Source organism: Aquicoccus porphyridii, from assembly GCF_008369105.1.
Classification (GTDB): Bacteria; Pseudomonadota; Alphaproteobacteria; order Rhodobacterales; family Rhodobacteraceae; genus Aquicoccus; species Aquicoccus porphyridii.
Map to the genome: position 1 here is coordinate 56,505 of NZ_VINQ01000016.1, position 45,895 is coordinate 102,399.

Consider the following 45,895-nt stretch of genomic DNA (forward strand, 5'->3'; position numbering starts at 1 on the left):
CCGGAGAGTTTGTCGTCGGCGTCCAAACGTGGCTCCATCGGTTGACGAGGTCTGGTTTGCGCATCGGTATAACACAAGCGCGGGCCCCGGCCACCGGCAAACTTTGACGTGCAAACCTTGACGCAAGATGCGTGCCTGAACGCCGCCTGTCAGACCACGATGATGTCACCCAGGCGATCCGGAAGATCGGCCAGCGGCAGTTTGGTCAGATCCTTGTCCAGATCGGCGAGAAGCACGGATTTGAGCGTCTCGGACATCTCGTCACGCAACGCACCCAGCATCGCGGGCGGGGCCACGATCAGCAACCGGTCATACCCGCCTGCGTCGAATGCCTGTTGCGTCTCGTCAAGGACATGCGCCGCGAAATCGTCGCGTTGCTGGCGACGTTCCGAGGTGGGGCATTCGAATTCATGCCCCGCCATGCCGGGCGCGGCCCGGTTGCGACCAGGCGCATCGGCGTAGGCGTGCGCGATATCATTGAATTCCTCGATCGAGCGCGAGGCGATTTCCTCCACGCCCTTGCCCACGCCGGAATTGGCGCAAAGCCGCATGCGCGATTCGCTGGCCAAAAGAATGAGCGTCTTGACAGGTTTCATCGGCTTGTCCTTTCACCACTACTGTCAGAGCACAACGCGCGCGGGCGCGCCCTGACCACAAGACGGCGATGTGCCGACACCCCCGGGGAAGGGTCAGGCCGCGGGCGCCATACCCCGCTCGGCGGCAAGCTCGCGCATGCGCTCTTGCAGTTTCTCGAAGGCGCGCACCTCGATCTGGCGGATGCGTTCGCGGCTCACGTCATACTGGCTCGACAGGTCTTCGAGCGTGATCGTCTCGTCGCTGAGGCGGCGCTGGGTCAGGATGTCGCGTTCGCGGTCATTGAGTACTTTCATCGCGACCGCCAGCAATTCGCGCCGCGCCTCAAGCTCGTCGCGCGCCTCGTAATCCGAGGCCTGGTCGGCGGATTCATCCTCGAGCCAGTCCTGCCATTGCATCGTGCCTTCGCCCTCTTGACCCACGGTCGCGTTGAGCGAGGCGTCGCCCCCCGAGAGGCGCCGGTTCATCGAGATCACCTCGGTTTCGGTCACGCCCAGATCATGCGCGATGCGCTTGACATTCTCGGGGCGCATGTCGCCGTCTTCGAGCGCACCAATGCGGGCCTTGGCCTTGCGCAGGTTGAAGAAGAGTTTTTTCTGGGCGCTGGTGGTGCCCAGTTTCACAAGGCTCCATGACCGCAGGATATATTCCTGGATCGAGGCCCGAATCCACCACATCGCGTAGGTCGCAAGGCGAAAGCCCCGTTCGGGGTCAAAGCGTTTCACCGCCTGCATGAGGCCGACATTGGCCTCGGAAATCACCTCGGCCTGGGGCAGGCCATAGCCGCGATAGCCCATCGCGATCTTGGCCGCGAGGCGCAGGTGCGAGGTGACCATCTTGTGTGCCGCCTCGGTGTCCTGATCCTCGACCCAGCGCTTGGCCAGCATGTATTCTTCTTCCGGTTCCAAAAGCGGAAACTTGCGGATTTCCTGCAAATAGCGGTTCAGCCCGCCTTCGGGTGTCGGGACCGGGAGGTTTGCATAGTTGCTCATGGTTCAGGGTGTCCCTTCCGATGTTTATCGACTTAACATTAAGATATGCGCCAGTTTAGAACGATTCAAGGCCAAAGGACGCAAAGTGTTATCAAAACACTAGGATATTCGGGTGGGTTTTACATCCCATGTGTCAGTGTTCTCACGCCGATGTGCATAACCTTGACATGGATACTGCCGGCATGCCCGGCTGGATCACTTTTCGTCCAGCGCGTTCGACGCGCCCTCGGTTCCGCGCAGGGCGGCGATGAGACCGGCCATGTCCGCGGGCAGCGGGGATGCGAACTGCATGCTCTCGCCGCTCACCGGGTGCACGAATCCAAGCGTGGCGGCATGAAGCGCCTGGCGCGGGAAATCGCGCGCCGCCGTCAGCCCGGCAGGGGGCAAGGCGCGCAGCGGCAGCTTGCGCCGCCCGCCATAGACCGGATCGCCGACAAGGCCATGACCGGCATGGGCCATATGCACCCGGATCTGGTGGGTGCGGCCGGTTTCGAGCCAGCATTCGACCAGCGACAGTGCGGGCGGCGTGCCGAAGCTTTCCAGCACCCGGGCGCGGGTCACGGCATGGCGGCCGCCGCCGAACAGCACCGCCTGACGCTGGCGGTCATGCTTGTGACGGGCCAGGTCGCTGGTGATCTTCATGATGTTGCCGGGCTCGAAACTCACACCACGGATGCCGCGCAGGCGCGGGTCGCTGGCATCGGGGACGCCATGGGCGATGGCGAGGTAATGCCGGATGACGGTGTGTTTCTCGAATTGCGCGGACAGCCCCTGATGCGCACGGTCAGACTTGGCCACGACCAGCAGGCCCGACGTGTCCTTGTCGATGCGGTGCACGATCCCGGGCCGGGCCACCCCCCCCACCCCCGAAAGCGTCGCACCGCAATGGTGCAAAAGCGCATTGACCAAGGTGCCCTGCGGCGTGCCCGGCGCGGGATGCACCACGAGCCCCGCGGGCTTGTCGATCACGATCAGGTCGGCATCCTCGTGGATCACGTTTAGGGGGATGTCCTCGGGGCCGATATGGCTCTCGCTGGCCTCTTCCAGCGTGATCTCGATCCGGTCGCCCTCGGCCACGCGGGCCTTGGGGTTCTCGGCCAGCACGTCGTTCACCCGCACCGCCCCCTCGGCCAGCAGCCGGGCCAGGCGCGAGCGCGACAGTGCCGCCGCCTCTGGCACATCGCGCGAAAGCGCCTTATCAAGGCGGTTGGGCGGATCGGCCGCGATGACAAAGCAAAGACGGGTTTCAGCCAATGGACGACACTCCCCAGGTGGTGGATACGCGGACGCTGAAATTCCTGCGCGTTCTGGTCACGGTTCTGACCGCAACGATGATCGTGGGTGTTCTAGTCATCATCACGCTCCTTGTCATCAGGCTCCAGGCCAGCCCTCCGCCCCTGCCCGAGCGGATCACCCTGCCCGAAGGCACCAAGGCGGTGGCGTTCACCCAGTCCGAGACATGGTATGCGGTGGTCACCGAGGATGACCGCATCCTGATCTACAACCCCGTCACCGGTGCACTGGTTCAGGACATCGAGATCACGGCAGGGGAGTGATGGTACCGCCTCCCTGGCTTGAACAGGGGACCTCTGGATCCACAATCCAGCGCTCTAACCAACTGAGCTAAGGCGGCACTGGGGGGCGATTTAGCTTTGTGCGGGCGCGAATGCAAGAGGGTTGTGGCGTGTCGGGCAGAATCGGATTCCCCTCGCCCGGCAATTGCGCCATGCCCTGAAAACGATACCCCCGCTGGCGGACTGCATGGAAAAACACCACCTGAGCGCAACGCGCCCGGGCCGCATCTCTTTCTTGGTGAAAATACTCATGTTTCCACCCTTTGAACTCGCATGACCGGTGCGGGATGGCCGCTTGCCCCGGTGCGGCGGCGGGTGGGTGGGCGGGGCCGCCGTGCCGGGGCAAGCCCGGAGTATCGCCTAAAGGTCGATCTCCCAGTCTTGCTCGACCAGGTCGACACCGAAGGAGCGCACCGGTTTCGACGCAACGCAACGCCAGCCCGCCCGCGCATAGAGCGCGCAGGCCGCGCGGTGGCTTTCATGGGTCGAAAGCCGCATCCGCCGATAGCCCCGGTCACGCGCCCAGCCCATGCAGGTGTCGAGCAGGTAACGGCCCAGCCCCCTGCCCCGCGCCTCGGGCATGAGCAGAAAAAGCCGCAGTCTGGCGGTCTGCTCGTCATTTCGCACACAGAAGATCGAGCCCAGCCGCGTGCCGTTCTCTTCGGCGATAAAGGCGCGTTCGCAGGCGGGATCGTGATGGCGGATGAAATCGGCCAGCACCTCGGCCACCAGCGCCTCGAACGTGCGGTCAAACCCTTCGTCGCGCGCATAAAGCATCCCGTGCTGTTCGATCAGCCAGCCGGCATCGCCGATTTCCAGATTTCTCAGGATCATCTTGCCCATGGCAGACGAGATTGCGCGCGGGCATCTTGCATCGCAAGGGCAAAATCGCTAGCTCGACATGTCTCATCCGAGAGCGAACCATCACGAGGGCACCCCCATGGGCATCAACGACGAACGCGACATCGAGGCGAATCTTCAGATCGGCCCGACCGATCAGGGCATGGTGCGGCTGTTCATCGAGGCGGGCAGCGCCGAGATCCCGATGGATTTCGAACCCGAAGAGGCCGAGGAAATCGCCGAAGAGATCATGGCCGCGGCCCGGGCGGCCCGGGCGCGGAAGTAAGGCGCGGCGCGCGCCTTACACCCGCGGATCGCGCAGGCCCTGCAACCGCCGCGCGGCCTGCCGGGCAAATCGCAGCGTCAGCGCCTTGCGCCGGGCGGGGGGCAGTTTCTCTTCGGGGCCCATGCGGATCAGTTCGGCATTGTAGGCGTCGGCAATAATCAGCCCGGTATCGTCGGGCAGAAGCTCGGTCGGGAAATCCACGTCCACCGCCCAGAAATAACGGTCGCACCATTCCAGATAGCCGCCCCATTTCCGGTCCGAGGTGAAATCGACGCGACTTGATTTGCATTCGATCACCCAGATCTCGCCCCGGGGGCCCAGCGCCATCACATCGACCCGTTTGCCGCGCTCGGGCGTGAATTCCTCGACGGTTGCGAAATCATGGCCCGAAAGGTGGCGGCACACCCCGCGCGCCAGAAGCTGTCCCGCGGAAAGCGGATCAGAGGGCGAAAGACCGGTCATGCGGAAATTATGAACAAAAGACGAACATTGGGCAAGACCGGATGCGCCGGGTCGATTGGACAGGCGATCGGATTTGCCCCTTGCCGAGCGCCCCTGTCACACCTAGGTAGGAGGAGGCGGTTCTGCCCCTCTCGTGACACGGTTGCATTCCGGTGGCCTTAAATACTTCCGAGGGAGCTGGCTCTGTCGTGGTCCTGGCCTCGTTACCTGGCGCCCACCTGTGCAAACAGGTCCTCGGGAATGAGAAAACCCCACGGTCCGGGTGGTTCCGCCGCTTTTCCCGACGCCAAACGAAAAACGCACCCCGAGGGGTGCGTTTTCGCAGGTCAGGCGATCCGTCCTTGTCAGTTGCGGCGCGGCTTGCCCACAGGCACGCGCACCAGCACGGGTTCGCGCGCGGGCGGCATAACCCGTTCGCGCAGGCCGCCACCGGGGCCGTCGTCATCGTCGTCCTTCATCCGCATCACCGCGATGCCGAACTGGACGCCGGCAAAGATGACACCGTTGGAAATCCACAGGATCAGCACGGCAAGCCAGCCGATGTCGGAATGGGTCACGAGGTGCCACAGGTTGGCGATGTTGAAATAAAGCAGCATGGCAACGAAGGCCGCCGCGATGGCAAAGCCGATCAATACGTTGACGATATACATGCGGATAAGTTTCGGCATGGGATGCCCCTTTCCATTGCATGAGTCAAAGTTAGCCAATCGTGGCCCAGCTTCAAGGGGCGGGGCCGAATACGGCAAGATCCGGCCACTTTGCCGCGGGGTGTGCGCGCCATCCGCCTGCAAGGCCCCTAGCCGAGCGTGACCGGTTGCACCCACCAGCCGGGATGGGCGGCGCGAATCACCTCTGCGGCGGCGGTGGCTTCGGCGCCCGTGTCGTAGAGCGCGAACACCGTCGCGCCCGAGCCGGACATCCGCGCCATATGCGCCCCCGCCGTGTGGCGCAGCGCGTCGAGCGCGGTGCCGACACGCGGCGCCAGCGCCCGCGCCGGGGCTTCGAGATCGTTGCGCATGGTCATCAGCCACCGTGCCATCGCGCGCGGGCTGTGAAAACGCGGCAAGGCGTCGGGCATCGGCGGGTTGTCGTGGCACTCAAGCCCGGCAAAGACCCGCGCGGTGGGCAGTTCGACACCGGGATTGACCAGTAGCGCGGGCAGCGCCGGGGCATTGTCACAGGGGCTGAGTCGCTCACCCACGCCGCGCATCCGCACCGCGCGCCCGTAAAGGCAGATCGGCACATCCGCGCCCAGCCGCTCGGTATCGTCGGGCAACGGTTGTCCGGTCAACCCGGCCAGCGCCCGCAACACCGCCGCCGCATCCGACGACCCGCCACCGATGCCCGCCGCCGCGGGCAGATGTTTTTCCAGCGTGATCGCCGCGTTTACCCCAATATACGCCGCCGCCCTGAGCGCGAGGTTGCGCCCGTCCACCGGCACGCCCGCCGCCATCGGCCCGGTGACCGTGAGCGCGGGCGTATCGGCCAGCGCAACACCGAGCCGATCACCCAGATCGGCGAACATCACCAGGCTGTCGAGCAGGTGATAACCATCCGCGCGCCGCCCGGTCACATGCAGCGTAAGGTTGATCTTGGCCGGTGCGAACGCCTCGGCGACGCGCTCAGTCGCCATTAGCCACGCGCAGGGGGTCCGAGCCTTCTTCCTCGAGCACCCGGTCCAGCCCGACTTCGAGCTTGCGGCGGATGCGGTCGGGCTTGGCATCTTCGGCGGCATCACCGTAATTGACGAAAGAAAGTGCGCGCCGCCACTGGAATTCCGCCTCGCGATAGCGGCCCACCGCCCAATAGACATCGCCCAGGTGGTCATTCACGATGGGATCGACCGGCATCAACTCGGTCGCGCGCTCCATATGGCCCACCGCCTCGTCATAGCGGCCAAGGCGATAGAGCACCCAGCCGAGACTGTCGACGATATAGCCCGAATCGGGCCGCGCGGCGACGGCCTCTTCGATCATGGCCAATGCCTCGTCGAGATTCTCGCGCCGTTCGACCAGCGAATAACCCAGATAGTTGAGCACCTCGGGCCGCCCCGGGTTGAGATCCAGCGCCTTGCGGAAATCGGCCTCGGCCGCGGGCCAGTCCCTGATGCGCTCGTGACAGATGCCGCGCGCGTAATACAGGAACCACTGGTTCTCGTCCTCTTCTTCAAATCCCGACAGCGCGCGATCATAGGCCGCCGCCGCCTCTTCATAGCGGTCGAGCGTGCGCATCAGGTCGCCCAGCGCGCTGTGCACCGCCGGCAAATCGCCGTGGGTTTCGGTTAGCCGGGTCAGCACCTCGATCGCGGCGTCGGATTTTCCCGCGCGGCGCAGCGTGTCGGCCCGGCCCAGTTCGGCGGCGTGAAACGCGCTGTGGTCCCGCGACACCTTGCGGTAGGTGGCGGCGGCCAGTTCATATTGCTCAAGGCTTTCGAGGATTTCGGCGGTCAGGAGAATCGCATCGACATGATCCGGCCGCAGATATTCGGACAGGCGCACGAACAGGATCGTATCGGCATCGCGGGCCTCGCCCAGCAGCGCACCGGCCACGGCATAAAGCACTTCGGCCATGCCGTCACGCGGGCTGGACACGATATCGAAAGGCAGCGTTTCGCCCGCCGCGAGTGCGTCACGCATCGCCGACAGTTCGGGATCGAGGCTTTGACCAAAGGCCTCGTCGAGAACGGCAATCGCATCGGCATTGCGGTCAAGCTGGCTGAGCACCTGCGTCCGCGCCATCACCCCGCGCCGGGTCTGCATGGCCGAGCCGGGCCCGCTTTGGCCAAGGATGTCTTCGGCGCTTTCCAGATCGCCCACCAACGCCAGCGCCAGCGCCTTGTGATAAAGCGCGAAACTGCGCTGGCCGCGATCCTCGGCGACCTCGTCAAAGGCGGCGACCGCGTCGGCCATCGCGCCCTTGCCCAATTGCGCCCAGCCGCCGACCAACCCGTCAACCAGCGGGCCAATCCCGCGCTCGTCGGCGATCCGCGCGAGAATGTCGTCATAGCGGTTGTTCCGCGCCTCGTCGGCCAGAAGCACCATGTGCGAAAGCTGGCTGCGCAACTCCTGTTCTTCCATCGCGCGCGCCACCGGCAGGGCGCGGTCGATCCGGCCCAGCGACAGGTTGGCCAGCACGACCGATTCCATCAGCGACGGATTGCCCGGGTCGCGCGTCAGCGCCTGCGTATAGTAGCGCGCCGCATTCTCGAAATCGCCCAGGTATCGCGCCTGGCGTCCGGCAAGATAGGCCCCCGCCAACCCCTCGGCCACGGCCGGTGCCGCGGCGAGTTGCATGACAAGCGCCAGCGTGGCTGCCCATTTCGATACGGTCATTGATCGCCCTGCCCTTTTAGCCCCTGGAATTGCCGCAACAGACTAACCGACCTTGTGGCAAACGCAATGCGGCGCACCCGCGCCGGGACAAAAGCCGCGGTAAATTTCCGGTGGGGTCGACCCGAGCAGACGAAACGGGGCCGCGCGGACCCCGTTCGACGGTGATCGAGGTCACATGTTGGGATAGTTCGGCCCGTCACCGCCCTGCGGTGTGACCCAGTTGATGTTCTGGCTGGGGTCCTTGATGTCGCAGGTCTTGCAATGCACGCAGTTCTGGAAGTTGATCACGAATTCGGGCTTGCCGTCCTTTTCCACGAATTCATACACCCCTGCCGGGCAATAGCGCGCCGATGGCCCGGCGTATTTCGCCAGATTGACCTCGACCGGCACCTTGTCATCCTTGAGGTGCAGGTGGCAGGGCTGGCTTTCCTCGTGGTTGGTCATCGAGAAGCTGACATTGGTGAGCCGGTCAAAGCTCAGCTTGCCATCGGGTTTGGGATAGTCGATCGGCTTGTGCTTGTCGGCCGTTTCGGTCGCCGCCGCATCGGTCTTGCCATGCTTGAGCGTGCCCAGCAGCGAGAAGCGAAAGATCGTCTGGAACCACATGTCGAACCCGCCGATGGCCAGCCCGCCCAGCGGCCCGAGCTTGCCGTTGAGCGGCGCCACGTTGCGCACGATCTTGAGATCCTTGCCCACCGGCCCGGTGCGCAGCGCGGTGTCATAGGCGTCGAGCGTGTCGCCCGCCCGGCCCGCCTTGATCGCGTCATGCGCGGCCTCGGCGGCCTCGATGCCCGAATGCATGGCGTTGTGGTTGCCCTTGATGCGCGGCAGGTTCACAAGCCCGGCCGAACAGCCGAGCAGCGCACCACCCGGGAACGCCACCTGCGGGATCGACTGGAACCCGCCCTTGGTCACCGCCCGCGCGCCATAGGCCACGCGCTTGCCGCCTTCCAGAAGCTCGGCAATCTTGGGGTGATGCTTGAACCGCTGGAATTCCATGTAGGGGAAAAGATACGGGTTCTTGTAGTTCAGATCGACGATATAGCCGACGTAAACCTGATTGTTGTCAAGGTGATAGACGAAACTTCCGCCCCCGTTGCCAAAGCCCAGCGGCCAACCCATCGTGTGGGTCACTTCGCCTTCGTTGTGTTTCTCGGGGTCCACCTCCCAGATTTCCTTCATGCCGAGACCGAATTTCGGCACGTCGCAATTGGCAGCAAGGTCGTATTTCGCGATCACCTCTTTCGAGAGCGAGCCGCGCACGCCCTCGGACAGGAATACGTATTTGCCATGCAGTTCCATGCCCGGCTCGGTGCCTTCGCCGATGCTGCCATCGGGTTCGAGCCCGAACACACCGGCCACAACCCCCTTGAGCGATCCGTCATCGTTATAGACCAGTTCGGAACAGGCCATGCCGGGAAAGATCTCGACGCCCATCTCCTCGGCCTGTTCGGCCATCCAGCGGCAGACATTGCCCATCGAGACGATGTAATTGCCGTGGTTGTTCATCAGCGGCGGCATCACGAAATTGGGGATGCGAACTTCGCCCGACTCGCCGAGGACATAGAAATTGTCCTCCTTCACGGGCACGTTGAGCGGCGCGCCCTTGTCCTTCCAGTCGGGGATCAGCCGGTCGAGCCCGGACGGGTCAAGCACCGCGCCCGACAGGATATGCGCGCCCACTTCCGAGCCCTTTTCAAGGACAACGACATCCAGATCGGCGTCAAGTTGCTTGAGCCGGATCGCGGCGGAGAGGCCGGCCGGCCCCGCGCCCACGATCACCACGTCATATTCCATCGCTTCGCGTTCGACCTCGGCCATGTACGGCTCCTCTTTTGAGTGGCATAGACACTTCAACGCTGGATACACGGGGGGGCCAAGCCGCGTCAATCGCGACAGGGCGTCACCTGCCCGACAAAGCCGCGCGCAGGTCACAGGATCGGGCCTTGGCCGGTCGCCCCGCCCATCCGCGCATTCCTGCCACCCCGCAGGCGCATCGGCCGGGCCCGTTGCACGCCGAACCGCCGTGACCTATTGCAATCGAAGCGCCTTTAAAGGCAGTGTGATGGGAACGAACGGGGTAGGCGAGAAAATCGCCGCCCCCATTTTACTGTTGGAATGACGATCATGGAAAAAATCCCGATGACGCGCGCTGGGTTCGACGCGTTGCAAACCGAACTGAAAAAGCTCAAGTCCGAGGAGCGCCCGGCCATCATCCGGGCCATCGCCGAGGCACGCGAACACGGTGACTTGAGCGAAAACGCCGAATATCATTCCGCCAAGGAAAAACAGAGCTTCATCGAGGGTCGCATCAAGGAGCTTGAAGGCGTGATCAGCCTTGCCGACGTGATCGACCCCCGGAAACTCTCCGGCCCGATCAAGTTCGGCGCGACGGTCACGCTTGTCGATGAGGATACCGACGAGGAAAAGACCTATCAGATCGTTGGCGAATACGAGGCCAATATCGAAGCCGGCAAGCTCAACATCAAGTCGCCCATTGCCCGCGCCCTGATCGGCAAGGAAGAAGGCGACAGCGTCGAGGTGCGCACGCCGGGTGGCGACCGCAGTTATGAAGTGCTCAGCGTCGCATATGCCTGAACACGCCTGAGAGGGCCCGACCATGGCCGACCCGAATGACAGCCGCCCAACGCCGCTTGGCATCTATGACCGCCCGTCGCGCCCGGTCATCTCCGGGGTCGAGATCATCGCACTGGCCCTTTCGGCACTGTGGCTGATCGGGGCGGCCACGTTCTTTCTCCTGCTCGAGCCGCCCGCGCCCGAAATCGCCGGTCCCGCGACCGGCACCGACCGGCTGCGCTTTGTCATGACGCTGCTGGCCGTGTTCATGCCGGTGGCGATGATCTGGGTCGCGGCGACGGCGGCGCGCGCGTCAAAGGTCATGCGCGAGGAAAGTTATCGGTTACAGGCGGCGATCGACGCGATCCGCCAGGCCTATGTCGCCCAGGCGCAGGGCCGGGGCGGGATGAGCGACGCCTCGGTGCAAAAAAAGCTCGACGAGATCGCGGCGGCGCAGAAAAAGACCGAAACCGCGCTGGCGACATTTCATTCCTCGCGCGAGCAACCGGCCCCCGTTCCGGCCTCGGCAATCGACCCGACCCAGGATCATCAGGCGGCGCTGCCGCTGGGCACGCGGGTCGAGGACATGACGCCGCCGCTCGGGCGTGCCGACCTGATCCGCGCGCTGAACTTTCCCGAAACCGCCGAGGATACCGAAGGTTTCGCGGCGCTGCGCAAGGCGCTCAAGGACCGGCACGCCAAGGAGTTGATCCAGGCCAGCCAGGACGTGTTGACCCTGCTCAGCCAGGACGGGATCTACATGGACGACCTGCGCCCCGACATGGCGCGGCCCGAGATCTGGCGCAAGTTCGCCGCCGGCGAACGCGGCCGGGCGGTGGCGGCGCTGGGTGGGGTGCGCGACCGCTCGTCGCTGGCGCTGGCCGCCGGGCGGATGCGGCAAGATCCGATCTTTCGCGATGCGGCGCATCATTTCCTGCGCAAGTTCGACCAGATGTTCGCCGGTTTCGCCGACGCGGCCAACGATGCAGACATCTCGGACCTGGCCAATACCCGCACCGCCCGGGCCTTCATGCTGCTCGGTCGGGTGGCGGGCACGTTCGACTGAACCCGCGCCCTCAATCGAGCGCGATCACCGCCCGCTCCATCCGCGTGGCCGTGCGGAACCCGAAAAGCCAGCGGAACGGGCCCGTGGTCTGACGGCCCGCAGCGACAAATCCCTTGCGCTCGTAAAGCGCCTGCGCGCGCGGGTTGGTGTCGATGACATCCAGCCGCACCCGGTCGCAGCCAAGGGCGCGGGCATGCTCCGTGATCGCGTCGAGCAATGCGCTGCCCACCCCGCGCCCGCGCGCGGCGCTGTCGACGAATATCCCGTCCATCTGCAACACGCCCGGTTCGACGCCGCGTTCCAAGAGCATGAGAAGCGGGCCGCGCCAAAGCGCACCCAACAGCCCGTAATGCCGAGCCAGATCGCGCGCGCCGCCGTTGGCAAGCGCGCCCGTGGCCGTCTTGAACCCCGCGACCCCCAGCAATTGCCCCTGCGCATCACGCGCCACCAGCGCAAAGCCGGGGTCGAGCACATCCCGGAAAAACGCATGCGCCGTGCCTGTCGGGCGCATCACCGACCCGAGCTTGGCGCCGAATGCCTGCCAGTAAAGCGCGGCCACCTGCGCGCGTTCCGCATCGCCGAACCCGTTCGAAATTTTCATGTCGATCCTTTCTTGCGTCATCGGTCAACCCCCGGCCCACACATCTTCCGCGCCAACGCAAGGTCATCGGCCGTGTTGATGTTGAAGAACGGATCATGCGGCCCGCCATCGAACATCGCCTGCCGCGCGCCATAATCCCTCGCCCAGAGCCTCACCCTGCGCGCGCCACCCGCCAGCGCCGCGCGCAGGTCGTCGCGCAAATCGACCGGCCACAGGCCGAAGGTCGGATGCCACCCATTCGCCGTGGCCGCGATCACCGGGCAGGCGGGCCTGCCCAACCCCGCCGCGAGGCGCGCGACCAGGTCGGGTGGCAAAAACGGCGTATCCCCCGCCACGGTGACCACCGATTGCGCCCCCTGCCCCGCGGCCCAGTCCATCGCCGCCAGAATACCCCCCAACGGGCCGGGGAACCCTGCCACGCTGTCGGCGATCACCGGCAGGGGGTACGCGGCGAACCGCGCCGGATCGCCATTGGCGTTGAGCGCGATACGCCCCACCTGTGGCCGCAGCCGTGCGATCACATGTCCCAGAATCGTGCCCTCACCCAGCGGCAAAAGCGTCTTGTCACCGCCGCCCAGCCGCGTCGCCAACCCACCGGCCAGGATGACACCGGGTATTGAACGGGGCGGGCGGGTCATGCGCGTTCTCTCTGGTGACGGACGGTTTGCATCCCCGGCTCCGAAGGGTTAGGCGGTTGGCAGTCAATCTAGGGCCAAGCCATGCTGCCTGCCACCGATAATTCCGCCTTCTGGTTGGGCGTGCGCAGCGCCGCGCCCTTTATCCTCGTTGTTGTGCCCTTTGCCATGCTGTTTGGCGTCGTGGCCACCGAGGCGGGCTTTACCGTTATGGAAACATTCGTCTTTTCCGCCACGGTCGTGGCCGGGGCGGCGCAGTTCACGGCGCTGCAACTGATGCAGGAGCAGGCACCCACCTTCATCGTCCTGGTCTCGGCGCTGGCGGTCAACCTGAGGCTGGCGATGTATTCCGCCGCGCTGACCCCGCATCTCGGGGCCGCACCGTTCTGGACGCGGGCTTTAGTGGCTTATCTGACCGTCGATCAAAGCTATGCCTGCTCGGTCGCCGCCTATGAGCGCCACCCGGATTGGGATCTGCGCACCAAGCTGATCTTCTTTTTCGGCAGTTGCGCGCCGGTGTTGCCGCTGTGGATGCTCGCCTCGCTGGCCGGGGCGATGATCGGGGAGGCCATTCCGCCCGAATTCGCGCTGGATTTCGCCGTGCCGATCACCTTTCTGGCGATCATCGCGCCGATGCTGCGCACGCTGGCGCATGTCGCCGCGGCCTTTGTCGCGGTCGTCCTCGCACTCAGCTTTGCATGGCTGCCGTTCAACCTCGGGCTTCTGGTCGGCGGTCTGGGCGGCATGATGACCGGCGCGCAAGTCGAGGTGATGCTGGAACGACGCCTGAAACCGGGGGGGCGGCCCTGATGGACTCGACCACGATCTGGATCGTGATTGCCGGGCTGGGGATCGGCAGCTTCGGCCTGCGTTTCCTGTTCCTGGGGGTGATCGGCAACCGGCCGCTGCCACCCTGGATCCTGCGCCACCTTCGGTATACGGCTGTGGCGGTCATTCCGGCGCTGGTCGCGCCGATGGTGCTCTGGCCGGCGGCGACGGGCGGGCAATTCGATGCGCCGCGTATGGCGGCGGCGTTCGTGACGCTGGGGGTCGGGCTCGCCACCAAGAACGTGCTGGCCGCGATCATACTGGGCGCGCTCACGCTTTATGGCGGGCTTTACATCGCCGGGTGAGAGGTCATCCGCCGCAGCCACGGATGTCGACGGCGTGCGATTCGCCCAGGATCGTGAAGCGCAGGCCGGAGCGATCGAGCGCGAAGGGCTGGCCCGTGACATTCATCAATTCGAACGTCGCAACGAGCGTTCCGCCCGCGCGTTCCATACGCGGCTCGGAGACCCAGATCATCGGATCGGCGGTTTCCAGCGCGGCAGTCTCGGAGCGACCGGTGGGCGGCAGGGCAAACCGCGCGGTCAGGATCAGCCCGTCCTCGCTGGGCGCGATGGCACAGTCGTGACGGGTTAGGCCCGCCTTGTCGCCCGGCACCGGCTGATCGGCCAGCGCAGCCACGATCGCGGGCACCGGGCGCGCGTCGGCGCGCGCCGCAAGCGTCGTCCGGTCGAGATCGAGTTCCACAGGGATGCAGACATCCTGACAGATGCCGATGTCGATCCGGCCGGTCAATTGCACCGGCTGCCCGGCGCGGGCGGGCGTGATCGACAGCGGCAGGATGACATGACCCTGGTATCCGATGCTGCGCATGCCGTTCTGGTCGAAAACCTCCGGGCGGGGCCAGCGGATGCCAACCGAGGCGAGGTTGCGCGATCCGGCCCAGTCGAACACCGGCGGGATTCCGGCATCCCCGGGCGCGCGCCAATAGGTTTTCCAACCCGGCGCAAGCCGAATTTCAAGCCCCGCCATGAGCGTGCCATCCGGCATCTGCCAGCCCGGGATGAGGCGCATGGTGACCATGTCGGCATAAGGATTGGCGCGCAGCGGCAGCGCGGCGAGAACGAGGGCACAAAGCAGGGCGGTCAGTTTGATCATGGGCGCAGTGATGCGCCGGGGCGCGGTAAAGAACAACTCACTTTCCGGCGAGAATCGGCGGATGTGGCGCGAATCCCGCGCTTGAACATGGGCGCGCGGAAGCGCATGTATGGCGCATGAGCAAAGCAAGCGGAGTCCAGCCCGATGGCAGATAGAATGCCGGGCGCTGATGCCCCCGAGATGGACCTGACCGGTAAGCTTCTGATCGCGATGCCGGGGATGGGCGACCCGCGATTCGACAAATCCGTGGTGTTTGTCTGCGCCCATTCGCACGAGGGGGCGATGGGGTTGATCGTGAACAAGCCCACCGACGACCTGCGGCTTGCCGCACTGGTCGAGCAGCTCGATATCGGCGATGAAGGATGCGCACGCGACCTGCTTGTTCATTTCGGCGGGCCGGTCGAAAATGGCCGGGGCTTCGTGCTGCATTCGGGCGATTACACCTCGCCGATCTCGACATTGCAGGTCAGTGACGATTTCGCGATGACCGCGACGCTCGACATTCTCGAAGAACTGGCCGCCGGGCGCGGGCCTGCGCGGGCGATCATGGCGCTGGGCTATGCTGGTTGGGGGCCAGCGCAACTTGAAAGCGAGATCCTGGCCAATGGCTGGCTCACCGCCGAAGCCGGGACCGACCTCGTGTTTGACACGGCGGATGCCCGGAAATGGAGTGCCGCGCTGAAAACGCTGGGGGTGGACCCGCTGAGCCTTTCGGCAGCGGCGGGCCGGGCCTGAAGCGGGGTTGATCAGCCGGGGTTGATCAGATTGTGCGCTTCCCGCGCACTTTCATTCAGCAGGTGGAGAGGCGACGCGCCATTGCGAGGGCAGGCCCGGTGGCCAACGTCGCGATTCGAGTATTTTTCCCAAGAAAGAGCAGCGGTTTCAGTCTCGCGGCGCGGCGGCGCGGCGCAGGCGGTCGTTGATCGCACGGCCAAGACCGGTCTCGGGGATGGGCGAGACGGCAATGGGGGCGGTTCCGTCGTCGATCTGGTGCAGCATGGCAAAGAGATTGGCCGCGGCCTCGGTCGGATCGCCCGCGGGGGAGAGGTTGAGATCGGCCCCCGGGACGGTGCCGAAACCCAAAAGCCGTTCGCCGGGGCGTTTCTCATGCGCGTTGAGCCGCACCGGCGCGGCAGGCGCGTAATGCGACGCCAGCTGCCCCGGGGCGGTGATCTCTCCCCCCGAGCGGGCCAGTGGGCGGCCCAGCGCCGCCTCGATCTCTTCGCTGGCAAGGCCCCCGGGGCGCAGCAGGCGGGGGGTGTCGGTCAACCCGATGATGGTGCTTTCGAGGCCCACCGGACAGGGGCCGCCGTCAAGAATGGCCTCGATCCGGCCCGAGAGACCGGCGGCGACATGCGCGGCACTGGTCGGGCTGATCCGGCCCGAAGGATTAGCCGAGGGCGCGGCCACCGGGCCACCGAACCGCGCCAGCAACGCCCGGGCCAGCGGATGGGCGGGCACGCGCAGCGCAAGGCTGGGCAACTCGGCGGTGACGAGCGGCGAAAGCGGGCTGTCGGGCAGGAGCGGCAGCACGAGGGTCAGCGGGCCGGGCCAGAACCGGGAGGCGAGCGTTTCGGCCATGTCGGACCACGCGACGAGCCCGCGGGCGGCATCTGCATCAGCCAGGTGCACGATCAGCGGGTTGAAGCGCGGCCGCCCCTTGGCGGCGAAAATCCGCGCCACCGCCCGGCCATTGCACGCATCGGCCCCGAGCCCGTAAACCGTTTCGGTGGGAAAGGCGACCAACCCGCCCTTGCCCAGAATGGCGGCGGCGCGGTCAAGCCCGTGGTCATCGGCATCAAGGCGAAGGGTGGCGAGATCGGTCATGGCATTGACGCCGCGTTTTGATATGTGAAGGCGCAAGTCTTGCTTTACGCTGGCTTGAGGGTCTGCATACAAGCGCCCGCATCCGAAGCCAAGCCGTCAGTCAGGGAGTTGAGTGATGCCCTATCGTGCGCCAATCGCCGATTATGCCTATATGTTCGACCACGTCGTCGGGTTCTCGCAAGTGGCCGAAACCGAGCGGTTTTCCGAAGCCAGCCCCGACATGGTCACCGCGATCCTGGGCGAGGCCGGGCGCATGTGCGAGGACAAGCTTGCCCCGCTGCAACGCGAGGGCGACCTGAACGGCGCCTACCTGGAAAACGGCGTGGTGCGGACCTCGCCCGGCTTTGCCGAGGGCTATGGCGCGATCCGCGAGGGTGGCTGGCTGGGCATTTCGGCCGATCCCGAATATGGCGGGATGGGCCTGCCGATGGCGATGATGAGCGCCGTCAACGAGATGATGAGCGGCGCCTGCATGGCGCTTCAGCTCAACCCGCTTCTGACGCAGGGACAGATCGAGGCGCTGGAGCACCACGCCAGCGACGAGATCAAGGCGCTTTACCTGCCCAAGCTGATCAGCGGCGAATGGAACGGCACGATGAACCTGACCGAGCCGCAGGCCGGGTCGGACGTGGGCGCGCTGCGCACCCGGGCCGAGGCCAATGGCGACGGCAGCTATGCGATTACCGGGCAGAAGATCTTCATCACCTGGGGCGATGGCGACTTCATGGAGAATGTCTGTCACCTGGTGCTGGCGCGGCTGCCCGACGGGGTGCCGGGGCCCAAGGGGATCAGCCTCTTTCTGGTGCCCAAATACATCCCCGACGACGCGGGCAAGCCGGGCAAGGCCAACGCCCTCAAGGTGGTCAGCCTCGAACACAAGCTCGGGGTGCATGGCAGCCCGACCTGCGTGATGCAGTATGATGGGGCGACCGGCTGGATGGTGGGCCCCGAACATGGCGGCATGGCGGCGATGTTCACGATGATGAACAACGCCCGCCTTGGCGTCGGCATGCAGGGGATCGGCGTAGCCGAGGCCGCCTATCAGCACGCGCTGGCCTATGCGATGGACCGCAAGCAGGGCCGCACGCCGATCGAGGGTGGCAGCGGCGCGATCATCGACCACGCCGATGTGCGCCGGATGCTGGCCACGATGAAGGCCGATATCTTTGCCGCGCGGGCAATCGGGATGGCCTGCGCGGTGGCGATCGACATGGGCAATGCCACCGGCGACAAGGAATGGAAGGCGCGCGGGGCGTTCCTCACGCCGATCGCCAAGGCATTCGGCTCGGAAACCGGCATTCGCGTGGCCGAGACGGGTGTGCAGGTGCATGGCGGCATGGGCTTCATCGAGGAAACCGGTGCGGCACAGTTCTGCCGCGATGTGCGGGTGACCTCGATCTACGAGGGTACAAACGGCATCCAGGCGATGGACCTTGCCGGCCGCAAGCTGATGGACGGGGGCGAGGCCGCCTGTGCGTTGATCGAGGAGATCGCCGAACAGGCCGAGGCCGCGCGCCCGAAACAGCCGCGCATGGCCGGTGCCGTCTGGGACGCGGTCGAGGCGCTGCGCGAGACCACGGACTGGATGGTGTCGCAGGGCGATGTCAACGAACGCTTTGCCGGGGCGGTGCCGTTCCTGATGGGCTGGGCACGGGTGCTGGGCGCGCATTACCACCTGCGCGCCGCCTGCGCCGAAGACGGCGACGGCCCGCGCACACGGCTGGCGCGGTTCTATATCCAGCGGCTCCTGCCCGAATACGCCGCGCAACTGGCCCATGCGACGCAGGGCGCGGGCGATCTTTACGCGCTCACCGACGACGATCTGGGGGTGGCGTGATGGATGGCGGCGCCGGGCATATGACCTATCCGTGGGAGGCCCCGCCGGAGGAGGGTGAGGCCATCGAGGTGGCGCCCGGCGTTCTGTGGCTGCGCCTGCCGCTGCCGATGGCGCTCGATCATGTCAATATCTACGCGCTGGACGAGGGCGATCACTGGACCATCATCGACACCGGCATGAAGACGGGCCGCACCGAGGCCGTGTGGGAGCGCCTTCTTGACGGCCCGCTCGCGGGCAAGCCGGTGGGCCGGGTCCTGCTGACCCATCACCACCCCGATCACGTCGGCATGGCGGGCTGGTTCGTCGCGCGGGGGGCAGAGCTCTGGACATCGCGCACGGCCTACCTGATGGCGCGGATGCTGATCCTCGACGTCGAAGAGCGCCCGACGACACAGGCCGAGGCGTTCTGGCGCGGCGCGGGCATGGATGCGGCGCATCTTGACAAGCGGATGAGCGAGCGGCCGTTCAATTTCTCCGATATCTGCCATGACCTTCCGGTGGGCTATACGCGGGTGCAGGAGGGCGAGGTGATCCGCATCGGCGGGCGCGACTGGGACGTGCATATGGGCAACGGCCACGCGCCGGAACACATCACGCTCTGGAGCCGCGACGACAACCTCGTGATCGCGGGCGACCAGATCATCAGCTCGATCAGCCCCAATATCGGTGTCTATCCCACCGAACCCGAGGCCGAACCGCTGGGCGAGTGGATGGAAGCCTGTGAGCGGCTGGCCCGATATGCGCGTCCCGATCAACTGGTCCTGTCGGGGCACAAGCTGCCCTTTACCGGCCTGCCGCTACGGCTGCGCCAGTTGCTCGACAATCACCATGGAGCGCTGGCGCGGCTCGAGGCGCATCTCGATCGGCCCCGAGTGGCCTCGGATTGCTTTGCGCCGCTCTTCAAGCGCAGGATCGACGATGGAATCTATGGTATGGCCCTTGTCGAAACGGTCGCGCACCTCAATCATCTGCTCAAGGAGGGGCGCGTGACGCGCACCCGCCGCGCCGACGGGGCGTGGCTCTGGCAGCAAGGGAGGAACGACAATGCAGGACGAGATCAGGACATCGGCTGAAGCCCATGAGGACAGTGCGATACCGCGCCGCCACGAAGTGCATGCCGATCCCGAAACCAAAGCATGCAACGATGTGCCTGAAACGGTCAGGCAAAAGCCGCTCAAGCAGAAAAGCCCCGCCGAATGGGCCTATGAGCGGCTGATCCTCTATATCCAGAATTTCGAGGAACAGCTCGACAACGAACACGAGGTCGCGATGGGCTTTGCCGGGGACAATACCGGGGTGATCCGGATCGAGGGGATGGGGTTTTTCGACCCCGATATCGTGACCTTCTACGGCTCGGACGCGGCCGGCGCGCGCACGCAATTGGTCCAGCATGTCAGCCAGTTGAGCGTGATGCTGCGCGCCCTGCCCCGGCAGGTCGATCGGGACGCGCCACGCCGTATCGGGTTTCGCCTGGCCCAGGATCTCGACAAGGAGAACGAAACCGCGCAATCCGATGACAAGCAAGGGTGACAGGCTCGCGCAAATCCTCTATTCACATCCGCAACATCAGTATCGGAGCGCAAAAATGAGTGAACACAAGCACGGTGAAATGGACATCAAGGTTCAGGAAAAGACCTTTGCAGGGTTCGTGAAATTCATGACCTGGTCAGTCGTCGTGATCATGTTTCTGCTGATTTTCATCGCCATGGTGAACGCCTGATTTCGGGTTCTGATTCTGATCTCCACGTGGGGAACTTTCTGGTATGCGCAAGGTTCTTGCGGCCCTGATCGGGCTTCTTGTTCTGGCGGGCTGCGCCGCTGACCCGGTCTGGGCGCCCGATGAGGCCGTGCAGGCCGCGCAATACCGCCATCCGGGTCCGCCGCGCCTGACCCTGTTCACGATGATCAGCAACGACACCGGGGCGGGCGGGCATACCTCGCTGATGATCAACGCCTCGCAGCGGGTCATCTGGGACCCGTCGGGCACGTTCCATCACGAGACGATCCCCGAACGCAACGACCTGCTTTACGGCATCACCCCGGCGGTGGCGGATGTCTACACGCGCTATCATGCCCGCAAGACATGGCACGTGATCATCCAGGAACTGGATGTCACGCCCGAGGTGGCCGAACGGGCCCTCGCGCTCGCGCAGGGGTATGGCGCCGTGCCGAACGCCTATTGCACCGTTTCCACGAGCGCGATCCTGCGGCAGTTGCCCGGGCTCGACGGCCTCCGGCAGACCATGTTCCCGGTCAAGCTGGCCGATCAATTCCGCAAGATTCCGGGTGTGCGCGAACGGGTGCTGCATGAATATGACAGCGACGACAATTCCCGCGTTCTCGAAGCGTGGGACCCGGCGCGCTTTGCTCGGTCGCAAAAGGCCGGTTGATCCCGGGGCGCGCCCGCCACCGGCATCCGTCACCCGCCTCAGACCTCCTGCACCTCCACGACCCCCGGAAGGCTGCGGATCGCGCCCTTGATCTGCGGGTTGACCGGAAACTCGCGGCCCGCATCGACCTCGACCTCGCCGGGCAGCCCGGGGTTCATCAGGCAGAACCGGATCGGTCCGCGCCCGGCATTGCGGATCTTGTCCCGCGCATCGGCCAGAACATCGGCCACCGCGCGGATCGCGGACTGGTCCTCGACAAAAATCCGCAGGCCCACCGCCCCCGCATCGGCCACCACCGCGTCGATCGGCGCCACCGAACGGCCCAGCAGCTTGAGTTGATCGGCCTCCATCGTCGCCTCGGCGGTGATCACGACCTTTTCGCCCGCCTCAAGGAAATCCCGCGATTTCTCAAGCGTTTCCGAAAACAGCGTCACCTCGTAGGCACCGCTCACATCCGAAAGCTGAACAAAGGCAAAGCGGTTGCCGCGCGCCGACTTGCGTTCCTGCCGCCCGGCGATCACACCGGCCAGCTTTGCCAGATGCGGCCCGGCCTCGGCCTTGGCGCTGACCTCGTCGAGGCTCATCACCCCCTTGCGTTTGAGCACGGCAGCATAATCGTCAAGCGGATGACCCGAGAGATAGAAACCCACCGCGCGGAACTCCTCGCCCAGACGCTCGGCGGGTAGCCAGTCCCCCACCGGCGAGAGCCGCGGCTCGGGCAGATCGTCGCCCGCATCGCCAAAAAGCGACACCTGTTCCGAAGTTTTCTGTTCATGCACCGCCGCCGAATAACCCATCAGCGGCTCAAGCGAATCGAACACACGGCGGCGGTTGCGATCGAGCTCGTCGAACGCCCCGGCCCGGGCCAGCATCTCCAGCGACCGCTTGCCCACCCGCTTGAGATCGACCCGCCGCGCGAAATCGAACAGCGTGGCAAAGGGCTTGTCCTGGCCGTCCACGCGCCGCGCATCGGTGATGAGACGCATCGCCTCGACACCCACGTTCTTGAGCGCGCCCAACGCATAATGCAGCACCTGCCTCTTGACCGTGAACATCGCCTCGGACCGGTTCACGCAGGGCGGCAGCCAGTCAAGCCCCAGCCCCTTTTTCACCTCTTCGAAGTAAACGCCCAGCTTGTCGGTGAGATGGATGTCGCAATTCATCACCCCGGCCATGAATTCCACCGGGTGATTGGCCTTGAGCCAGGCGGTCTGGTAACTCACCACCGCATAGGCCGCCGCGTGGGACTTGTTGAAACCGTAGTTGGCGAACTTGTCGAGCAGGTTCCAGACCTCGAGCGCCTTGGCGTCATCGACGCCGTTTTCCTTGGCGCCCGCGATGAATTTCGGCCGCTCGGCGTCCATTGCCTCCTGGATCTTCTTGCCCATCGCCCGGCGCAGCAGGTCGGCGCCGCCAAGGGAATAGCCCGCCATTTCCTGCGCGATCTGCATCACCTGTTCCTGGTAGACGATGATGCCCTGCGTCTCGTCGAGGATATGATCGACCGAAGGATGCAGGAAATCGCGCTCGCTCAGCCCGTTCTTGACCTCGCAATATTTCGGGATGTTCTCCATCGGGCCGGGCCGGTAAAGCGCCACGAGCGCCACGATATCCTCGATACAGGTGGGCTTCATCCGCTTGAGCGCGTCCATCATGCCCGAGCTTTCCACCTGGAACACCGCCACGGTGCGCGCCCGCGCATAAAGCTCATAAGTCTTCGCGTCATCGAGCGGGATCTGCCCGATATCGTTCTCGGCCCCCGGGAAGGGCTCGTAGATGGTGCTGCCATCGGCGGCCTCGTGCAGGCTGCGCCCCTCACCGTGAATGAGATCCACCGCGTTCTGGATCACGGTCAGCGTCTTGAGGCCGAGGAAGTCGAACTTCACCAGCCCCGCCTGCTCGACCCATTTCATGTTGAACTGCGTCGCGGGCATGTCCGAGCGCGGGTCCTGGTAAAGCGGCACCAGCTCATCGAGCGGTCGGTCGCCGATCACCACCCCCGCGGCATGGGTCGAGGCGTTCCGAAGCAGCCCTTCGAGCTTCATCCCGTAATTCAGCAGCCGGTCCACGACTTCCTCGGCGCGCGCCGCCTCGCGCAGACGGTCTTCCTGCGCCAGCGCCTTCTCGATCGACACCGGCTTGACCCCTTCGACCGGGATCATCTTGCTCAACCGGTCGACCTGGCCATAGGGCATCTGCAGCACGCGGCCCACGTCACGCACGGCGGCCTTGGACAGAAGCGCGCCAAAGGTGATGATCTGCCCCACCTTGTCGCGGCCATAGGTCTCCTGCACATAGCGGATCACCTCTTCGCGGCGGTCCATGCAGAAGTCGATGTCGAAATCGGGCATGCTGACCCGTTCGGGATTCAGAAACCGCTCGAACAGAAGCGAATAGCGCAGCGGGTCAAGGTCGGTAATGGTCAACGCATAGGCGACAAGCGACCCCGCCCCCGACCCACGCCCCGGCCCGACCGGGATGTCCTGCTCCTTGGCCCATTTGATGAAATCGGCCACGATCAGGAAGTAACCGGGAAACCCCATGCCCTCGATGATCCCAAGCTCGAAATCGAGCCGTTTCTCATACTCCTCGACCGGCGCGGCGTGGGGGATGACGGCCAGCCGCGCAGCCAGCCCTTCCTTGGCCTGACGGCGCAGCTCATCGACCTCGTCCTCGGCGAAACGCGGCAGGATCGGATCGCGCCGATACGCCATGAAGGCACAACGTCGCGCAATTTCCACCGTGTTTTCAATCGCCTCTGGCAGATCGGCAAACAGCGTCACCATCTCCTGCGGGCTTTTGAAATAATGCTGCGGCGTCAGGCGGCGGCGCGGCTCGGACTGATCGACATAGGCGCCATCCGCGATACAGATCAGCGCATCATGCGCCTCGTACATCTCGCTTTGCGGGAAATAGACGTCATTCGTCGCCACCAGCGGCAGGTCCATGTCATAGGCCATCTCGACGAAACCGCGCTCGGTCTGCCGTTCGGCCTGTGGAAGCCCGTTTTCGCCCGGGTGGCGCTGCAACTCGACATAAAGCCGGTCGCCGAACATCGCCTTGAGCCGCTCCATCAACGCCCGCGCCGCCGGTCGCTGCCCACCCTGCAAAAGCCGCCCCACCGGCCCCTCGGGCCCACCGGTCAGGCAGATCAGCCCGCCGGAATGGCGCCCAAGCTCGTCCATCGTGACCTGCGCCAACCCGCCATGCTTGTCCACGTAGAGGCAGGAATTGAGCTTCATCAGGTTTTCATACCCGCCCTCGTTCTGCGCCAGCAGAACCACCGGCGCGGGCATCCGCGGCTTTTCCCCCGGCGCAGGTTCGACATAGGCCAGGTCGACCTGACAGCCGATGATCGGCTGCACCCCCGCCCCGCTCAGCGTCACGGAAAATTCCAGCGCCGCGAACATGTTGTTGGTATCGGTCAGCGCCACCGCGGGCATGCGCATCTTCTCGCACAGCCCGGGCAACGACTTGAGCCGCACCGCCCCTTCCAGAAGCGAATATTCGGAATGCACGCGAAGATGGATGAATCGGGGATCACTGCTCATGCCCCGAGACTACCCGCAGCGCGGCGCACGCGAAAGCACCAACCCGGCAGTCACCCGTCAAAAAAACGCCGGGCATCCGCACCCGCACGCCCGGCGCATCACATGGCCGGATCTGTCGCCAACCCGGTGATCCGCCCCCGCCAATAGGGGGCAAATCCCTCGCCTCCGACATAGCCGACCTCGCCGCGCAGGGGCACACGCCGACCGCCAATCATGCCATAATCGTGGAACCGCCCGCGCCAGTCGCGCAAGGTGCTGCGCCCGTCCGGCCCGGTCGCCGGGCGGTCGCGGGCATTCATCTCGACGATGTCCCCGCCGGCATCCAACGTGAAACACACAACCGCGTCGCGTGGCGTCATGGCCAGCCGCGCTTCGATCCGCCCATCTTCCAGCACCCGCCATAGAACCGCACGGTTTGCCAGAATGGCATCCGGCGCCCATGGCAATTCGGCGAGGTAACGCATCGCCTCGCCCCGATCCATCTCGCCGCCCTGCACGCGCGCCACCGGCACCGATCCCATCAGCCGCGCCGCCAGCAAGCCGTGCCCCTCCACGTAACTGTCGATCACCCGCAGGCTCACCAGCGGTCCGCGCATCTGCCACGCCTCCCAGACAAAGCCGGGGGTCGCAACGCCGATCACCTGTCGCGCCGTGATCGGTTGCCATCCCTTGCCCGGCGCCAGTGTCATTTCCGCCGCTTGCGTCAAGTGCAACGCAGGCGCCAAAGGGGGGGTCCCGCCGGTGCCACGCAGGCCCAGCGCGGCAACGGCCTGGGGAAGATCGTCGCGTATCCCGTCCGGCGCGGGCCCTGCCACGACCCTCCCGACCAGCGCCGCCGCTTCCTCGCGAAATCGCCGCGCGGCCCAAAGGTGCAACGCACCCAACACCGCCAGCCCGCCAACGATACCTGTCACCACCATCATCATGTCAGCCCCTGCTACCACTCCCGGGAAAGCCTGCCTCTTTCGCGTGCATCCCGTCGAATTGTATGCGTTTATCGCACAACATCGAAAATATCGCCTTGATTATCTACACATCATTGAAAGACTTTATGGGCGCCACGGCGAATCCCTGCTTGCGCGAATCCGGGTAAACCCGTTTTCTTATTGTCACAAACAGGGGGGCGCAGGCCCGAAGAATGAAACAAACGCAACCAGCGCGCGTTCCAGCGGCGCGCCAGGGGGAAACCGCGTGACAGGGACGTTGCTTTCGATCAAGGGTCTGACCAAGGCCTATCCCGGCGTCGTGGCCAATGATACTGTCTCCCTTGATATCGGCACGGGCGAGATTCACGCGCTTCTGGGCGAGAACGGGGCCGGCAAATCGACCCTGGTCAAGATGATCTATGGCCTCGTCAAACCCGATGGCGGTACGATGCAGATGCGCGGCGCGCCCTTCGCCCCGCCCGAGCCGCGCTCGGCCCGCGCCGCGGGTGTCGCCATGGTGTTCCAGCATTTTTCGCTGTTCGACGCGCTCGACGTGTCCGAGAATATCGCTCTCGGGATGGAAAACCCGCCCCCCCTGCGCGACCTCGCCGCGCGCATCCGAACCGTGTCCGAGGATTATGGCCTGCCGCTCGATCCTTACCGCACCGTCGGGGGGCTCTCGGCCGGCGAACGCCAGCGGGTCGAGATCATCCGCTGCCTGTTGCAGGACCCCAAGCTCCTGATCATGGACGAACCGACTAGCGTTCTCACCCCGCAAGAGGTTGGAATCCTGTTCGAAACCCTCAACAAGCTGCGCAGCGAAGGCACCTCGATCCTCTATATCAGTCACAAGCTCGAAGAGATCCGCACGCTCTGCGACACCGCGACGATCCTGCGGCTGGGCAAGAACGTGGGTACCTGCGACCCGCGCGAAACAACCGCGCGCCAGATGGCCGAAATGATGGTCGGCAGCGAATTGCAGACCCCGAAAGGCACCGGCGCGACGCCGGGCGCGGCGGTGCTTGATGTCTCGGGGCTCTCGCTGCCTGCGCCCACGAGGTTCGGCACCGCGCTCAAGAACGTGCATCTGCGGCTGCACATGGGCGAGGTTCTGGGCATCGGCGGGGTCGCGGGCAACGGTCAGGACGAACTTCTCGCCGCGCTTTCGGGCGAAATGCGTGCCGCCCCCGACGCGATCCGCCTCAAGGGGCAGGATATCGGCCATCTCGGCCCCACTGCGCGCCGCCGCCGCGGCCTGCTGGCGGCGCCCGAGGAACGGCTCGGCCATGCCGCCGCCCCCGACATGAGCCTGACCGAGAACGCGCTGCTCACTGGCGCGGTGCGCGAGGGGCTGACCGCCAATGGTTTTCTCAAATGGGGCAAGGCGCGGAGCTTTGCCGAAAGGATCATCGAAACCTTCGATGTCCGCACGCCCGGCCCCGACAACGCCGCGCGCTCGCTTTCGGGTGGAAATCTCCAGAAATTCGTCATCGGCCGCGAAGTGCTTCAGCGCCCCGAGGTTCTCGTGGTGAACCAGCCGACATGGGGCGTCGACGCCTCGGCCGCCGCCGCGATCCGCCAAGCGCTGCTCGATCTGGCCGGGAACGGCACCGCCGTGCTGGTGATTTCCCAGGATCTCGACGAATTGATGGAGGTGGCCGATCATTTCGCCGCGCTCAACGAAGGGCGGCTGACCGACACCCGCCGCACCGGCGATCTCACGATCGAGGAGATCGGGCTGATGATGGGCGGCGCGCATGACGGGATGGGGATCGCTCATGCTGAGGCTTGAAAAGCGCCCCCAGCCCAGCCGGGTGTTCGCCTATCTCACGCCGGTCCTGGCTGTCATCATCACCATGATCGCGGGCGGAATGCTTTTTGCCGCGCTGGGCAAGAACCCGGTCGAGGCGATCCGCACCATCTTCTGGGATCCGCTCTTTGGCGAGTTTGCTTTCTATTATCGCCCGCAATTGCTGGTCAAAGGCGGGCCGCTCATCCTCATCGCCATCGGGCTTTCGCTGGGCTTTCGCGCCGGTATCTGGAACATCGGCGCCGAGGGGCAATATATCGTGGGCGCGCTGTGCGGCGCGGCGGTGGCGCTGGCCTTCTACCCGCTCGAGGCGTGGTATATCTTCCCGCTGATGATCCTCGCGGGCGCGTTGGGCGGGATGCTCTGGGCGATGGTCCCGGCACTTCTCAAGGTAAAGTTCGGCACCAATGAAATCCTCGTTTCGCTGATGCTGGTCTACGTGGCCGAGAACCTGCTGGCCGCGATGGCGCTGGGGCGCATGAAAAACCCCGAAGGCCACGGGTTTCCCGGGTCGCGCAACCTCAAGGATTACCCCTCTGCCTTCAATGACGAGATCATCACCGGATCGGGCATGCATTGGGGGGTACTCACCGCCTTTCTGGCCGTGATCTTCGCCTATGTTCTGCTCAACCGGCACATGCTCGGCTTTTCCATCCGCCTCACCGGAGAGGCGCCGCGCGCCGCGCGGTTTTCCGGCGTCAACCCGACCCGGATCATCCTTTTCTGCCTTGGCATTTCCGGCCTGATGGCGGGCCTTGCGGGCATGTTCGAGGTCTCGGGCCCCTCGGGCCAGGTCAGCATCGACTTCAACGTGGGTTACGGGTTTACCGCCATTATCGTCGCCTTTCTCGGACGGCTGCACCCGGTCGGCATCCTGCTGGCGGGCCTGTTGATGGCGCTCACCTATATCGGCGGCGAGATCGCGCAGGGCAATCTCGGCCTGCCCTCGGCCGCGATCCAGCTTTTCCAGGGGATGCTGCTCTTCTTCCTGCTGGCGGTGGATCTCTTGACCAATTACCGCATCCGCTTTGTCAGACGCGAGGCCGCATGATGGACCTGTCCTCGATCACACCGGCCCTGCTGCTGGCCTCGCTCATGGTGGCAGCCACGCCGATCCTGCTCGCCGGGATCGGAGAGCTGGTCGTCGAACGTGCGGGGGTTCTCAACCTCGGGGTCGAGGGGATGATGATCACCGGCGCGATCTGCGGTTTCGCCGTCACCATCGAAACCGGCTCGCCGCTCATGGGCTTTGTCGCGGCGGCGGCGGGGGGCGCCGGGCTGGCACTGCTCTTCGGGGCACTCACCCAGGTCGCGCTGGCCAACCAGGTGGCTTCGGGCCTTGCGCTCACGCTTTTCGGGCTGGGGCTGTCATCGCTTCTGGGACAGGATTACGTGGGCCTCAAACCGGTCCAGACCCCGGCCTTCAAGATCCCGCTCCTGTCGGACATCCCGTTCCTGGGGCGCGTTCTCTTTTCCCATGACCTGATGGTCTATTTCGGGCTCGGGCTGGTGGCCGCGGTCTGGGCGCTCCTGAAATACTCCCGCGCCGGGCTGATCCTGCGCGCGGTGGGCGAAAACCACGACGCCGCCCATGCGCTCGGCTACAAGGTGGTGCGCATCCGCATCCTCGCCATCATGTTCGGCGGCGCCTGCGCCGGGCTGGGCGGCGCCTATATCAGCCTCATCCGCGTGCCCCAATGGACCGAGGGCATGACCTCGGGCGCCGGCTGGATCGCGCTCGCACTCGTCGTCTTTGCAAGCTGGAAACCGGGCCGCGTGTTGCTCGGTGCCTGGCTTTTCGGCGGAGTCACCGTGCTGCAACTCAATTTACAGGCCGCAGGGCTTGCCATTCCGGTCGAATATCTGTCCATGTCACCCTATCTGATCACCATCCTCGTGCTGGTCATCATGTCAGCGGACAAAAGCCGCGCACCCGCGTCTCTTGGCCGTATCTTCCACGCCTCGGGCTGATCGGTCCGGGGATGCTGCCAACTCGAACCAAGAGGGAGTCACAATCATGAAACTCACGCATATCCTTGCCAGTGCCGCCATGGCGCTTGGCCTTGCCACCACCGCGGTGGCACAGGACAAGACCAAGGTCGGCTTTATCTATGTCGGCCCCGTCGGCGACGGCGGCTGGACCTATGAACACGACCAGGCCCGCAAGGCCGTGGTCGAGCATTTCGGCGACAAGGTCGAAACCGTCTACCAGGAAAGCGTGCCCGAAGGCGCCGACGCCGAACGCGCGATCACCCAGATGGCGCTGCAAGGCGCCGACCTGATCTTCACCACCTCGTTCGGCTACATGGACGCCACCATCAACGTGGCCAAGAAGTTCCCCGATGTGAAATTCGAACATGCCACCGGCTACAAGACCGCTGAAAACGTCTCGGTCTATTCCGCCCGTTTCTACGAAGGGCGCGCCATCCAGGGCCATATCGCCGGCAGCATGACGCAATCGAACATCATCGGCTATATCGCCTCCTTCCCGATCCCCGAGGTCATCCGCGGCATCAACTCGGCCTATATCCACGCCAAGAAGGTCAACCCCGATGTCGAGTTCAAGATCATCTGGGCCTATACATGGTTCGACCCGGCGAAAGAGGCCGACGCGGCCAAGGTGCTGATCGAACAGGGCGCTGACGTGATCCTGCAACACACCGACTCGACCGCACCGCTCGCCGCCGCACAGAACGCGGGCAACGTGATCGGCTTCGGACAGGCATCCGACATGGCCGAATACAAACCCAGCCCGCGGGTATCTTCGATCATCGACAACTGGGCGCCCTACTACATCGACCGGGTGCAGGCGCTGATGGACGGCACCTGGGAAACCAAGGACACGTGGGATGGCATCGGCCCCGGCATGGTCGGCATCGGCGAGATCACCGACGTGGTTCCGGAAGATGTGAAGGCCGAGGCGCTGGCGCTGAAAGAGACGATCGCGAACGGCGAATACCACCCCTTCACCGGCCCGCTGAACAAGCAGGACGGCACGCCCTGGCTCGCCGAAGGCGAAGTGGCCGATGACGGCACGCTGCTGGGCATGAATTTCTATGTCGAAGGCCTGACCGGCGAAATCCCGCAGTAAGCGATCTTTCTGCAAAGAATATGGAAAAGGCCCCGCCGTCGCGCGGGGCCTTTTTCTTGGCGGTGACCGGGCTGTGAAACCGCACAGGTCCATCCCCCCGCGAAATGGCCAGCTCAATCCCAAGTGAGCGCAGCGCCTTTGCACTTTGGCCGCCGGAGCATCAGGGGACGCAGTATAGCCACCTTACGATGAAGGGATCACAGCCTCGAAATGCCTTATTGCTTTCTCGAACTTGTCACGGCACCCGCTGTTGCAGAAGCCTACGACATGTCCGTGGTAAACCGTGAGCGAGTCCGCCGAGACAGGCTTCCCCGACCAGGGGCATGTCGTATTGATACAATCTTCGATGTTCAGTTCGCTCATTTTGTCAGCCCTCCTGCCATGACATCAAAACGGTTGGACGAGTTACTAACTTACGGCACCCACAATCCACAACGCGGTCGATGCCTGAAGAGGGCAGGACCGTATCACAAGCCCAAGATCCTGCGCCAATCCGTCAAATACCCGGAAAGCCCCGCAAGGCCGCCCATCTTCACCATCTAGTCCCCGAGGTGGAACCCCTGGAATTCCTTCACGGTCGACAGGCTCAGAAGCGTCTTCATCTGGGTGACCGAGGGGATTTCCGACAGCCGGTCACGATAGAGCTTTTCATAATCCTCGGTCGAGCGGGCGGCGACGCGGATCAGGTAATCGAACTCGCCCGAGATCAGGTGACATTCCAGAACCTCGTCCATCTCGCGGATCGCCGCCTCGAACGCACGGATGTTTTCCTTGCGCTGGGATTCGAGCTTGATCTCGATGAAGACCTGGAACTCCAGCCCCACCGCGCGCCGGTTGAGCCGTGCGGCGTAGTGCGAAATCTTGCCGTCGCCTTCGAGGTTCTTGACCCGCCGGTGACAGGCCGAGAGCGACAGCCCGACACGCTCGGACAACCGTGCCATCGAGATTTGCCCGTCACGCTGCAATATGGAAAGTATCTTCCTATCAATCCGATCCATCGTAAATTTTTCCCAATTTCCGACATATATTCGATTATCTTGCAAAATTTTTCGACTATTGCGCAAGCTTAGGATTTTTTCTCTCGCCGACCCGTCTAGTCTGAACCTGCGTCAAAACGGCGCATGCAACCCCAGGAAACCCTCGAAGGAGGATAAGATGAGCAATATCTTCGTCGTCGGCTACGACGACAGCGATACGGCGCGCCGGGCGCTCGATTTCGCAGTATCCCGGGCCAAGGCCCAGGGCGGCGAGATCATCGTCGCGCATGTTCTGGAATGGTCGCCCTATTCCTTTCTGTCGCCGACAGAACTGGAAGAGCGTCACAAACGTCGCCAGCAAGAGCTCGAACGCGCCGAAAGCGCGATTCTCGCACCGGTCCTCAAAGATCTGGAAAAGAGCGGCGTCAAAGCCACCGGCGCGATGCGCTATGGTCAGATCGCCGACACGATCTGCGCCATCGCACGCGACGAAAAGGCCGATCAGATCATCGTCGGTCGCCATGGCGAAGGCGGGTTGGCACAGCGGGTCTTCGGTTCGGTCGCGGGCACGTTGACCCAGATCGCACCGGTGCCCTGCACCATCGTGCCATAATCAAGCTCAACAGGGACAGAAACCATGATAACCAAGCTCACCCGCGCCACTTTCGGCGCCTTGGCCTTTACCGGTCTCGCCGCGCCAGCCGCGGCACAATCCATCGACGAGACGGTCAACCAAATCTTTTCCGACTCCACCGGCTGGTTCGTCAATCTCATCTTCTCCAACTTCCCCGGCACGTCCTTTCCATGGATCGTGGGCTGGCTGGTGATCGGTGCGACGGTCTTCACGCTCTATTTCGGCTTTATCCAGTTCCGCGTGATCCGCCACTCCATCGCCCTGGTCAAAGGCGACTATTCCGATCCCAAGAATGCCGGTGAGGTCAGCCACTTCCAGGCGCTGGCCACGGCGCTTTCGGGCACGGTCGGGCTCGGCAATATCGCCGGTGTGGCGGTTGCCATCGGCATCGGCGGGCCGGGGGCCACGTTCTGGATGATCCTTGCCGGTCTGATGGGCATGGCCTCGAAATTCACCGAATGTACGCTCGGTGTGAAATACCGCAATGAATATGCCGACGGGCGCGTTTCCGGCGGGCCGATGTATTACCTGACCAAGGGGTTCGCCGAACGCGGGCTGCCGGGGGGCAAGGTGCTCGCCGTGCTGTTCTCGATCTTCTGTATCCTCGGCGCGCTCGGTGGCGGCAACATGTTCCAGGCCAACCAGGCACATCAGCAGATCACCGGCGTGGTCGGGCAATATCCCGGCTGGATCACCGGCTTTGTCTTTGCCGGTCTCGTCTTCGCCGTGATCATCGGCGGGATCAAGTCGATCGCCAAGGTCACGGAAAAGGTCGTGCCGTTCATGGGCGTCCTCTACGTGGGCACCGCGCTCATCATCATCGCGATGAACTATCACCTGATCGGCTGGGCCTTCGGCCAGATCTTTGCCGGCGCCTTCACCGGGCTCGGTGTCGCGGGCGGCATGGTCGGCGCGCTGATCCAGGGCTTCAAGCGGGCGGCCTTCTCGAACGAGGCTGGCGTCGGCTCGGCGGCAATCGCCCACTCGGCGGTCCGGACCAACGAGCCGATCACCGAAGGGTTCGTCTCGCTCCTGGAACCGTTCATCGACACGGTGGTGGTCTGCACCATGACCGCGCTGGTGATCATCATCACCCAGCAACTGGTGACCGACCCCGCAACCGGGCTTTACCTGCTCAACGAGGCGGGCACCTCCGTGCGCACCATCGGCGATACCTCGGGCGTGGGCCTGACCTCGGCCGCCTTCGGAAGCGCGATCAGCTGGTTCCCCTACGTGCTGGCACTTGCGGTGGTGCTCTTCGCCTTCTCGACGATGATCACCTGGTCCTATTACGGCCTCAAGGCCTGGACCTACCTCTTCGGCGAGGGCGACACCAAGGAACTGGTGTTCAAGGTGATCTTCTGCATCTTCGTGGTGATCGGCGCGGCGGCACAGCTTGGCCCGGTGATCGACTTCTCGGACGCGGCAATCTTTGCCATGGCGGTGGTCAACATCATCGGCCTCTACTTCCTGATGCCGATCGTCAAGCGCGAGCTCGACAGCTATCTCGGCCGGTTGAAATCGGGCGAGATCAAGAAGTTCCAGTAGCCCGCCCGACCGGGCAACACGAAGCGATCGAAAGGGGCCGGCCCATACCGGCCCCTTTCCCTTTGGCCCCTTTCTCAACGCCGCCATTCGTGGCAGGTTGAGGGCATGAAAACACTCGCCTCATCCGACGGAACCCCGATCTCCCGCTTTGCCTTCGGCACGATGCAGTTCGGCGGCGCGGCGGATGAGCGCGCCTCGGCCGCCATGTTCCGGGCCGCGATCGCTGCCGGGATCAACCATTTCGACACCGCGCATATCTATACCAACGGAAATTCCGAAAAGATCCTCGCCCCGCTTGTCAAACCGCTGCGCGCGGGCCTCGTGATCGCGACCAAGGTGGGCTATGCCGACGGCACGCCCCCCGCGAAACTGCGCAGCGATTTCGAGGTGTCGCTGGCCCGGCTCGGGATCGAGACGGTCGACATCCTCTATCTGCACCGCCACGATGCCCAAACCCCGCTCGAAGATCAGCTCGAAATGCTGGCCCGGCTCAAGGACGAGGGCAAGATCCGCTATGTCGGCCTGTCGAACTTTGCCGCATGGCAGGTCATGAAGGCCGATGCGATCCTGCGCACGATGGGGCACCGCGTCGATATCGTCCAGCCGATGTATAACCTCGTCAAACGCCAGGCCGAGGTCGAGATCCTGCCGATGTGCGCGGCCGAGGGCATCGCCTGCGCACCCTATTCGCCGCTGGGCGGTGGGCTTCTGACCGGCAAATACGCCGACCCGGACGAAAAACCGGCCAAGGGGCGGCTGACCGAAGACCGGCGCTATGCCGCGCGCTACGCCCCCGAATTCATGCACACCGCCGCGCGCGAGCTGCGCGAGATCGCCGAAGAGATCGGCGCGCATCCCGCCACGCTCGCCGCCGCGTGGGTCGCGCGCCACCCGGCCGCGCCCATGCCGATCCTGTCGGCGCGCTCGCCCGATCAGCTTGCCCCCTCACTCGCCGCCATCGCGTTCGAGATGGATGATGCCCTTTATGCGCGGCTTTCGGCGCTCGCCCCCGCGCCGCCCCCCGCAACCGACCGGATCGAGGAAACATGAGCGATATTCTTATCATCGGTGGCGGCATCGCGGGTCTTTCCGCCGGTGCCCAGCTTGCCCCGCATATGAATGTCACCGTGATCGAGGCCGAAGAGGCGCTGGCCTTTCACGCCTCGGGCCGCTCGGCCGCGCTCTTCGAGCCGCATTACGGCCCGCCCACCACCGTGCAGCTCAGCCTTGCCAGTTCCGATTTCTACATCGGCGGCGACATGCGCTATTGCCGCCCGCGCGGTGTGCTCTTCCTCGCCCGCGCCGATGAACGCGCGGCGTTCGAAAAGGATTGCGCGGTGATGGATCTCGACGAGATCACCGTCGATCAGGCCCGCGCGCTGGTGCCCATCGTCAACCCCGACACGGTCGCCTTTGCCGCCCATGCCGACCGCGCGCATGACATCGACACCGACCTGCTGATCCAGGACTGCGCCCGCGAGATCAGGACCAATGGCGGCGCGATCCACCTCAAATCGCGCATCGCCGCCATCACCCGCCACGGCGAGACATGGCAGGTCACGACCGAAACCGGCGAGACCCATTCCGCGCCGCTCCTGCTCAACGCCGCCGGGCCATGGGCGGGCCAGGTGGCCGAGATGGCCGGGCTCTCGCCCATCGGCTTCACCCCCTGCCGCCGCTCTATGGCGCGCATCCCGGCGCCGGGCGGGCATGACGTTTCGGACTGGCCGATGTTCTTTGGCACGGACGAGCGCTGGTATGCCAAGCCCGACGCGGGCCAGCTCATCGTCTCGCCCTCCGAGGAGGAACCGAGCACCCCGCATGACGCATGGGCCGACGACATGGTGCTGGCCGAAGGCTTGGCGCGTTACGAGGAAATGGTGAGCGAACCCGTCACCCGCGTCACCGCCAACTGGGCCGGGCTGCGCACCTTTTCCCCCGATCGCAAGATGGTGCTGGGCCAGTCGCCGGAGCACCCGGCCTTCTTCTGGTCCGCCGGTCAGGGCGGTTACGGCTTCCAGACCGCTCCGGCGGTGAGCCAGTTGGTGGCCGACCTGATCCTCGGGCGCACGCCCGCGCTCGACGCCGACCTTGTCGCCGCGCTCTCCCCGGCGCGTTTCGCCTGAGGCAAGTATCGGATTTTTGAGTATTTTTCCCAAGAAAGAGACAGATGCGCCCATGCCCCGCCGCCTGACCCTGCCCGACAGCGCCGCCATCGCCAATGCCGCCGAAGGGGCCAAGCTCGCGGCGCCCTCGGCCGCGCGCAATGCCGATGCGATCTGCGCCGTGCTGGCCGATATCGCCCCCGGGGCGGGCCGCGCGCTCGAACTCGCAAGCGGCACCGGGCAGCATGCCGTCGCACTGGCGCGGGCGCTGCCGGGGCTCGCGTGGCAACCCTCCGAGATCGACCCCGCCCGCCGCGCCAGTATCGACGCCTACATGGCCGAGGCGCGCTTGCCCAACCTCGCCCCCGCCATCGACCTTGACGCCACCACGCCCGGCTGGGCGGCGGCGCAGGCCGGGCAGGATCTGATCGTCGTGGTGAATCTCCTGCACCTCGTCTCAGAACCCGAGGCGCGGGTGCTGATCACCGAGGCCGCAAAGGCGCTGGCCCCCGGCGGCATGTTCGCGATCTACGGCCCCTTCCTGCGCGATGGCGAGGCCACGTCAGAGGGCGACGCGCGGTTTCATGCCTCGCTCACCACCCAGGACCCCGAGATCGGATACAAGGATGACTGGGACGTGATCGACTGGCTTCAGGGCGCGTGGCTCGACATGGCGCATGTGGTCGAGATGCCCGCCAACAACCTGCTCCTGGCCGCGCGCAAACCGGGATGACCCGCGCCGCGTTCCGTCACGGAAGACCCGCCACTTGATACGGATCAAGGCCGCGCGCCCGACGCCATGCTTTTTGCCACCTATCGATATGCGAGGAGCAGAATATGTCCTGGAAAGACACGATCACCGAGACCCGCAACAACCTGCGCGAACTCAACAAGGCCATCCCCGAGGCGACCAGGGGCTTTGCCGGGCTCTCGCAGGCGGTCAAGGAAAACGGCGCGCTGAGTTTCAAGGAAAAGGAATACGTCGCGCTGGGCATCGCCGTCGCCACCCATTGCACGCCCTGCATCGCCTTTCACGTCGAGGCGCTGGTCAAGGCCGGTGCCACCCGCGACGAGGTGGCCGACGTGCTGGCCATGTGCATCCAGATGGCCGGCGGGCCGGGCCTCATGATCTCGGCCGAGGCGCTGGCGATCTATGACGAGCTTGCCGCCGCCTGATATGCGAGGCAAAGGGAGGCCGGGTTCCGCGCAATCGCGCGACCGTGGCACAGCAGGCTTGCCAAACCCCGGCCCGTTGCGCTCTGGTAGGTCCGAGAGTCCGTATCGGAGCCCGCCATGTCCCAGATCACCCGCCGCAGCCTCGCGCTTGGCCTGCCGATGCTCGCGCTTGCTGGCTGTGGCACGGACCGGCCGGTGCCCGCCACATCCGGCACGATACGTGCCCCACGCCTGACCCCGCCGCGCCTCGGCGACAGCGACCCGGTCAGCTTTGCGGCCCCCGCGCCCGACCGTTACGCGGTCCACGGCATCGACGTGGCGCGATTCCAGGGGCCGCTCGATTGGCGACAGGCGCGCGCGGCAGGCGTCAATTTCGCCTTCATCAAGGCGACCGAGGGCGGCGACCTGCTCGACCCGATGTTTGCCGACCACTGGCGCGGCGCGGGGCGCGCAGGGGTCGCGCGCGGGGCCTATCATTTCTATTATTTCTGCACCCCGCCCGAGGTGCAGGCGCGCTGGTTCATCCGCAACGTGCCCCGGACGCGCGGCATGCTGCCCCCGGTCCTCGACATGGAATGGAACCCGTTCTCGCCCACCTGCACCAAGCGCCCACCCGGGGCCGAAGTGCGGCGGCAGGCGAGGATTTTCCTCGCCGCGCTGGAACGGCACTATGGCCAGCGCCCGATCGTCTATACCACGCCCGAGTTCTACCGACAGAACGACATGGGCCGCCTCAACGAGGAATTCTGGCTCCGCGCCACCGCGAAGAACGTGACCGAGGTCTATCCCGGCCAGAGCTGGCGCTTCTGGCAATACACCGCCACCGGCATTGTCCCGGGGAGCGAGGGGGCCACCGATCTCAACGCGTTCAACGGCTCGGCGGCGCAGTGGCAGGCGTGGCTTGAGAGAAGGCAGGTGTGAGCCAGATAATATAATCCGAGTCAATCTTTGCAGCACTTTAATCCTGTGTCCGTAATGCGGAATCAGGTGATCATCAGTTCATCAAAGATGTGTTGGTCGTTGAGAACGCACTTCTATATGCCCGCCATGCGGTAAACGGTGCAATCGCCACCGCCGCAACCGCAACAAACCTAGCCGCCTCAGCGATTCCTTGTTGTCCGTTGGTCACCTCAACAAAGAACAGTGCGGCCAAGACGGCTGTCGCAAATCCGGCCAGACGAACCCTTACTGCGGGAGGATAGGAATTTCTCAGCAATCTTGAAACGCCGTAAAAAGCGAACGCGGAGGGGATAAACCAAACCAAAAAATAAAACGGGATCAAAAAGATGCTTCCGAACAAAAAGTTAGCAGGAACTATGACGATTGCCCGAAAGTCACCTTCCGCAATAGCGACAACAGCGCCTGCACTCACCCCTCCAAAGAATACACTACCAAGCATCGTTATCAGGACAAAACCCACGAAACGCATTCTGCCTACCTTCAGTCTTGTCCGCGCAAGCCAACACTAGTTCAAACGCCGAGAGGATAGACCTGCATTATTGCCAAGGTCAATCAGTGACAGCCAGAGCCCCCAACCGCCAAGGGCCGAGAGCATCCCCCCCGGCCCTTGCAACATCTTCAAGGCTCAGCCCTCACCCATCCACGCGGATATTGGCGTTGGTCGGATCATAGGGGCTGTCCTCGACCACCTCGGCGGGCCAGAGCTTGTCCTGCATCCTGACCAACAGCTTCTGCCCCACCTTCGCCTGATCCGGCTTCACGTAACCCATGCCGATGCTCTTGCCGAAGGCCACCGAATAGCCCCCCGAGGTGAGACGACCGACGCGGGTCCCTCCGTCGCCCCGGAGGGGCGCATCAGGCAAGTATAGTGCCTCGCGGCCCCAGGGGTCGGCATCCTCCGGCCCGTCGATCAAGAGCGTCACGCATTTCGAGCGTATCCCCGTCGCCTCCATCGCCGCCTTGCCATGGAACTCCTTGTCGAGATCGACAAAGCGCGGCAGGTCGGCCTCAAGCGGTGTCGCATCGCGGCCCAGCTCGTTGCCAAACGCGCGATAGCTCTTCTCCTGGCGCAGCCAGTTCTGCGCCCGCGCACCAACGAGTTTCAGCCCGTGTTTCTCACCCGCCGCCAACAGCAGATCCCACAGGTAATTCTGCATCTCGATGGGGTGATGCAACTCCCAGCCCAGCTCGCCGGTATAGGCCACGCGGATCGCGTTGACCGGGCACATGCCCAGCTCGATCGGGCGCGCCGAAAGCCACGGGAACCGCTTGTTGGACAGCGCCGTGTCGGGGTCGGCATCGCGGATCACCTCCTTGAGGACATCCCGCGTTTTTGGCCCCGCGATGGCAAAGACGCCCCATTGCGTGGTCACGTCCTGGATCTCGATATAGCCGAACTCCCCGGCCTTGTCGGCCGCCGCCTTGCGCAGGTAATCGCCGTCATACTCGGTCCAACCGCCTGAGGACACACAGTAATACTCATGCTCCTTGATCCGCACGATGGTGTATTCGGTGCGCGTCGTACCATGATCGGTGAGCGCATAGGTCAGGTTGATCCGGCCCACGCGGGGCAGCTTGTTACAGGTGAACCAGTCAAGGAACGCGGTCGCCCCCGGCCCCTTGACCACGTGCTTGGTAAAGGCGGAGGCATCGATGAGGCCCACACCCTCGCGGATCGCCTTCGCCTCCTCGACCGCGTATTGCCACCATCCGCCGCGGCGGAAACTGCGCGCGTCGTGGTCGAAACTCTCGGGCGCATCGAGCGGCCCGTAATAGTTGGGCCGCTCCCAGCCATTCACCCATCCGAACTGCGCGCCCAGCGCCTTTTGCCGGTCATAGGCCGGGGCGGTGCGCAGCGGGCGCGCGGCAGGGCGCTCTTCATCCGGGTGGTGCAGGATATAGACGTGATCATAAGCCTCCTCGTTCTTGCGCGCGGCGAACTCGGTGGTCATCCAGCTTTGCGAAAAGCGTTTGGGATCGAGGCTCGCCATGTCGATCTCGGCCTCGCCCCCGACCATCAGTTGCGCAAGGTAATGGCCGGTGCCGCCCGCCGCCGTGATGCCAAAGGAAAACCCCTCGGCCAGCCACATGTTGCGCAGCCCCGGCGCCGGGCCGACCAGCGGATTGCCGTCGGGCGTGTAGCAGATCGGCCCGTTGAAATCGTCCTTGAGGCCCACCTCTTCCGAACTGGGAATCCGGTGGATCATGCTCATGTATTCCTCTTCGATCCGTTCGAGGTCGAGCGGGAAGAGATCGGCGCGGAAACTGTCGGGCACGCCGTATTCGAACCGCGCGGGCGCGTTGCGCTCATAGGGGCCCAGAATCCAGCCGCCCCGCTCTTCGCGGACATACCATTTCGCATCGGCATCACGCAGCACCGGGTGCTCTGCGCCACCCGCCTTGCGATAGGCGACCAGCGCAGGATCGGGTTCGGTCACGATGAACTGGTGCTCGACCGGGATCGCCGGCATCTTGATGCCCAGCATCTTCGCGGTGCGCTGCGCGTGGTTGCCGCTCGCCGTCACCACATGCTCGGCGCTCACCACCACCTGCTCTTCGCCGGGCACGAGGTTGCCGCCGCGCTCGATCATCTTGGTCAGCGTCACGTCCCAGTGATCGCCTTTCCACTCGAACCCGTCGGCCTGCCACTTGCGCTCGATCGCGACCCCGCGCTGCCGCGCCCCCTTGGCCATCGCCATGGTCAGGTCGGCCGGGTTGATATAGCCATCCGTCGGGTGATAGATCGCGCCTTCCAGGTCCTCGGTGCGCACCAATGGCCAGCGTTCCTTGATCGCATCCGGGGTCATCCACTCATAGGGCACGCCACAGGTCTCGGCGGTCGCGGCATAGAGCATGTATTCATCCATCCGCGCTTGCGTCTGGGCCATGCGCAGGTTGCCGACGATGAAGAACCCGGGGTTGAGGCCGGTTTCCTCTTCCAGCGTCTTGTAGAACTCGACCGAGTACTGGTGGATATGGGTCGTCGCATAGGACATGTTGAACAGCGGCAGGAGCCCGGCCGCATGCCAGGTCGAGCCGCTGGTCAACTCGTCCCGCTCGATCAACATCACATCGGACCACCCGGCGCGCGCAAGGTGATAGGCAATCGACGTGCCGATGGCACCGCCGCCGACGACAAGGGCTTTGACTTGGGTCTTCATGATCTTCGACTCCCCGGGGAATGCATTCGTCCCCCATATGGCCGAAACCACGCAGTCCTCGCATCGTTCATCCGACCGCTGATCACATAAAAACGACCCACCCCTGATCAGACCGGGGCGCGGGCCGATGTTTCACGATATCGCGACGGATCAGTTGCCGACCGTGCAGCGCTTGATCGCACCTTCGTAAGAGCACTTGCCCGACCCGAAACCGGCGCGTCCCTGGCCCGAGCGCTGCACCACCGTCGCCTCGCCCTGCCCGGCCGGGCCTGCCGTGCCACCCGTCCCGGCGCTATCGCCGTTGAAAAGCCCGCCCAGCTTGCGCATCACGCCATCGGCCTCGCCCGGCTGTTCGACGGCGGAGGATTCGGGCACGCCCGCCTCCTCCGGCCCCTCCGCAACCGCCACCTCCGGCGCGTTGTCCGTGCTCTCTTCCGGGTTCCCGGCCCGCATCTGCGAAAAACGCTCGGTGACGGTCTGCGCATAATCCGCCAGACCCAGAGTGCCCAGCGGCACCTCCGCCCTCACCGATTGCTGATGATAATCCACCCCGGCACCGACAAGCACCGCAATGGCAAGAAAACCGGCCGCAAACGGGTTGATCATGGGCTGCCTCCAAAGCGGGTCGGCGTCAGGCATGCCCGCAAAATGCGGCAGAACTGGGCTGGCGTCGGGCCGAATCCTTGGCGCCGGGGCGCATCACTCCCCGATCGCGATCCCTTCACGGCGCGGATCGGCCCCGCCGGTCAGCCCATCCTCACCCAGCGCAATCGCGTGCAGCCCGGAGTTAAGCGCCCGCGTCTCGACATTGAACCCCAACGCTTTCAATGGCTCGCCCAGCGCCGCCGCCGCGCTGCCTTCTTCAACGTCATAGGTGCCGAACCGGTTGACCAGATGCGGCAAGGTCACCGCCTGCTGCACGTCCATACCCCAATCAATATGCGCGACGATCGTCTTGGCGACATAGCCGATGATCCGGCTGCCCCCGGGGCTGCCCACCACCAGAGCCGGCTCGCCATCCTTCAACACGATGGTCGGCGCCATGGATGAGCGCGGCCGCTTGCCTGGCTCGACCCGGTTGGCCACGGGCACCCCGTCGCGGTGGCTGCGAAACGAGAAATCGGTCAATTCGTTGTTGAGCAGAAACCCCGCCACCATCAGCCGCGAACCGAACGCGTTCTCGATGGTCGTCGTCATCGACAACGCATTGCCATAGGAATCGACGATCGAGATATGCGAGGTCGAGGGCAGTTCAATCGCGTCGTCATCGGCCCAGTTGAGCGCATGGTCGAATTCCGGCTCTCCCGGTTCGACCTCGCTCAACGCCGTATCGCGACGCAAGAGCGCGGCGCGGCGTGCCATGTAATCGGCCTCCACCAGCCCCTTGACCGGCACCGGCACAAAGTCGCTGTCGGCCATGTAGCGGCCCCGGTCGGCAAAGGCGAGACGGCTGGCATCGCCGATCAATCTCCACGCCTCGGCGCTCTCCGGCCCCATCTCCGCAAGGTCGAAATCCGACAAGAGCCCAAGGATCTGCCCCACGGTCAGCCCCCCGGAACTCGGCGGCCCCATGCCACAGACCTCGTGCCCGCGATAAGGCACGCAGACCGGCGCGCGCTCGATCACATCGTAAAGGCTCATGTCGAGCTCACTCAAACGACCGGGATTGCCCTCGGCACCCTGCACCTTTTCGACGATGGCCTTGGCGATCCTGCCGACATAGACCTGCCGCGCGCCCTGCCCCGCGATGGTCCGCAACGTCGCGGCATATTCCGGATTGCGCAGCAATTGCCCCTCGGCCACCGGATGCCCGTCAGGCAGGAAATAGGACCGCGCCACCGGATCACGGCCCAGCCGCTCGGCATCCGCCGCCACCAGCATGGCAAGGCGCGGCGACACGATGAACCCTTCTTCGGCCAGCCGTATCGCATCGGAAAACAGCCCCGCCCAATCCGACCGGCCCCAGCGCGCATGCGCCGTCTGCATCAGCGCGGGCGTGCCCGGCACCCCCACCGACCGGCCACCCACCACCGCGTCGAAGAATTTGAGCGGCTGGCCGTCCTGATCGAGAAACAGCGTCGGCCCGGCACTCAGCGGCGCCTTTTCCCGCCCGTCAAGCGTGGTGGTCTCGCCGCTCTCGCCATCATGCCACAAGAGGAACGCACCGCCGCCAAGCCCCGAGCTTTGCGGCTCGACCAGCCCCAGAACCGCCTGCACCGCGACCATCGCATCCGCCGCCGTGCCGCCCGCCGCCAGAACCCGTGCGCCGGCCTCCGCGGCATAGGGGTTGGCCACCGCCACCATCCAGTCTTGCGCCGTGACCGGCACGCCCGCGGCCTTGGCCTCCTGCGCCGCAGCACTCATCCCGCTGATCGCCTGCTGCCCGGTCTCGGTCGCGGCTTCGGGCACCACGGCATCGGCCGCCTCCTGCGCCCGCGCCGGCAAACCGGCCGCCCCGGCCCAGACTGCCATTGCAAGAACTGTCACCCAAAGGGGACCGCCCCGGCCCTGCCCGCTCCTTGTCATCGCGCCGTTCCTCATATCTCTGTCATCCCCGCTGCAAGACTGCGCAAAAAAGTATCACTTTGGCAATCCGTCAATACCTGTCCGTGTGATGTGGATGCGCGCCCATGCCGGGCCGCAGCCCGGGCCCGAAGCGTGGCCCATCGCACGCTGCGTTAACGCAATTTCCCGGGACATCATACCCTTTCGGATGGTGTACGCATAACAGCCGGGCAACAGCCGGGAGTCACCCCCCGATTTTCGTGCCCCGGGCGGCGTTAACCTTTTGCCTCAGAGCATCGACGGCACCACGAGATCGGGCGGGCGATGACCGTCATCGAAGGTCTTGATATTGATGATCACCTTCTCGCCCATCTCGAGCCGCCCCTCCTGCGTGGCGCTCGCCATATGCGGGCTCAGCACCACGTTCGGCAGGCTGCGCAGCTTCGGGTTGACCTCGTGACCATGCTCGAAAACATCCAGCCCCGCCCCCCCGATGTCGCCCGCCTCCAACCGCCGGACAAGCGCGTTCTCGTCGATCACCTCGCCCCGCGACGTGTTGATGAGAACCGCATCTTTCTTGAGCAATTTCAAACGTCTGGCGTTCATCAGGTGGAAGGTCGAGGGGGTGTGCGGACAGTTGATGCTGATCACGTCCATCCGTGCCGCCATCTGGTCGAGACTCTCCCAGTACGTGGCCTCGTATTGCGCCTCGATCTCCTCGCGCAACCGGCGGCGGTTGTGGTAATGGATCTGCATGCCAAAGGCGCGCGCCCGCTGCGCCACCGCCTGCCCGATCCGCCCCATCCCGAGAATGCCCAGCCGCTTGCCATGCACCCGTTGCCCCAAAAGCGCGGTCGGCGCCCAGCCGGTCCACGCGCCCTCTTTCATCCGCTCCAACCCTTCCGGAATCCGCCGCTTCACCGCCAACATCAACGCCATCGTCATGTCCGCCGTATCATCCGCCGAAACCCCCGGCGTATTGGACACAAGGATGCCCCGCTGCCGGGCCGAAGCCACGTCGATATGATCGATTCCGGAGCCGTAATTCGCAATAAGTTTCAATTGGTTGCCCGCCCGCGCCAGCAGGTTTGCGTCGATCTCGTCGGTGATTGTCGGCACCAGGATATCGGCGTTTTCCACCGCTTCCGTCAGCTCGGCCCGCGCCATCGGAGTGTCGTCCTCGCGCAGCCGGACATCAAAGAGTTCCTTCATCCGCGTCTCGACCGCTTCGGGCAAACGTCGCGTTACGACAACACTCAGACGTCCAGTTGGCATATGGGTCCTCCCTTCGCTTTCCTTGCGCGCGCGTTACTGGCAAAGTGACGGATAGTCAGCCGAGGCACAAGAACCTCTTGGCGATTTCACGAGGAATATCAGGCAGACCCATGCGCAGGGCAATTCTCACTCTTTTGGTGTTTTTCCTATCCTCGGCGAGTCTCATGGCTGGCGAGACACGGGGCAGCGTCACCAATCTTCCGATTCCCCGTTTCGTGTCGACCAAGACCGACGAAACGAACGTCAGGCGTGGACCCTCACTGACCCACCGCATCGACTGGGTGTTCCAGCGCAGGGGCATGCCGGTGGAAGTGACCGCCGAACACGGCCACTGGCGACGCGTACGCGACCGCGACGGCGCTGGCGGCTGGGTGCACTACTCGCTCCTGTCCGGTGTCCGCACCGTCATCGTCGAGCAGGACATGCTCGATGTCTTTATCACCCCCGACCCGGACGCCCCGATCAGCGCGCGCTTTGAAACAGGGGTGATTGCAAGGCTCGGAGAATGCAACGCCGATTGGTGCCACATCTCCGCAGGAGGCTACAAGGGCTGGGTCCGAAAGGCGACCTTGTGGGGGGTAGATCCCGACGAGATCCGCGATTGATCCTTCCCGCCCCCCGAGCCCGGACACACCCCGGCGGGAGTTAGGCTGTTGACGGGTGAAAAATATTGATCCCGGCTCTTGCAAGCACGCCGATCCTTGCGTAATTACCACGCCACGTTGGGGTGTAGCCAAGTGGTAAGGCAGCGGTTTTTGGTACCGTGTACCGTAGGTTCGAATCCTACCACCCCAGCCAACCATCGCCAATCAACGTCATAACGCTTCAGGCACCAGAACCGGGCCGGAAGTGCCCCAAAGAGTGCCCCCCAAGGGAATAGGTATAAGTAATGGAGAAGGAGGAGAAGGAGGGAGTATTGTATACCTAGTTGGTGGTTCCCCCCCCCTCACACTTCCTTGATCTTCTATCTCCCCCTGATCCCTTATCCTTAGGTTCCCTAGGCTGCCATTCGTTGTCCTTCGCTGTCGTCTCCCGGTGTCCTAGCCTCCGCCAGTGGCCCGTACTCGTTCTCGTGGTCATCCAGGCGTTGAATGTAGCCACGGGTCCGGGGGATTTGTCGTGATAGCATGTAGTCCTGTTTGGCTTTGGCCTGGAGGTCCGGGATCTCGTCTGCACCAACGAAATTGGATGTGGCGGGCAAATCGACCCCCACTATCGT

47 protein-coding genes and 2 tRNA genes (1 of these 49 running past the window's edge) are annotated in these 45,895 nt (G+C 64.6%); 25 read left to right on the plus strand and 24 right to left on the minus strand.

The window, feature by feature from the left end:
- The 4 genes from FLO80_RS17075 to FLO80_RS17090 all read right to left on the minus strand — a co-directional run.
- A protein-coding gene (locus FLO80_RS17075) for a DUF4389 domain-containing protein (protein ID WP_246156715.1) crosses the window boundary here: on the minus strand, positions 1 to 26 show its 5' end (the start). The gene continues 274 nt to the left of window position 1, outside the view; the window shows 26 of its 300 coding nt (coding positions 1-26); it begins with the start codon at positions 24 to 26; its stop codon lies beyond the left edge, outside the window.
- Positions 27 to 149: 123 nt separating this feature from the next.
- Entirely contained in the window at positions 150 to 596 is a 447-nt protein-coding gene (locus FLO80_RS17080) for a baeRF12 domain-containing protein (protein WP_111367021.1), read from the minus strand.
- Between the two features lie 93 nt (positions 597 to 689).
- A complete protein-coding gene (gene rpoH, locus FLO80_RS17085; protein ID WP_111367019.1) occupies positions 690 to 1,586 on the minus strand; it encodes an RNA polymerase sigma factor RpoH in 897 nt (298 codons plus the stop codon).
- 195 nt (positions 1,587 to 1,781) lie between these two features.
- Positions 1,782 to 2,840 (minus strand): RluA family pseudouridine synthase, encoded by a 1,059-nt coding sequence (locus FLO80_RS17090; RefSeq protein WP_111367017.1) that lies wholly within the window; start codon positions 2,838 to 2,840, stop codon positions 1,782 to 1,784.
- Between FLO80_RS17090 and FLO80_RS17095 the strand changes: the two genes are divergently transcribed.
- Complete coding sequence (locus FLO80_RS17095; protein WP_111367014.1) at positions 2,840 to 3,142, plus strand: DUF6476 family protein; 303 nt, start codon at positions 2,840 to 2,842, stop codon at positions 3,140 to 3,142. The genes FLO80_RS17090 and FLO80_RS17095 overlap by 1 nt on opposite strands.
- Here FLO80_RS17095 and FLO80_RS17100 read toward each other — a convergent pair.
- Both FLO80_RS17100 and FLO80_RS17105 read right to left on the minus strand, forming a co-directional pair.
- Positions 3,143 to 3,219, minus strand: a tRNA-His gene (locus FLO80_RS17100).
- A 301-nt stretch (positions 3,220 to 3,520) separates the two neighbouring features.
- Positions 3,521 to 4,003: a GNAT family N-acetyltransferase gene (locus FLO80_RS17105; RefSeq protein WP_111367011.1), complete on the minus strand. Its 483-nt coding sequence runs from the start codon at positions 4,001 to 4,003 to the stop codon at positions 3,521 to 3,523.
- Between the two features lie 97 nt (positions 4,004 to 4,100).
- On the opposite strand from FLO80_RS17105, the gene FLO80_RS17110 reads away from it, so the two are divergent.
- Positions 4,101 to 4,286, plus strand: a complete 186-nt coding sequence (locus FLO80_RS17110) for a DUF6324 family protein (protein WP_111367009.1) — start codon at positions 4,101 to 4,103, stop codon at positions 4,284 to 4,286.
- Between the two features lie 15 nt (positions 4,287 to 4,301).
- On the opposite strand, the gene FLO80_RS17115 is transcribed toward FLO80_RS17110, so the two are convergent.
- The 5 genes from FLO80_RS17115 to FLO80_RS17135 all read right to left on the minus strand — a co-directional run bounded on the left by FLO80_RS17115 (position 4,302) and on the right by FLO80_RS17135 (position 9,901).
- Entirely contained in the window at positions 4,302 to 4,748 is a 447-nt protein-coding gene (locus tag FLO80_RS17115) for an MmcB family DNA repair protein (protein WP_111367006.1), read from the minus strand.
- A 344-nt stretch (positions 4,749 to 5,092) separates the two neighbouring features.
- The gene (locus tag FLO80_RS17120; protein WP_111367004.1) at positions 5,093 to 5,416 is read right to left on the minus strand and encodes a hypothetical protein; all 324 of its coding nucleotides are present in this window, start codon (positions 5,414 to 5,416) and stop codon (positions 5,093 to 5,095) included.
- Between the two features lie 128 nt (positions 5,417 to 5,544).
- Positions 5,545 to 6,381, minus strand: a complete 837-nt coding sequence (locus FLO80_RS17125; protein WP_111367001.1) for a 4-(cytidine 5'-diphospho)-2-C-methyl-D-erythritol kinase — start codon at positions 6,379 to 6,381, stop codon at positions 5,545 to 5,547.
- Positions 6,371 to 8,080, minus strand: a complete 1,710-nt coding sequence (locus FLO80_RS17130) for a tetratricopeptide repeat protein (protein WP_111366998.1) — start codon at positions 8,078 to 8,080, stop codon at positions 6,371 to 6,373. Before FLO80_RS17130 ends, FLO80_RS17125 begins: the two co-directional genes overlap by 11 nt.
- A 171-nt stretch (positions 8,081 to 8,251) precedes the next feature.
- On the minus strand, positions 8,252 to 9,901 hold the full coding sequence (locus FLO80_RS17135; RefSeq protein WP_111366996.1) for an electron transfer flavoprotein-ubiquinone oxidoreductase: 1,650 nt from the start codon (positions 9,899 to 9,901) through the stop codon (positions 8,252 to 8,254).
- A gap of 306 nt (positions 9,902 to 10,207) precedes the next feature.
- Here FLO80_RS17135 and greA point away from each other — a divergent pair, with 306 nt between their 5' ends.
- Complete coding sequence (gene greA / locus FLO80_RS17140; protein ID WP_111367470.1) at positions 10,208 to 10,678, plus strand: transcription elongation factor GreA; 471 nt, start codon at positions 10,208 to 10,210, stop codon at positions 10,676 to 10,678.
- Positions 10,679 to 10,700: 22 nt separating this feature from the next.
- The gene (locus FLO80_RS17145) at positions 10,701 to 11,723 is read left to right on the plus strand and encodes a hypothetical protein (RefSeq protein ID WP_111366993.1); all 1,023 of its coding nucleotides are present in this window, start codon (positions 10,701 to 10,703) and stop codon (positions 11,721 to 11,723) included.
- Between the two features lie 10 nt (positions 11,724 to 11,733).
- Here the strand turns inward: FLO80_RS17145 and FLO80_RS17150 are convergent, their stop codons facing one another.
- Both FLO80_RS17150 and mobA read right to left on the minus strand, forming a co-directional pair.
- On the minus strand, positions 11,734 to 12,324 hold the full coding sequence (locus tag FLO80_RS17150; RefSeq protein ID WP_223145500.1) for a GNAT family N-acetyltransferase: 591 nt from the start codon (positions 12,322 to 12,324) through the stop codon (positions 11,734 to 11,736).
- A 17-nt stretch (positions 12,325 to 12,341) separates the two neighbouring features.
- On the minus strand, positions 12,342 to 12,962 hold the full coding sequence (mobA, locus tag FLO80_RS17155; RefSeq protein ID WP_111366987.1) for a molybdenum cofactor guanylyltransferase MobA: 621 nt from the start codon (positions 12,960 to 12,962) through the stop codon (positions 12,342 to 12,344).
- Between the two features lie 81 nt (positions 12,963 to 13,043).
- Between mobA and FLO80_RS17160 the strand changes: the two genes are divergently transcribed.
- Positions 13,044 to 13,769: an AzlC family ABC transporter permease gene (locus FLO80_RS17160; RefSeq protein WP_111366984.1), complete on the plus strand. Its 726-nt coding sequence runs from the start codon at positions 13,044 to 13,046 to the stop codon at positions 13,767 to 13,769.
- The gene (locus FLO80_RS17165) at positions 13,769 to 14,092 is read left to right on the plus strand and encodes an AzlD domain-containing protein (protein ID WP_111366981.1); all 324 of its coding nucleotides are present in this window, start codon (positions 13,769 to 13,771) and stop codon (positions 14,090 to 14,092) included. The genes FLO80_RS17160 and FLO80_RS17165 overlap by 1 nt, the downstream gene beginning before the upstream one ends.
- 4 nt (positions 14,093 to 14,096) lie before the next feature.
- On the opposite strand, the gene FLO80_RS17170 is transcribed toward FLO80_RS17165, so the two are convergent.
- Positions 14,097 to 14,903: a protein-disulfide reductase DsbD domain-containing protein gene (locus tag FLO80_RS17170; RefSeq protein WP_111367468.1), complete on the minus strand. Its 807-nt coding sequence runs from the start codon at positions 14,901 to 14,903 to the stop codon at positions 14,097 to 14,099.
- 180 nt (positions 14,904 to 15,083) lie between these two features.
- Here FLO80_RS17170 and FLO80_RS17175 point away from each other — a divergent pair, with 180 nt between their 5' ends.
- The gene (locus tag FLO80_RS17175) at positions 15,084 to 15,638 is read left to right on the plus strand and encodes a YqgE/AlgH family protein (protein WP_111367466.1); all 555 of its coding nucleotides are present in this window, start codon (positions 15,084 to 15,086) and stop codon (positions 15,636 to 15,638) included.
- 147 nt (positions 15,639 to 15,785) lie between these two features.
- Here FLO80_RS17175 and FLO80_RS17180 read toward each other — a convergent pair whose 3' ends face one another.
- On the minus strand, positions 15,786 to 16,730 hold the full coding sequence (locus FLO80_RS17180; RefSeq protein ID WP_111366978.1) for an L-threonylcarbamoyladenylate synthase: 945 nt from the start codon (positions 16,728 to 16,730) through the stop codon (positions 15,786 to 15,788).
- Positions 16,731 to 16,845: 115 nt separating this feature from the next.
- Between FLO80_RS17180 and FLO80_RS17185 the strand changes: the two genes are divergently transcribed.
- From FLO80_RS17185 to FLO80_RS17205, 5 genes are read left to right on the plus strand one after another with little or no spacing between them, the layout of a single operon-like run.
- On the plus strand, positions 16,846 to 18,567 hold the full coding sequence (locus tag FLO80_RS17185; RefSeq protein WP_111366977.1) for an acyl-CoA dehydrogenase family protein: 1,722 nt from the start codon (positions 16,846 to 16,848) through the stop codon (positions 18,565 to 18,567).
- A 20-nt stretch (positions 18,568 to 18,587) separates the two neighbouring features.
- The gene (locus tag FLO80_RS17190) at positions 18,588 to 19,640 is read left to right on the plus strand and encodes an MBL fold metallo-hydrolase (RefSeq protein ID WP_246156716.1); all 1,053 of its coding nucleotides are present in this window, start codon (positions 18,588 to 18,590) and stop codon (positions 19,638 to 19,640) included.
- Positions 19,612 to 20,097, plus strand: a complete 486-nt coding sequence (locus tag FLO80_RS17195; RefSeq protein ID WP_111366971.1) for a DUF6173 family protein — start codon at positions 19,612 to 19,614, stop codon at positions 20,095 to 20,097. Before FLO80_RS17190 ends, FLO80_RS17195 begins: the two co-directional genes overlap by 29 nt.
- A gap of 55 nt (positions 20,098 to 20,152) precedes the next feature.
- On the plus strand, positions 20,153 to 20,287 hold the full coding sequence (locus FLO80_RS17200; protein ID WP_111367464.1) for an aa3-type cytochrome c oxidase subunit IV: 135 nt from the start codon (positions 20,153 to 20,155) through the stop codon (positions 20,285 to 20,287).
- A gap of 43 nt (positions 20,288 to 20,330) precedes the next feature.
- Positions 20,331 to 20,957 (plus strand): hypothetical protein, encoded by a 627-nt coding sequence (locus tag FLO80_RS17205; RefSeq protein WP_111366969.1) that lies wholly within the window; start codon positions 20,331 to 20,333, stop codon positions 20,955 to 20,957.
- Between the two features lie 38 nt (positions 20,958 to 20,995).
- Here FLO80_RS17205 and dnaE read toward each other — a convergent pair whose 3' ends face one another.
- Positions 20,996 to 24,508 (minus strand): DNA polymerase III subunit alpha, encoded by a 3,513-nt coding sequence (gene dnaE / locus FLO80_RS17210; protein WP_111366967.1) that lies wholly within the window; start codon positions 24,506 to 24,508, stop codon positions 20,996 to 20,998.
- A gap of 98 nt (positions 24,509 to 24,606) precedes the next feature.
- Positions 24,607 to 25,434 carry a DUF6544 family protein gene (locus tag FLO80_RS17215; RefSeq protein WP_111366965.1) on the minus strand — a complete coding sequence of 276 codons (828 nt, stop codon included), beginning with the start codon at positions 25,432 to 25,434 and terminating at the stop codon, positions 24,607 to 24,609.
- A 265-nt stretch (positions 25,435 to 25,699) separates the two neighbouring features.
- Here FLO80_RS17215 and FLO80_RS17220 point away from each other — a divergent pair, with 265 nt between their 5' ends.
- From FLO80_RS17220 to FLO80_RS17235, 4 genes are read left to right on the plus strand one after another with little or no spacing between them, the layout of a single operon-like run.
- Positions 25,700 to 27,226: an ABC transporter ATP-binding protein gene (locus tag FLO80_RS17220; protein WP_111367462.1), complete on the plus strand. Its 1,527-nt coding sequence runs from the start codon at positions 25,700 to 25,702 to the stop codon at positions 27,224 to 27,226.
- Positions 27,213 to 28,295, plus strand: coding sequence for an ABC transporter permease (locus tag FLO80_RS17225; RefSeq protein WP_111367460.1), 1,083 nt, complete (start codon positions 27,213 to 27,215; stop codon positions 28,293 to 28,295). Before FLO80_RS17220 ends, FLO80_RS17225 begins: the two co-directional genes overlap by 14 nt.
- A complete protein-coding gene (locus FLO80_RS17230; protein WP_111366963.1) occupies positions 28,295 to 29,215 on the plus strand; it encodes an ABC transporter permease in 921 nt (306 codons plus the stop codon). Before FLO80_RS17225 ends, FLO80_RS17230 begins: the two co-directional genes overlap by 1 nt.
- Before the next feature lie 46 nt (positions 29,216 to 29,261).
- Positions 29,262 to 30,335 carry a BMP family ABC transporter substrate-binding protein gene (locus tag FLO80_RS17235; RefSeq protein ID WP_111366960.1) on the plus strand — a complete coding sequence of 358 codons (1,074 nt, stop codon included), beginning with the start codon at positions 29,262 to 29,264 and terminating at the stop codon, positions 30,333 to 30,335.
- A gap of 539 nt (positions 30,336 to 30,874) precedes the next feature.
- Here the strand turns inward: FLO80_RS17235 and FLO80_RS17245 are convergent.
- Positions 30,875 to 31,333 (minus strand): Lrp/AsnC family transcriptional regulator, encoded by a 459-nt coding sequence (locus tag FLO80_RS17245; RefSeq protein WP_111366954.1) that lies wholly within the window; start codon positions 31,331 to 31,333, stop codon positions 30,875 to 30,877.
- A gap of 157 nt (positions 31,334 to 31,490) precedes the next feature.
- Here FLO80_RS17245 and FLO80_RS17250 point away from each other — a divergent pair, with 157 nt between their 5' ends.
- The 7 genes from FLO80_RS17250 (at position 31,491) to FLO80_RS17280 (ending at position 37,696) form a co-directional block, all read left to right on the plus strand.
- A complete protein-coding gene (locus FLO80_RS17250; protein WP_111366952.1) occupies positions 31,491 to 31,925 on the plus strand; it encodes a universal stress protein in 435 nt (144 codons plus the stop codon).
- Between the two features lie 24 nt (positions 31,926 to 31,949).
- The gene (locus tag FLO80_RS17255; RefSeq protein WP_111366949.1) at positions 31,950 to 33,494 is read left to right on the plus strand and encodes an alanine/glycine:cation symporter family protein; all 1,545 of its coding nucleotides are present in this window, start codon (positions 31,950 to 31,952) and stop codon (positions 33,492 to 33,494) included.
- A 105-nt stretch (positions 33,495 to 33,599) separates the two neighbouring features.
- The gene (locus FLO80_RS17260) at positions 33,600 to 34,544 is read left to right on the plus strand and encodes an aldo/keto reductase (RefSeq protein WP_111366947.1); all 945 of its coding nucleotides are present in this window, start codon (positions 33,600 to 33,602) and stop codon (positions 34,542 to 34,544) included.
- Complete coding sequence (locus tag FLO80_RS17265; RefSeq protein ID WP_111366943.1) at positions 34,541 to 35,620, plus strand: NAD(P)/FAD-dependent oxidoreductase; 1,080 nt, start codon at positions 34,541 to 34,543, stop codon at positions 35,618 to 35,620. The genes FLO80_RS17260 and FLO80_RS17265 overlap by 4 nt, the downstream gene beginning before the upstream one ends.
- 52 nt (positions 35,621 to 35,672) lie before the next feature.
- The gene (locus FLO80_RS17270; protein ID WP_111367458.1) at positions 35,673 to 36,332 is read left to right on the plus strand and encodes a DUF938 domain-containing protein; all 660 of its coding nucleotides are present in this window, start codon (positions 35,673 to 35,675) and stop codon (positions 36,330 to 36,332) included.
- Positions 36,333 to 36,436: 104 nt separating this feature from the next.
- Complete coding sequence (locus FLO80_RS17275; RefSeq protein ID WP_111366940.1) at positions 36,437 to 36,775, plus strand: carboxymuconolactone decarboxylase family protein; 339 nt, start codon at positions 36,437 to 36,439, stop codon at positions 36,773 to 36,775.
- Positions 36,776 to 36,892: 117 nt separating this feature from the next.
- Positions 36,893 to 37,696: a glycoside hydrolase family 25 protein gene (locus tag FLO80_RS17280; RefSeq protein WP_111366938.1), complete on the plus strand. Its 804-nt coding sequence runs from the start codon at positions 36,893 to 36,895 to the stop codon at positions 37,694 to 37,696.
- Positions 37,697 to 37,769: 73 nt separating this feature from the next.
- On the opposite strand, the gene FLO80_RS17285 is transcribed toward FLO80_RS17280, so the two are convergent.
- The 5 genes from FLO80_RS17285 to FLO80_RS17305 form a co-directional block, all read right to left on the minus strand.
- The gene (locus FLO80_RS17285; protein WP_111366935.1) at positions 37,770 to 38,204 is read right to left on the minus strand and encodes a hypothetical protein; all 435 of its coding nucleotides are present in this window, start codon (positions 38,202 to 38,204) and stop codon (positions 37,770 to 37,772) included.
- A gap of 163 nt (positions 38,205 to 38,367) precedes the next feature.
- Entirely contained in the window at positions 38,368 to 40,896 is a 2,529-nt protein-coding gene (locus tag FLO80_RS17290; RefSeq protein ID WP_111366932.1) for a GcvT family protein, read from the minus strand.
- 150 nt (positions 40,897 to 41,046) lie between these two features.
- Positions 41,047 to 41,502 carry a hypothetical protein gene (locus FLO80_RS17295; protein WP_111366929.1) on the minus strand — a complete coding sequence of 152 codons (456 nt, stop codon included), beginning with the start codon at positions 41,500 to 41,502 and terminating at the stop codon, positions 41,047 to 41,049.
- Positions 41,503 to 41,595: 93 nt separating this feature from the next.
- Positions 41,596 to 43,368 (minus strand): gamma-glutamyltransferase, encoded by a 1,773-nt coding sequence (ggt, locus tag FLO80_RS17300; protein WP_111366927.1) that lies wholly within the window; start codon positions 43,366 to 43,368, stop codon positions 41,596 to 41,598.
- Between the two features lie 321 nt (positions 43,369 to 43,689).
- Positions 43,690 to 44,676: a 2-hydroxyacid dehydrogenase gene (locus tag FLO80_RS17305; protein WP_111366924.1), complete on the minus strand. Its 987-nt coding sequence runs from the start codon at positions 44,674 to 44,676 to the stop codon at positions 43,690 to 43,692.
- Positions 44,677 to 44,786: 110 nt separating this feature from the next.
- On the opposite strand from FLO80_RS17305, the gene FLO80_RS17310 reads away from it, so the two are divergent.
- Positions 44,787 to 45,281, plus strand: coding sequence for an SH3 domain-containing protein (locus FLO80_RS17310; protein ID WP_111366922.1), 495 nt, complete (start codon positions 44,787 to 44,789; stop codon positions 45,279 to 45,281).
- 118 nt (positions 45,282 to 45,399) lie between these two features.
- A tRNA-Gln gene (locus FLO80_RS17315) sits at positions 45,400 to 45,474 on the plus strand.
- A 199-nt stretch (positions 45,475 to 45,673) separates the two neighbouring features.
- On the opposite strand, the gene FLO80_RS23040 is transcribed toward FLO80_RS17315, so the two are convergent.
- On the minus strand, positions 45,674 to 45,895 hold a 222-nt coding region (locus FLO80_RS23040), incomplete at its 5' end, for a hypothetical protein (protein ID WP_223145501.1).

Excerpts from the sequence above, each read along its gene's own strand:
- FLO80_RS17080 (WP_111367021.1), bottom strand. The coding sequence starts at position 596 with ATGAAACCTGTCAAGACGCTCATTCTTTTGGCCAGCGAATCGCGCATG.
- rpoH (WP_111367019.1), bottom strand. The coding sequence starts at position 1,586 with ATGAGCAACTATGCAAACCTCCCGGTCCCGACACCCGAAGGCGGGCTG.
- FLO80_RS17095 (WP_111367014.1), top strand. The coding sequence starts at position 2,840 with ATGGACGACACTCCCCAGGTGGTGGATACGCGGACGCTGAAATTCCTG.
- FLO80_RS17105 (WP_111367011.1), bottom strand. The coding sequence starts at position 4,003 with ATGGGCAAGATGATCCTGAGAAATCTGGAAATCGGCGATGCCGGCTGG.
- FLO80_RS17110 (WP_111367009.1), top strand. The coding sequence starts at position 4,101 with ATGGGCATCAACGACGAACGCGACATCGAGGCGAATCTTCAGATCGGC.
- FLO80_RS17115 (WP_111367006.1), bottom strand. The coding sequence starts at position 4,748 with ATGACCGGTCTTTCGCCCTCTGATCCGCTTTCCGCGGGACAGCTTCTG.
- FLO80_RS17120 (WP_111367004.1), bottom strand. The coding sequence starts at position 5,416 with ATGCCGAAACTTATCCGCATGTATATCGTCAACGTATTGATCGGCTTT.
- FLO80_RS17125 (WP_111367001.1), bottom strand. The coding sequence starts at position 6,381 with ATGGCGACTGAGCGCGTCGCCGAGGCGTTCGCACCGGCCAAGATCAAC.
- FLO80_RS17130 (WP_111366998.1), bottom strand. The coding sequence starts at position 8,080 with ATGACCGTATCGAAATGGGCAGCCACGCTGGCGCTTGTCATGCAACTC.
- FLO80_RS17135 (WP_111366996.1), bottom strand. The coding sequence starts at position 9,901 with ATGGCCGAGGTCGAACGCGAAGCGATGGAATATGACGTGGTGATCGTG.
- greA (WP_111367470.1), top strand. The coding sequence starts at position 10,208 with ATGGAAAAAATCCCGATGACGCGCGCTGGGTTCGACGCGTTGCAAACC.
- FLO80_RS17145 (WP_111366993.1), top strand. The coding sequence starts at position 10,701 with ATGGCCGACCCGAATGACAGCCGCCCAACGCCGCTTGGCATCTATGAC.
- FLO80_RS17150 (WP_223145500.1), bottom strand. The coding sequence starts at position 12,324 with ATGAAAATTTCGAACGGGTTCGGCGATGCGGAACGCGCGCAGGTGGCC.
- mobA (WP_111366987.1), bottom strand. The coding sequence starts at position 12,962 with ATGACCCGCCCGCCCCGTTCAATACCCGGTGTCATCCTGGCCGGTGGG.
- FLO80_RS17160 (WP_111366984.1), top strand. The coding sequence starts at position 13,044 with ATGCTGCCTGCCACCGATAATTCCGCCTTCTGGTTGGGCGTGCGCAGC.
- FLO80_RS17165 (WP_111366981.1), top strand. The coding sequence starts at position 13,769 with ATGGACTCGACCACGATCTGGATCGTGATTGCCGGGCTGGGGATCGGC.
- FLO80_RS17170 (WP_111367468.1), bottom strand. The coding sequence starts at position 14,903 with ATGATCAAACTGACCGCCCTGCTTTGTGCCCTCGTTCTCGCCGCGCTG.
- FLO80_RS17175 (WP_111367466.1), top strand. The coding sequence starts at position 15,084 with ATGGACCTGACCGGTAAGCTTCTGATCGCGATGCCGGGGATGGGCGAC.
- FLO80_RS17180 (WP_111366978.1), bottom strand. The coding sequence starts at position 16,730 with ATGACCGATCTCGCCACCCTTCGCCTTGATGCCGATGACCACGGGCTT.
- FLO80_RS17185 (WP_111366977.1), top strand. The coding sequence starts at position 16,846 with ATGCCCTATCGTGCGCCAATCGCCGATTATGCCTATATGTTCGACCAC.
- FLO80_RS17190 (WP_246156716.1), top strand. The coding sequence starts at position 18,588 with ATGACCTATCCGTGGGAGGCCCCGCCGGAGGAGGGTGAGGCCATCGAG.
- FLO80_RS17195 (WP_111366971.1), top strand. The coding sequence starts at position 19,612 with ATGCAGGACGAGATCAGGACATCGGCTGAAGCCCATGAGGACAGTGCG.
- FLO80_RS17200 (WP_111367464.1), top strand. The coding sequence starts at position 20,153 with ATGAGTGAACACAAGCACGGTGAAATGGACATCAAGGTTCAGGAAAAG.
- FLO80_RS17205 (WP_111366969.1), top strand. The coding sequence starts at position 20,331 with ATGCGCAAGGTTCTTGCGGCCCTGATCGGGCTTCTTGTTCTGGCGGGC.
- dnaE (WP_111366967.1), bottom strand. The coding sequence starts at position 24,508 with ATGAGCAGTGATCCCCGATTCATCCATCTTCGCGTGCATTCCGAATAT.
- FLO80_RS17215 (WP_111366965.1), bottom strand. The coding sequence starts at position 25,434 with ATGATGATGGTGGTGACAGGTATCGTTGGCGGGCTGGCGGTGTTGGGT.
- FLO80_RS17225 (WP_111367460.1), top strand. The coding sequence starts at position 27,213 with ATGCTGAGGCTTGAAAAGCGCCCCCAGCCCAGCCGGGTGTTCGCCTAT.
- FLO80_RS17230 (WP_111366963.1), top strand. The coding sequence starts at position 28,295 with ATGGACCTGTCCTCGATCACACCGGCCCTGCTGCTGGCCTCGCTCATG.
- FLO80_RS17235 (WP_111366960.1), top strand. The coding sequence starts at position 29,262 with ATGAAACTCACGCATATCCTTGCCAGTGCCGCCATGGCGCTTGGCCTT.
- FLO80_RS17245 (WP_111366954.1), bottom strand. The coding sequence starts at position 31,333 with ATGGATCGGATTGATAGGAAGATACTTTCCATATTGCAGCGTGACGGG.
- FLO80_RS17250 (WP_111366952.1), top strand. The coding sequence starts at position 31,491 with ATGAGCAATATCTTCGTCGTCGGCTACGACGACAGCGATACGGCGCGC.
- FLO80_RS17255 (WP_111366949.1), top strand. The coding sequence starts at position 31,950 with ATGATAACCAAGCTCACCCGCGCCACTTTCGGCGCCTTGGCCTTTACC.
- FLO80_RS17260 (WP_111366947.1), top strand. The coding sequence starts at position 33,600 with ATGAAAACACTCGCCTCATCCGACGGAACCCCGATCTCCCGCTTTGCC.
- FLO80_RS17265 (WP_111366943.1), top strand. The coding sequence starts at position 34,541 with ATGAGCGATATTCTTATCATCGGTGGCGGCATCGCGGGTCTTTCCGCC.
- FLO80_RS17270 (WP_111367458.1), top strand. The coding sequence starts at position 35,673 with ATGCCCCGCCGCCTGACCCTGCCCGACAGCGCCGCCATCGCCAATGCC.
- FLO80_RS17275 (WP_111366940.1), top strand. The coding sequence starts at position 36,437 with ATGTCCTGGAAAGACACGATCACCGAGACCCGCAACAACCTGCGCGAA.
- FLO80_RS17280 (WP_111366938.1), top strand. The coding sequence starts at position 36,893 with ATGTCCCAGATCACCCGCCGCAGCCTCGCGCTTGGCCTGCCGATGCTC.
- FLO80_RS17285 (WP_111366935.1), bottom strand. The coding sequence starts at position 38,204 with ATGCGTTTCGTGGGTTTTGTCCTGATAACGATGCTTGGTAGTGTATTC.
- FLO80_RS17290 (WP_111366932.1), bottom strand. The coding sequence starts at position 40,896 with ATGAAGACCCAAGTCAAAGCCCTTGTCGTCGGCGGCGGTGCCATCGGC.
- FLO80_RS17295 (WP_111366929.1), bottom strand. The coding sequence starts at position 41,502 with ATGATCAACCCGTTTGCGGCCGGTTTTCTTGCCATTGCGGTGCTTGTC.
- ggt (WP_111366927.1), bottom strand. The coding sequence starts at position 43,368 with ATGGCAGTCTGGGCCGGGGCGGCCGGTTTGCCGGCGCGGGCGCAGGAG.
- FLO80_RS17305 (WP_111366924.1), bottom strand. The coding sequence starts at position 44,676 with ATGCCAACTGGACGTCTGAGTGTTGTCGTAACGCGACGTTTGCCCGAA.
- FLO80_RS17310 (WP_111366922.1), top strand. The coding sequence starts at position 44,787 with ATGCGCAGGGCAATTCTCACTCTTTTGGTGTTTTTCCTATCCTCGGCG.